49 protein-coding genes and 2 pseudogenes (1 of these 51 running past the window's edge) are annotated in these 56,991 nt (G+C 72.7%); 24 read left to right on the top strand and 27 right to left on the bottom strand.

The features are described 5' to 3' along the window. The 4 genes in view from OV079_RS19875 to OV079_RS19860 are tightly spaced (at most 29 nt apart) and all read right to left on the bottom strand, a layout consistent with a single transcriptional unit that may run on beyond the window. Positions 1-244 carry the beginning of a hypothetical protein gene (locus tag OV079_RS19875; RefSeq protein ID WP_267770408.1) on the bottom strand. 278 nt of this gene lie to the left of the window's left edge, so only the first 244 of its 522 coding nucleotides appear in the window; the start codon lies at positions 242-244; the stop codon falls past the left edge of the window. A gap of 29 nt (positions 245-273) precedes the next feature. Beyond that, the gene (gene pyrE, locus OV079_RS19870; RefSeq protein WP_267770407.1) at positions 274-918 is read right to left on the bottom strand and encodes an orotate phosphoribosyltransferase; all 645 of its coding nucleotides are present in this window, start codon (positions 916-918) and stop codon (positions 274-276) included. A 7-nt stretch (positions 919-925) separates the two neighbouring features. Then, positions 926-2,344 (bottom strand): sensor histidine kinase, encoded by a 1,419-nt coding sequence (locus OV079_RS19865; RefSeq protein WP_267770406.1) that lies wholly within the window; start codon positions 2,342-2,344, stop codon positions 926-928. Further along, positions 2,341-3,072: a response regulator transcription factor gene (locus OV079_RS19860; RefSeq protein ID WP_267770405.1), complete on the bottom strand. Its 732-nt coding sequence runs from the start codon at positions 3,070-3,072 to the stop codon at positions 2,341-2,343. Before OV079_RS19860 ends, OV079_RS19865 begins: the two co-directional genes overlap by 4 nt. A 153-nt stretch (positions 3,073-3,225) precedes the next feature. Here OV079_RS19860 and OV079_RS19855 point away from each other — a divergent pair, with 153 nt between their 5' ends. The 4 genes from OV079_RS19855 to OV079_RS19840 are packed head-to-tail and all read left to right on the top strand — an operon-like array spanning position 3,226 to position 7,150. Continuing rightward, on the top strand, positions 3,226-3,453 hold the full coding sequence (locus tag OV079_RS19855) for a hypothetical protein (protein ID WP_267708899.1): 228 nt from the start codon (positions 3,226-3,228) through the stop codon (positions 3,451-3,453). Between the two features lie 53 nt (positions 3,454-3,506). Then, on the top strand, positions 3,507-5,936 hold the full coding sequence (locus OV079_RS19850) for a zinc-ribbon domain-containing protein (protein ID WP_267770404.1): 2,430 nt from the start codon (positions 3,507-3,509) through the stop codon (positions 5,934-5,936). A 49-nt stretch (positions 5,937-5,985) separates the two neighbouring features. Next, a complete protein-coding gene (locus tag OV079_RS19845; protein WP_267770403.1) occupies positions 5,986-6,285 on the top strand; it encodes a TFIIB-type zinc ribbon-containing protein in 300 nt (99 codons plus the stop codon). Between the two features lie 13 nt (positions 6,286-6,298). After that, entirely contained in the window at positions 6,299-7,150 is an 852-nt protein-coding gene (locus OV079_RS19840; protein ID WP_267770402.1) for a LysR family transcriptional regulator, read from the top strand. A gap of 102 nt (positions 7,151-7,252) precedes the next feature. Here the strand turns inward: OV079_RS19840 and OV079_RS19835 are convergent, their stop codons facing one another. Together OV079_RS19835 and OV079_RS19830 are read right to left on the bottom strand one after the other, a co-directional pair. After that, positions 7,253-8,233: an isopenicillin N synthase family dioxygenase gene (locus OV079_RS19835; protein WP_267770401.1), complete on the bottom strand. Its 981-nt coding sequence runs from the start codon at positions 8,231-8,233 to the stop codon at positions 7,253-7,255. 41 nt (positions 8,234-8,274) lie between these two features. Then, positions 8,275-9,501 carry a NupC/NupG family nucleoside CNT transporter gene (locus OV079_RS19830; protein WP_267770400.1) on the bottom strand — a complete coding sequence of 409 codons (1,227 nt, stop codon included), beginning with the start codon at positions 9,499-9,501 and terminating at the stop codon, positions 8,275-8,277. A gap of 128 nt (positions 9,502-9,629) precedes the next feature. On the opposite strand from OV079_RS19830, the gene OV079_RS19825 reads away from it, so the two are divergent. The 6 genes from OV079_RS19825 to OV079_RS19800 all read left to right on the top strand — a co-directional run bounded on the left by OV079_RS19825 (position 9,630) and on the right by OV079_RS19800 (position 18,689). Then, a complete protein-coding gene (locus tag OV079_RS19825; protein WP_267770399.1) occupies positions 9,630-10,220 on the top strand; it encodes a thymidine kinase in 591 nt (196 codons plus the stop codon). Positions 10,221-10,792: 572 nt separating this feature from the next. Further along, positions 10,793-11,389 (top strand): lamin tail domain-containing protein, encoded by a 597-nt coding sequence (locus OV079_RS19820; RefSeq protein WP_267770398.1) that lies wholly within the window; start codon positions 10,793-10,795, stop codon positions 11,387-11,389. Next, positions 11,380-12,666: a thermonuclease family protein gene (locus OV079_RS19815; protein WP_267770397.1), complete on the top strand. Its 1,287-nt coding sequence runs from the start codon at positions 11,380-11,382 to the stop codon at positions 12,664-12,666. Before OV079_RS19820 ends, OV079_RS19815 begins: the two co-directional genes overlap by 10 nt. Then, positions 12,663-15,539, top strand: a complete 2,877-nt coding sequence (locus OV079_RS19810) for a lamin tail domain-containing protein (protein ID WP_267770396.1) — start codon at positions 12,663-12,665, stop codon at positions 15,537-15,539. Before OV079_RS19815 ends, OV079_RS19810 begins: the two co-directional genes overlap by 4 nt. After that, on the top strand, positions 15,530-16,051 hold the full coding sequence (locus OV079_RS19805) for a thermonuclease family protein (protein ID WP_267770395.1): 522 nt from the start codon (positions 15,530-15,532) through the stop codon (positions 16,049-16,051). Before OV079_RS19810 ends, OV079_RS19805 begins: the two co-directional genes overlap by 10 nt. A 49-nt stretch (positions 16,052-16,100) precedes the next feature. Further along, complete coding sequence (locus tag OV079_RS19800) at positions 16,101-18,689, top strand: helix-hairpin-helix domain-containing protein (RefSeq protein ID WP_267770394.1); 2,589 nt, start codon at positions 16,101-16,103, stop codon at positions 18,687-18,689. Here the strand turns inward: OV079_RS19800 and OV079_RS19795 are convergent. The 5 genes from OV079_RS19795 to OV079_RS19775 all read right to left on the bottom strand — a co-directional run bounded on the left by OV079_RS19795 (position 18,629) and on the right by OV079_RS19775 (position 25,384). Beyond that, complete coding sequence (locus OV079_RS19795) at positions 18,629-20,974, bottom strand: hypothetical protein (RefSeq protein WP_267770393.1); 2,346 nt, start codon at positions 20,972-20,974, stop codon at positions 18,629-18,631. The genes OV079_RS19800 and OV079_RS19795 overlap by 61 nt on opposite strands. Positions 20,975-21,026: 52 nt before the next feature. Beyond that, positions 21,027-21,692: a CHAT domain-containing protein gene (locus OV079_RS19790; RefSeq protein WP_267778602.1), complete on the bottom strand. Its 666-nt coding sequence runs from the start codon at positions 21,690-21,692 to the stop codon at positions 21,027-21,029. 1,717 nt (positions 21,693-23,409) lie between these two features. After that, positions 23,410-23,664 carry a hypothetical protein gene (locus OV079_RS19785; RefSeq protein WP_267770392.1) on the bottom strand — a complete coding sequence of 85 codons (255 nt, stop codon included), beginning with the start codon at positions 23,662-23,664 and terminating at the stop codon, positions 23,410-23,412. Then, the gene (locus tag OV079_RS19780) at positions 23,654-24,223 is read right to left on the bottom strand and encodes a hypothetical protein (RefSeq protein WP_267770391.1); all 570 of its coding nucleotides are present in this window, start codon (positions 24,221-24,223) and stop codon (positions 23,654-23,656) included. The genes OV079_RS19785 and OV079_RS19780 overlap by 11 nt, the downstream gene beginning before the upstream one ends. Before the next feature lie 543 nt (positions 24,224-24,766). Beyond that, positions 24,767-25,384, bottom strand: coding sequence for a sigma-70 family RNA polymerase sigma factor (locus tag OV079_RS19775; RefSeq protein WP_267770390.1), 618 nt, complete (start codon positions 25,382-25,384; stop codon positions 24,767-24,769). Positions 25,385-25,619: 235 nt separating this feature from the next. Here OV079_RS19775 and OV079_RS19770 point away from each other — a divergent pair, with 235 nt between their 5' ends. Further along, complete coding sequence (locus OV079_RS19770) at positions 25,620-26,573, top strand: hypothetical protein (protein WP_267770389.1); 954 nt, start codon at positions 25,620-25,622, stop codon at positions 26,571-26,573. 324 nt (positions 26,574-26,897) lie between these two features. Further along, positions 26,898-27,830, top strand: coding sequence for a peptidoglycan DD-metalloendopeptidase family protein (locus OV079_RS19765; RefSeq protein ID WP_267770388.1), 933 nt, complete (start codon positions 26,898-26,900; stop codon positions 27,828-27,830). A 131-nt stretch (positions 27,831-27,961) separates the two neighbouring features. On the opposite strand, the gene OV079_RS19760 is transcribed toward OV079_RS19765, so the two are convergent. The 7 genes and pseudogenes from OV079_RS19760 to OV079_RS19735 form a co-directional block, all read right to left on the bottom strand. Continuing rightward, entirely contained in the window at positions 27,962-28,651 is a 690-nt protein-coding gene (locus OV079_RS19760) for a hypothetical protein (protein WP_267770387.1), read from the bottom strand. Further along, positions 28,579-29,901 (bottom strand): serine hydrolase domain-containing protein, encoded by a 1,323-nt coding sequence (locus OV079_RS19755; protein WP_267770386.1) that lies wholly within the window; start codon positions 29,899-29,901, stop codon positions 28,579-28,581. The genes OV079_RS19760 and OV079_RS19755 overlap by 73 nt, the downstream gene beginning before the upstream one ends. Positions 29,902-30,057: 156 nt before the next feature. Next, on the bottom strand, positions 30,058-31,182 hold the full coding sequence (locus tag OV079_RS19750; RefSeq protein WP_267770385.1) for an AAA family ATPase: 1,125 nt from the start codon (positions 31,180-31,182) through the stop codon (positions 30,058-30,060). 96 nt (positions 31,183-31,278) lie between these two features. Then, the gene (gene gcvP, locus OV079_RS19745; protein ID WP_267770384.1) at positions 31,279-34,182 is read right to left on the bottom strand and encodes an aminomethyl-transferring glycine dehydrogenase; all 2,904 of its coding nucleotides are present in this window, start codon (positions 34,180-34,182) and stop codon (positions 31,279-31,281) included. Positions 34,183-34,247: 65 nt separating this feature from the next. After that, positions 34,248-34,601 (bottom strand): UDP-N-acetylglucosamine--N-acetylmuramyl-(pentapeptide) pyrophosphoryl-undecaprenol N-acetylglucosamine transferase, encoded by a 354-nt coding sequence (locus OV079_RS58210; RefSeq protein WP_420829528.1) that lies wholly within the window; start codon positions 34,599-34,601, stop codon positions 34,248-34,250. A 330-nt stretch (positions 34,602-34,931) separates the two neighbouring features. Continuing rightward, positions 34,932-35,474 (bottom strand): annotated as a pseudogene (locus tag OV079_RS58205) (UDP-N-acetylglucosamine--N-acetylmuramyl-(pentapeptide) pyrophosphoryl-undecaprenol N-acetylglucosamine transferase); the annotation flags it as partial. A 160-nt stretch (positions 35,475-35,634) separates the two neighbouring features. After that, a pseudogene (locus OV079_RS19735) lies at positions 35,635-35,973 on the bottom strand (RrF2 family transcriptional regulator); the annotation flags it as partial. An 82-nt stretch (positions 35,974-36,055) separates the two neighbouring features. On the opposite strand from OV079_RS19735, the gene OV079_RS19730 reads away from it, so the two are divergent. Both OV079_RS19730 and OV079_RS19725 read left to right on the top strand, forming a co-directional pair. Then, a complete protein-coding gene (locus OV079_RS19730; RefSeq protein WP_267770382.1) occupies positions 36,056-36,433 on the top strand; it encodes a group I truncated hemoglobin in 378 nt (125 codons plus the stop codon). Positions 36,434-36,436: 3 nt separating this feature from the next. Beyond that, on the top strand, positions 36,437-37,438 hold the full coding sequence (locus OV079_RS19725; protein ID WP_267770381.1) for an FAD-binding oxidoreductase: 1,002 nt from the start codon (positions 36,437-36,439) through the stop codon (positions 37,436-37,438). A gap of 48 nt (positions 37,439-37,486) precedes the next feature. Here the strand turns inward: OV079_RS19725 and OV079_RS19720 are convergent, their stop codons facing one another. Both OV079_RS19720 and OV079_RS19715 read right to left on the bottom strand, forming a co-directional pair. Then, positions 37,487-38,458 carry a DUF4215 domain-containing protein gene (locus OV079_RS19720; RefSeq protein WP_267770380.1) on the bottom strand — a complete coding sequence of 324 codons (972 nt, stop codon included), beginning with the start codon at positions 38,456-38,458 and terminating at the stop codon, positions 37,487-37,489. 60 nt (positions 38,459-38,518) lie between these two features. Next, positions 38,519-39,217, bottom strand: coding sequence for a hypothetical protein (locus tag OV079_RS19715; protein ID WP_267770379.1), 699 nt, complete (start codon positions 39,215-39,217; stop codon positions 38,519-38,521). A 940-nt stretch (positions 39,218-40,157) separates the two neighbouring features. On the opposite strand from OV079_RS19715, the gene OV079_RS19710 reads away from it, so the two are divergent. Beyond that, complete coding sequence (locus OV079_RS19710) at positions 40,158-41,042, top strand: STAS domain-containing protein (RefSeq protein ID WP_267770378.1); 885 nt, start codon at positions 40,158-40,160, stop codon at positions 41,040-41,042. Between the two features lie 10 nt (positions 41,043-41,052). Here OV079_RS19710 and OV079_RS19705 read toward each other — a convergent pair whose 3' ends face one another. The 4 genes from OV079_RS19705 to OV079_RS19690 form a co-directional block, all read right to left on the bottom strand. Then, positions 41,053-41,904: a DUF1349 domain-containing protein gene (locus OV079_RS19705; RefSeq protein ID WP_267770377.1), complete on the bottom strand. Its 852-nt coding sequence runs from the start codon at positions 41,902-41,904 to the stop codon at positions 41,053-41,055. 71 nt (positions 41,905-41,975) lie between these two features. Further along, complete coding sequence (locus OV079_RS19700; RefSeq protein ID WP_267770376.1) at positions 41,976-42,971, bottom strand: AraC family transcriptional regulator ligand-binding domain-containing protein; 996 nt, start codon at positions 42,969-42,971, stop codon at positions 41,976-41,978. A gap of 559 nt (positions 42,972-43,530) precedes the next feature. Beyond that, positions 43,531-44,277: a tetratricopeptide repeat protein gene (locus tag OV079_RS19695; RefSeq protein ID WP_267770375.1), complete on the bottom strand. Its 747-nt coding sequence runs from the start codon at positions 44,275-44,277 to the stop codon at positions 43,531-43,533. Then, positions 44,255-45,730, bottom strand: a complete 1,476-nt coding sequence (locus OV079_RS19690; RefSeq protein WP_267770374.1) for a serine/threonine protein kinase — start codon at positions 45,728-45,730, stop codon at positions 44,255-44,257. The genes OV079_RS19695 and OV079_RS19690 overlap by 23 nt, the downstream gene beginning before the upstream one ends. A gap of 20 nt (positions 45,731-45,750) precedes the next feature. Between OV079_RS19690 and OV079_RS19685 the strand changes: the two genes are divergently transcribed. The 6 genes from OV079_RS19685 to OV079_RS19660 all read left to right on the top strand — a co-directional run bounded on the left by OV079_RS19685 (position 45,751) and on the right by OV079_RS19660 (position 49,748). Continuing rightward, positions 45,751-46,410 (top strand): RNA polymerase sigma factor, encoded by a 660-nt coding sequence (locus OV079_RS19685; protein WP_267770373.1) that lies wholly within the window; start codon positions 45,751-45,753, stop codon positions 46,408-46,410. A gap of 591 nt (positions 46,411-47,001) precedes the next feature. Beyond that, the gene (locus OV079_RS19680) at positions 47,002-47,784 is read left to right on the top strand and encodes a hypothetical protein (RefSeq protein WP_267770372.1); all 783 of its coding nucleotides are present in this window, start codon (positions 47,002-47,004) and stop codon (positions 47,782-47,784) included. A 128-nt stretch (positions 47,785-47,912) separates the two neighbouring features. Further along, positions 47,913-48,092 (top strand): hypothetical protein, encoded by a 180-nt coding sequence (locus OV079_RS19675; RefSeq protein WP_267770371.1) that lies wholly within the window; start codon positions 47,913-47,915, stop codon positions 48,090-48,092. Beyond that, positions 48,065-48,694 (top strand): hypothetical protein, encoded by a 630-nt coding sequence (locus tag OV079_RS19670; RefSeq protein ID WP_267770370.1) that lies wholly within the window; start codon positions 48,065-48,067, stop codon positions 48,692-48,694. The genes OV079_RS19675 and OV079_RS19670 overlap by 28 nt, the downstream gene beginning before the upstream one ends. Further along, on the top strand, positions 48,577-48,849 hold the full coding sequence (locus tag OV079_RS56080; protein WP_338089092.1) for a matrixin family metalloprotease: 273 nt from the start codon (positions 48,577-48,579) through the stop codon (positions 48,847-48,849). Before OV079_RS19670 ends, OV079_RS56080 begins: the two co-directional genes overlap by 118 nt. 44 nt (positions 48,850-48,893) lie before the next feature. Continuing rightward, positions 48,894-49,748: a hypothetical protein gene (locus tag OV079_RS19660; protein ID WP_267770369.1), complete on the top strand. Its 855-nt coding sequence runs from the start codon at positions 48,894-48,896 to the stop codon at positions 49,746-49,748. Between the two features lie 19 nt (positions 49,749-49,767). On the opposite strand, the gene OV079_RS19655 is transcribed toward OV079_RS19660, so the two are convergent. Continuing rightward, a complete protein-coding gene (locus tag OV079_RS19655; protein WP_267770368.1) occupies positions 49,768-50,403 on the bottom strand; it encodes a hypothetical protein in 636 nt (211 codons plus the stop codon). A 22-nt stretch (positions 50,404-50,425) separates the two neighbouring features. On the opposite strand from OV079_RS19655, the gene OV079_RS19650 reads away from it, so the two are divergent. Beyond that, on the top strand, positions 50,426-51,013 hold the full coding sequence (locus OV079_RS19650; protein WP_267770367.1) for a DUF1501 domain-containing protein: 588 nt from the start codon (positions 50,426-50,428) through the stop codon (positions 51,011-51,013). Positions 51,014-51,177: 164 nt separating this feature from the next. On the opposite strand, the gene OV079_RS19645 is transcribed toward OV079_RS19650, so the two are convergent. After that, positions 51,178-52,725, bottom strand: coding sequence for a serine/threonine-protein kinase (locus tag OV079_RS19645; protein ID WP_267770366.1), 1,548 nt, complete (start codon positions 52,723-52,725; stop codon positions 51,178-51,180). Positions 52,726-53,581: 856 nt separating this feature from the next. On the opposite strand from OV079_RS19645, the gene OV079_RS19640 reads away from it, so the two are divergent. Next, a complete protein-coding gene (locus OV079_RS19640; RefSeq protein WP_267770365.1) occupies positions 53,582-54,094 on the top strand; it encodes a hypothetical protein in 513 nt (170 codons plus the stop codon). A 391-nt stretch (positions 54,095-54,485) separates the two neighbouring features. After that, positions 54,486-54,962, top strand: coding sequence for a hemerythrin domain-containing protein (locus OV079_RS19635; protein ID WP_267770364.1), 477 nt, complete (start codon positions 54,486-54,488; stop codon positions 54,960-54,962). Positions 54,963-55,125: 163 nt separating this feature from the next. Here OV079_RS19635 and OV079_RS19630 read toward each other — a convergent pair whose 3' ends face one another. Continuing rightward, positions 55,126-56,628, bottom strand: coding sequence for an ATP-binding cassette domain-containing protein (locus tag OV079_RS19630; RefSeq protein WP_267770363.1), 1,503 nt, complete (start codon positions 56,626-56,628; stop codon positions 55,126-55,128). Positions 56,629-56,991 lie beyond the last annotated feature (363 nt).

Raw genomic sequence — 56,991 nt, 5'->3', positions numbered from 1 at the left:
CGTGCTCGACCCGCGCGGGGCCGTTGATGCCGATCAGCTGGGCCCCGCCGACGCACAGGTCGACGCCCATGCGCGGCGGGCAGTCGCACTCGAGCACCTCGGCGGCGGTGACGTAGCGGCCGGCGAGCGCCTCGCCGCGGCCGTCGCCGCCGGCCTCGGACAGCGCGATCAGCAGGTCGGGGTCGAGCGGGTCGGCCTGCTCTTCAGGACATGCGCCGAAGGACAGGGCGCAAAGGACAGCCAAACCCCGCGGCGCACGGCGTCACCGTAGCACTACGCGCCGTGCTCGGCGAGGTAGCCCTCGATCGCGCGCAGGCGCGCGTCGTCGATGACGCGCGGGTGGAGGTAGGCGGCGATCTCGCGGATGGTGACGATGGCCCGCACGGGCGCGCCCAGCTCGCTCTGCAGCTCTTGCAGGGTGCTGACGGTCCCGCGGCCGCGCTCCATGCGATCGACGGCGACCACGACCCCGGCGACGGTCACCGCGGCGGCCTTGCGCAGCAGGTCGGCGGCCTCGTGGATCGACTTGCCGGAGGTGATCACGTCGTCGACGATGACCACGCGGGCGCCGTCCCACGGGGCGGTGCCGACGAACACGCCGCCCTCGCCGTGGTCCTTGGCCTCCTTGCGGTCGAAGCAGAACGCCACGTCGCTGCCGGCCCGCGCCTGCGCGATCGCGGTCGCCACCGCCAGCGGCACGCCCTTGTACGACGGCCCGAACAGCAGGTCGCAGGCGAGGCCCTCGCGCTGCAGGCACTCGGCGTAGGCCTCGCCGAGGCCGGCGATCGCGGCCCCGGTGCGCTGACCGGCGTTGATGAAGTAGGGCGAGCGGCGCCCCGACTTCAGCGTGAAGTCGCCGAAGCGGAGCACCTCGTGGCGCACGAGGAGGTCGATGAAGCGCTGCTTGTAGCTGTCCACGCGGCGCCTATAGCACGGGCGCGGGCGGGCCAGCGAGCGGCAAGCGGACGACCAGCCGCGCCCCGGGGCCCGATTCGCGGCCCTCGGCGGCGATCGTGCCGCCGTGGGCCCGTGCGATCTGCACGCACAAGTAGAGCCCGAGGCCGGCGCCGCCGTGGTCGCGCGCGCGGGCGTCGTCGAGGCGGTAGAACGCCTCGAACACGCGGGCCCGCTCGGCCGGCGGGATGCCCGGGCCCTCGTCCTCGACCGCGATCGTGCACTCGCTCGCCGCCGCGGCGGCGGCGATCCACACATGTCCCTGAGGACAGGCGCGACGAGCGTTGCTCAGCAGGTTGGTGAACAGCCGGCCCAGCAGCAGCGGGTCGCCGGTCAGCGACAGCCCGGGCGGCGTGACCGCGAGCTCGGCGGCGAACGGCGCGCCGAGGCGGCCGAGGAACGGCGCCAGGTCGATCGGCGTGCGCTGCACCGGCGAGGCGTGCGGGCCCGACAGCTCGAGCCGGCCCGAGGTCAGCAGGTCCTGCACGAGCGTGGCCAGCTCGCCGAGGTCCTGCTCGAGCTCGACCGCGCCCTTGCGGATCCGCGCGCTCGCGGGGTGATCGGGCAGCGTCTCGGCGCGCTCGCTCAGCAGCTCCGCGAGCACGCGCAGGCGGGCGATCGGCGTCTTGAGCTCGTGCGAGACGTTGGTCAGCAGCGAGCGCTGGCCGCGGATCAGCTCCCCGAGCTGATAGGCCATGTCGTTCATCTCCTGGCCGAGGTGATCGATCTCGTCGCCGCGCGGGTCGACCTGCACGCGGTGACCGAGCTCGCCGCGGGCGATCCGGGCCGCGCCGTCCTCGAGCAGCGCGAGCCGCCGCGTCAGCGAGCGGGCCAGCAGCCACGCCGAGGCGCCGAGCAGGCCGACCAGGCCGACCACGCCGAGCACCAGGGTGCGCATGCGCCGGCTGGCCTGATCGCCGGTGTCGGCGATCAGGAGCGCCCGGTCGCCGATCGGGAACGCCAGCTGCGGCTCGCCCGACTTCTCGCGCAGCATCACCGGCGCGCCGCGCTCGAGCCGGCTGCGCTGGCGCGGCCGCAGCGGCCGCAGCGGCGGGATGGCGGGGTCGCCGGCCAGGTGCGCGCCGTCGAAGCTGCGCACGGCCACCCGCAGCTCGAGCGCGCCGGCCAGCGCCCCGGCCGCGGCCTCGAGGTCGCCGTCGCCGGCCAGCGCCGCCAGCAGCGCCGGCTTGTGGGCCTCGACCACGGCGTCGGCGGCCTCGACCCACCCGGCGTCGTGGCGCTCGGCGGTGGCGAACTGGACGATCGAGGCCAGCGTCACGAACGCCAGCACGGCGGCGAAGAAGGTGAAGAACACGCGCGCGAACAGGCCGCGGCGCCAGCGGGGCGGGGCCGACGGGCGGGCGCGCGGGTCCGGGGCCGGTTCGCTCACGCGGCGCCCTCGGGCGCGTCGTCGAGGACGTAGCCGACGCCGCGGACCGTGCGGATGAGGCCTGCGGCGCGCGCGTCGGCGGCGGCGAGGGTGCCGCGGATCTTGCTGAGCTGGACGTCGATGCTGCGGTCGACCGAGGGGTCGTAGGCGCCGGGCGACTGACCCCTCAGCGCGCGCAGACGTTGGTAGAGCTGCTCGCGCGAGAGCACCTGGCCGCGGGCCTCGAGCAGCAGCCACAGGAGGTCGAACTGGTGCGCGGTCAGGTCGCAGGCCGCGCCGGCGACCTCGATGCGGCGGCGGGCGCGGTCGACGACCAGCGGCCCGCAGCGCAGCGTGCTCGTGGGGCCCTCCGGCGACGGCACCGCGCGCCGCAGCACCGCCCGGATCCGGGCCACCAGCTCGCGCGGGCTGTAGGGTTTGGGCAGGTAGTCGTCGGCGCCGAGCTCGAGGCCGAGGATGCGGTCGATCTCCTCGCTGCGCGCCGACAGCATGATGACCGGCAGCGCCGAGCGCTGACGCAGGCGCCGGCAGACCTCGAGGCCGTCGAGGCGCGGGAGCATGAGATCGAGCAGGATCACGTCGAATTCGCCGCTGAGGGCGCGGGTGAGCCCGGTTTCGCCGTCGCCGGCGATCTCGACCGCGAGCTCGTGGCCCTGGAGGTATTCCGCGGTGCGCTCGGCCAGGCGGACATCGTCTTCGATCAGGAGCACCTTCGCCGGGGTTTGCATGGTTCCCCTTCGTGGGGTGGGAGCGGGTGGTGGGGGAGCGGGGAGCGCGAGCCGGCCGGAAGCCGCGTGGCGCCGGCGGCTCGGGGGTGAACGCGGGTGCCGGGGCGCGTGCCGTGGTTGACACGACAGCGGGCCCAGAGTACCCCATGAGCCATGCAGTACCACTGCTCCCGCTGCCACTACGTGCTCACGGCGCCCGCCGGGACTGACGGCGACGGCGGCGAGCTCCAGTGTCCGCGGTGCAAGGCCGAGGCGGGGCTCGAGGCGCAACACGCCCCGCCGCTGCCGATGAAGCTGTTCGCGGTGTTCCTGGGGCTGTCCCTCGTCGCGGTCGTCGCCTCGCTGGTGATGTCGGTGGCCCCGGGTTCGGGCGCCGGCTGACAGGTGTCCGCCCCCTTCTGCTTTGTGCTATGGTGCCGCCAGCGAGCTAGCCCTTGATTATCCGTTGCACGAAATGCAGCACCGAGTTCGACCTGGACCCGAGCCAGGTCGGTCCCGAGGGCGTGACGCTGCGTTGCTCGGTCTGCAGTCACATGTTCCACGCCGAGCCGGAGCCGGAGCCCGAGCTCGGCGGCGGCCCGTGGCGCATGGCGACGGTCGAGAAGCACCTGTTCGAGCTGCCCACGCTGCGCGAGATCGTCGAGCAGGTGGAAGACGGCCGCCTGCGCCCTGACGACCAGATCTCCCACACCGGTCAGTTCTGGATCAAGCTCGGCGAGATCCCGGAGTTCTCGCCGCTGTTCATCGGCAAAGAGGGCCTCTCGCGGATGTTCCGCGCGATCGAGGCGCCCTCGGCGATGGAGCTCGGCCCGCCGCCGACGTTCGGCACCGGCGTCGACGAGCCGGCGCCGATCCGCCGCGAAGAGACGCACCGCTTCGACCTCGGCGGCGAGCTGCCCGAGCCCGCGCTGTCGCTGCTCGACGACGACGGCCCGCTGCCGGCGCCGCCGCAGTTCGACACGCCGTCGCCGCCGCCGCGCACCTCTCGTTCGCAGCGGCGCACCGGCAACGTGTCGTCGATGCTCGACGCGGTCACCAAGGCGGTCAGCAGCGACAGCCTGCCGCGCGTCGAGGACGAGGACGACAGCCCGCGCGGCGACACGCGCGAGCGCAGCCAGCCGATCCTCGTGTCCGACCTGGCCCGGCGCGCGGCCCAGAGCGTGGCCGCGGCGGTGCAGCGGGTCGAGGGCCAGCGGGCCACCGAACGGGCCGCGCGCGAGAAGTCGCGCTCGAGCTCCGAGTCGTCGCGGCCCGGACCTGAACTTTCGGCCAGGCTCGGCGAGCGCTCGTCGGAGTTCGACGTCTCCGAGCGCCGCCCCGTGCGCGACAGCGGCGAGCGCTCGGCCACCTCGGCGGCCGTCAGCGCCGCGGTCGCCGGCGCGGCCATCTCGGTGCCGCCGACGTCGTCGCTCGGCTCGAACCCCGGGCTCGAGCCGTCGCACCCGGCCACCGCCTCGCTCACCGCCCCCGAGGGCCCGCGCGCGCCCGACGTCGTCATCGTCAAGGTCGAGGGCCCGCAGAAGGGCGCGGCCGGGGTCTACGCGCTCGCCGGCGTGCTGGTCGCGCTCGGCATCGTGTTCGGCATCCCCGGCATCCGCGAGCGCGTGCTGAACCTCGGCGGCGACGCGCCGGTGGCCGTCAAGGGCGAGGTCAAGCCGCCGCTGCAGGAGCCGAGCGAGTTCGCCGCGGCCCGCAACGCGATGCGCACGCTCGGCCTGACCCGGACGAAGCAGGCCATCACCGACCTCGAGCGCGTCGTCGACGACCCCGAGCGCGACCCGGCGGTGGTCGCTGCGGCCAAGCTGACGCAGGCCGAGATCATGCTGCTGCGCGTGCTGTCGGCCCAGATCGCGATCATGCTCGAGCCGAGCAACCGCGACCTGCCGCAGGCCGTCGACACCGACCTGGCCGACGCGGGCGCGCTGGTCGAGGCCGCGAGCGCCAGCGCCGACGCCACCCAGGCGGCGCGCGTGCAGGCGCTGCTGGCCCTCGCCCAGAACAAGCTCGACGCCCCGCCCGAGGGCGCCGCGCCTGAGCTGCGCGTGCTGGTCCTCGGCGCCCCGCTGTGGCGCGAACCCACCGCGCCGATCCCCAGCGGCCTCATCACCTCGCTGCAAGGCGTGCCCAACCCGACCGCGCTCCACCAGTCGCTGCTCGCGCTGGCGCTGTGGCGCGGCGGCGACGACGAGGGCGCGCGCAAGGTGCTCGACGGCGTGCTCGGCCGCGTCGGCGACATGCAGGCCGCGGTCGCCCTGCGGGCCGCGCTCGACCGCAGCGCCGCCGAGAAGGGCGAGACCCTGCCGCCGCCGCCCGAGCCGCCGCCCGAGCCCACACCGGCCGACCCGACCGGCTCCGGCGCGCCGCCCGAGGACCCGATCCAGCCGGCGGGCGACCCCGGCTCGCGCGCGCCGACGGTCCGCCCCACGCCGTCGCCCGAGAACGAGGCCACCGGCACGCTCATCACCACCGGCTGCGAGAAGGTCCGCGGCGGCGACCCCGACGGCGGCATCAAGCTCCTGCTGCAGGCCCACGACAAGCTCGGCGGCTCGAAGAACCTCGATCTGTGCCTGTGCCTCGGGACAGGTTTCCTGGCCAAGAACACCCACGACTCCGCGCTCTCGTGGTTCAAGCGCGCGGTCGCCCAGGCGCCCGCCAACCGCGAGGCCATCGCCGGGGCCGCCCGCGCGGCCGAGCTGGCGGGCAAGCACGGCGTCGCCGTCGAGTACTACCGCAAGCTCGTCGAGGTCGAGCCGGGCAACCAGACGGCCCGCAACTACCTCGCCAAGCACGACAGCGCCGGCAAGAACCCCCCGCCGCCCGAGGACCCGGGGGACCTCTTGCCGGTCGGGAAGAAGTCGCCCTGAGCGGTCGCCGCGGCTGCTCGACTCAAACTTCGGGCCGGGGGAGGGCGTGATGAGCAGCGGAACTCTCAGCGAACAGGAACAGAAGCTGCGCGAGGACCTCGCGCGCCGGCGCGAGGCCGTCCAGATCCGTCAGTCCCAGTTCTCGTCCGACGAGCGCGAGGAGCAGCGCCGGCTGCACTGGATGCGCTGCCCCAAGTGCGGCAGCGAGCTGGCCGAGGTCCAGTTCCGTGCCGTCAAGGTCGACAAGTGCTTCTCGTGCAACGGCGTGTTCCTCGACGACGGCGAGCTCGAGCAGCTGACCGGAAAGCCAGGTTGGTTCGACAGCATGCTGAGGTTCTTCAAGGGCTGAGCCGCCGCGGTCGATGCTGGGCTCGCTCGACGACCTGCGCTACCTCGAGGCCTTCGAGCGCCTCGGCTCGGCCACCGCCGCCGGTCGCGACCTCGGCGTCGCCGCCTCCACCGTGTACCGCCGGATCGCCGCGCTCGAGCAGGCCGTCGGCTTCGTCTGCCTCGAGCGCGGCCGCGGGATCACGACGGCCGGCCGCGAGCTGGCCGCGCTCGCGCGCACGACCGGCGCCAGCCTCGCCGGCATCGCCCGCCGCGCCCGCGACCGCCGCGAGGAGGTGCGCGGCACGATCACCGTCACCACCATCGACGGCTTCGGCCCGCTGCTGGTCGCGCCGATCGCCGCGCTCGCGGCCGCCTTCCCGCTGCTGCGGGTCGACGTGCACATCTCCGACGCCGGCCTCAGCGTGCGCAAGGGTCAGGCCGAGATCGGCCTCGGCCTGCTGGCAGACCCGCCGAACACCCTGGTCGGGCGCAAGCTGTTCCCCGTCCAATTCGGCGTGTTCGGCACCCGGGCGCTCGCGGCCGAGCCGGAGCACGCGCGCTGGCTGGTGCTCGGCGCCCCGCTGCACACCACCTGGCTCGGCCAGTGGGAGCGCGAGCACGTGCCGCGCGACCGGATCGCCTTCGCCACCCCGTCGCGGCGCCTGCTCGTCGACCTGACCGCCGCCGGCGTCGGCCTCAACCTCATGCCCGCGCGCCTGGCCGCCGAGCACCCCGAGCTGGTCGAGCTCAAGCAGTTCCGGGCCGCCGCCGCCGCGCTGACCCGGCCGGCGTGGATCTTGACCCACCCCGACCTGCGCAAGGACGCCCGCGTATCGGCGGTGATGAAGACGCTGGCCAGGCACCTCGCGCAGCCCGAGGGCTGAGGCCCGCGACGCGGCGACGCCCGGAGTCTGCCCCTTCGGACATGCCCCGGGCGTCATGTCGCGCGAGACATGCCCATGCGGACATGTCCCCGGCGCCAGGCGTTACTTCTGCGGCTGCGGCGACGGCAGCAGCCCGATCTCGATCAGCCGCTGCGTCAGGTACTGATCGGCGGTGATCGGCTCGGGGTAGTGGTTCGGGTTGTCGGGCGTGACGCACGACGCCAGCGACTCGATCGAGAACTCCGAGTTGGGGTGGAGGAAGAACGGGATCGAGTAGCGCGGCACCTCGGCGTAGGGCGAGGGCGGGTTGACCACGCGGTGGGTGGTCGAGCGCAGCACGTCGTTGGTGAGGCGCTGCAGCATGTCGCCGACGTTGACCACGATCGCCTCGGGGATCGTCGTCACCGGCACCCACTGGCCGGCGCGGCTCAGCACCTCGAGGCCGGGCTCGCCGGAGCCGATGAGCAGGGTGATGAGGTTGATGTCCTCGTGCTGGCCGGAGCGGACGCTGCCGGGGTCGCCGCGGCCGGGCGCGAGCGGCGGGTAGTGGATCGGGCGCAGGATCGAGTTGCCGTGGTCGGTCTTGTCCTCGAAGTAGCGCTCGTCGAGGTCGAGGCCGAGGGCGACCGCGCGGAGGACCCGGTCGCCGAGCGCCTCGAGCTGCTGGTAGAGCGCCCAGGTCGCCTCACGGAAGCCGGGGATCTCGGTCGGCCAGATGTTGGGCGGGTAGTGGCTCGTCCACGCCGCGCCGGGCACGTGCTCGCGGCCGACGTGCCAGAACTCCTTGAGGTCGACGGCCGGGCTGTCCTTGGCGTGCTCGACCCCGAACGGCGTGTAGCCGCGGGCGCCGCCCTTGCCGACCCGATAGGCCAGCTTCTGCTCGAGCGGCAGGTCGAAGAACGCCTTGATCGCGCGGTACGCGTCGGCGATGACCGCGTCGGGGATCCCGTGGTGGGACACCGCGACGAACCCGATCTCGCGGTAGGCGTGGTTGAGCTCGCGGACGAACCCGGCCCGCTCGCGCGGGTCGTCCGAGCGGTCGAAGCGGCGGATGTCGAGGATCGGTACCAGTTCGGTGGACATGTCTTGTGGTTCCTGACCTGAAGACCCGATGCGCCGCGGGCTCACAGGAGCGCGCCGGCGACGCAGGCGGTGGAGAAGTTGGCGAGCGTGGCGGCGACCAGCGCCAGCGCCCCGAGGCGGGCGATGTCCGGCTTGCGCTCGGGCACCAGCGCCCCGAGCCCGCCGATCTGGATGCCGATGCTCGACAGGTTGGCGAACCCGCACACGGCGAAGGTGGCGATCGCCACGGTGCGCGGGTCGAGGCCGCCGGCGGCCGCGTGAAGCTGCTGGAACGCGACGATCTCGTTGACCGCCACGCGCGTGCCGAGCACCCCGCCGACGGTGGTCGCCTCGGCCCACGGGATGCCCATCAGCGCGGCGATCGGCGCGAAGCCCCAGCCGAGGACGCGCTCGATCGACAGCGGCGCGCCGAACAGCGGGACGAGGCCGACGATCGCGTTGAGCAGCGACACCAGGGCGACGAACGAGATCAGCATCGCGCCGACGTTGGCGGCCAGGCGCAGCCCGTCGCTCGTGCCGCTGGCGGCCGCCTCGAGGATGTTGCGGTTGTTCTCGACCGGCGCGTCGCGGACCATCCCCGCGGTCTCGGGCGTGCCGGTCTCGGGCACCACCAGCTTGGCGAACACCAGCGAGATCGGGGCGGTCATCGCCATCGCCGTGAGGAGGTGCTCGATCCTCACCCCGCCGAACAGCACGTAGGCGCCGAGGATCGCCCCCGACACCGAGGCCATGCCGGCGACGATCACCGTGAACAGCTCCGACTCGGTCAGCTTGCTGAGGAACGGCCGGATCGTCAGCGGCGCCTCGGTCTGGCCCATGAAGATGCTGGCGGCGATGCACAGCGACTCGGCCCCGCTGGCGCCGAACACGTGGACCATCGCCCGCGCCAGCACGCGGACGATCAATTGCATCACCCCGAGGTAGTAGAGCACGGCGAACAGCGCCGCCACGAACACGATCGTCGGCAGCACCTGGAACGCGAAGATCATGCCGATGCCGGTGGCGCCGCCGCCGGGCTGCCCGAGCGGGCCGAAGAGGAAGCCCGAGCCGACGAACGCGTGGTCGAGCACCGCCTGCACCGCCTTGGCCGCGTGGGCCAGGCCGACGCCGCCCTGCGGCAGCTTGAGCAGCAGGAGGCCGATGATCCACTGCAGCACCACGCCCCACAGCACCACCCGCAGCGACACCGCCTTGCGATCGCGGCTGAGGGCGTAGCCGACGCCGAGCAGGACGACGAAGCCGACGACGCTGACGAGCTGGAGGGGCATCCGCCGCGCACTTTAGCAGCCCGCCCGAGGCGCGTGGAGGTGGTACCGACATTTCGCGGGGCGCCGCGATCGCCGGCCGCGGCGGCTTTACAGGCCGCGGCTCCGCGAGGCACCATCCCGGCGCCCGCATGGCCAAGCTCTACTTCCGTCACGGCACCATGGACAGCGCCAAGACCCTGAACTTGCTGGCGGTGGCCCACAACTACCGCAGCCAGGGCAAGCGGGTGCTCCTCTTGAAGCCGCGGATCGACGACCGCTTCGGGGCCGGCGCGATCGCCTCCCGCGCCGGCCTGCACGCCGAGGCCGACCTCCTGCTCGACCGGGACAGCGTCCTCGACCCCGCGCAGTTCGTCGGCGTCGACTGCGTCCTCGTCGACGAGGCCCAATTCCTGTCGGCGCGGCTCATCGAGCAGCTGCGTGTGCTGACCCAGGGCGGCCCGCCGGTCATCTGCTACGGCCTGCGCACCGACTTCCGCACCGAGCTGTTCGAGGGCTCGCGGCGCCTGCTCGAGCTGGCCGACTCCATCGAAGAAGTGAAGGTCACCTGCCAGTTCTGCAACCGCAAGGCGATCTTCAACCTCCGCCACGGCGGCGGCGAGGCGCAGACCGAGGGCGAGCAGATCCAGCTCGGCGGGGCCGAGAGCTACGCGCCGGCCTGCTTCACCTGCTATCAGGCCCGCACCTCGCTGTTCCCGCCGCTGCCGCCGCGCGAGGCCTAAAGGCCCGGGTCGTCCGGCCTGCGCCGCGTCGGCCGAGCCGCGCTCGGGGCATTCGCCCGCCGCCCGTGAATGCCGTCGCAAACTTCGCTTGCGCCAGCAGTCGCCGCGGCCGCGGGCCTCCGCACGGAGACGCCTCCGCAGCGGCGCGAGCCCCGAACTCCGCTGCGCTCGCGGCACCCCGCGTAACGGCGATCACACGCTGGCACGATCGCCTGGGGTCTTCGGGGAGCACCTGGTCCTCGGGACAGCCCCCAACAATCGCAGCACATCGCCGCGGATCGCGGAAGTCGGCTTCCCGGGCCGATCTCCGCCGCCCTGCGGCCTTCGCGGCTGCACTGAACGAACGTTCAAAGCGCCGCGGCGCAGACCCTGCACCCACAAGTTTGTATGTGAAATTTCAACGCGCTCCCCAGATCGTTACGGCCGCGACATCGGCGTCCGCGTCACCCGCGTGGCGAGAGAATGTCGCCACATCGTCTCCGATTTTCTCCTGGAGCCTCGGCCCGCCGCCGGGGGGCCGCGTGTACCATGACTTCCCGGGAGCCGTGTTCTCGGGCCGTAAAGACAGTCTGTTGCGCCTGGCGGCGCCGTCGGTGCTGGCGGCGATGTCCGCGTGCGTGCGGCCGCCGCTCGACACCGGCTGTCCCGAGATACAGCCCGGCGATCTGGTCCTGACCGAGTTCCGCGAGAACCAGGGCGGCTCGTACCGCCAGTGGATCGAGCTCTACAACGCCTCCGAGGAGCCGATCGCGCTCGCGGGCCTGCGGGTCGCGTTCACCCGCAACGACGGCAAGCCCGACGGCGCGTTCATCGTCCGCGACGAGGGCCTCGTCGTCGAGCCCGGGGACTACGTGGTGCTCGGCAGCGACGACCCCGAGCGCGCGGCCTACCTCGACTACAGCTACCTGGTCGACTGGTACAGCCCCTCGAACCCGGCGAACCCGCGCGACCTGCCGAAGGGCGGCCTCGTCGACGTGCAGGCCTGCGGCAAGCTGATCGACCGCGTCGTCCTGCGCAACCTGACCGAGATGGGCACCACCTTCTGGCCGGGCGAGCCGAGCGCCGCCGACAACGACGAGGGCGCCAAGTGGTGCGTCGACGACTTCACCACGTCGACCGGCATCGGCGTGTTCGGCACCCCGGGGGAGGCCAATCCGGCATGTCCCTGAAGACAGGGTCCTTCGTACAGGCGCGCCTGCTGGCCCTCGTGGCCGCGGCCGCGGCGCTGTGGGCCTGCAACCCGGTGGTCCACCGGTTCGACCGCACCACCGTCGCCGCCAGCCTGGCCAAGGGCAACGACGCGGCGCTGGTCATCGGCGAGTTCCCGCTGATGAAGGTCACCGACGGCGACACCATCCGCGTCGCCGGCCTCGACGCCAGCATGCGCCTGCTCGGCCTCGACACCGAGGAGACCTTCAAGCGCAAGTCCGAGTACATGGAGTTCGACAAGGGCTGGGAGCGCTACCTCGCCGAGGCCCAGGCCAAGACGAAGAGCCCGGTCAAGATCCCGACGCCCATGGGCGAGGAGGCCAAGAAGTTCGCCGAGGCCTTCTTCAAGGGCGTGCGCACCGTCCGGCTCGAGCGCGATCACCCCAAGGAGATCCGCGACTTCTACAACCGCTACCTCGCGTACGTGTTCGTCGAGAAGGACGGCAAGACCTACAACTACAACGTCGAGTGCGTGCGCGCCGGCATGAGCCCGTACTTCAGCAAGTACGGCTACTCGCGCCGCTTCCACCAGGAGTTCGTGGCCGCCCAGGAGGAGGCCCGCGCGGCGGGGCGCGGGATCTGGGACCCGAACAAGCAGCACTACACCGACTACGACCGCCGCCTCGAGTGGTGGAACCGCCGCGGCGACTTCATCCAGGCGTTCGAGCTGCAGGCCGCCGACCACCCCAACTGGATCGTCCTCACCCACTGGGACGCGATCGAACGCCTGCAGAGCAGGGTCGGGCGCGAGGTCGTGATCCTCGGCGCCATCGGCGACATCCGCGAGACCGCCGGCCCGACCAAGGTCCTGCTCAGCCGCCGCCGCACCGGCAGCCTCCCGCTGATCTTCTTCGACAAGGACGTCCTGGCCCGCTCCGGCGCGATCGAGCACCGCGGCGAGTTCGTGGTCGCCCGCGGCGTCCTCACCAAGTACTTCAACAAGTACAAGAAGCAGGACGAGCTGCAGATCGTCGTCACCACGCCCGGGCAGATCCAGCACGAGGTGCTGGCGCCGGCCGTCCCGGCCGAAGACGCCGCGGATGTCCCGAAGGACACGACCCAGAGCCAGGTGCCAAAGAACCTGGCCCTGAAGACACCGCGCAGCCCGCCGCGGCCGACGCCGGCGACGCGCCGGCCGAACCGCGAGACAACGCCGCCGCCGAGCGCGAGGACAGCCTCGCGCCGCCCGGCGCCGCCGACTGACGCCCGATCGGGCGAGACCGAGATCCGACCATGAACCGCCGCACGCTCGCCCGCCTCGCCCTCGTCGTCTCCGTCGCCCCGTCCGCGGGCTGCGGCGACAGCAACGCCACCAGCGACACCGACGCCGGCAGCTGCGTGGCGGCCCTGCGCGGCGGCAAGCTGGTGATCACCGAGTACATGCCCGACCCCAAGGGCAGCGACGCCGACGGCATCGAGTGGATCGAGGTCTATAACCCCGGCAGCGCGCCGGTCAGCCTGGTGGGCGTCGGCCTCGTCTACAGCAAGGCCGACGGCACCGACGCCAAGGGCCACCTGATCCAGGACTCCGTCGAGGTCCCGCCGGGCGCCTACATGACCTTCGGCGCGGTCACCGACGAGACCCGCCCGGAGTACATCGACTACGGCTACGGCACCGACCTCGGCGCGATGTCCAACACCTCGGGCATGCTGACGGTCCGCTGCGGCAACGTCGTCGTCGACGAGGTCATCTACGACGCGACCCGGATCAAGGACGGCGTCAGCACCACCCTCGACGGCCAGGTCAGCCCGGACGCGACCGCCAACGACGACCTCGCCACGTGGTGCACCGCGCCGACCGACGGCGAGCCCTACTTCACCACCGAGTACGGCTCGCCGCGCCAGCCCAACGCCGCGTGTCCGCTGGTCGCCCCCGAGTCGTGCGGCCAGTGCTACGACGGCGGCGTCCTGCGCGACGCCGTCGGGCCGCAGCCGGGCCAGCTCGTGATCACCGAGGTCATGGCCAACGCCGGCCTCACCACCATGACCGTCGGCGAGTGGTTCGAGCTGCAGGTGACGGGCGGCGAGTTCGACCTCAACTGCCTGCAGTACGGCAGCAACACCACCAAGTTCGCCGGCGACCCCGAGAGCGCGCAGGTGCTGCAGCAGCCCGAGTGCTTCAAGGTCGGCGCCGGCGACACCGTCCTGTTCTCGCAGAAGCAGTGGGCCGAGACCGACGTCGTCATGAAGCTGACGCTCAACGACAGCGCCAGCGACTCGAACCCGAGCCCCGGGGTGTTCATCGCCTACGGCGGGCAGATCCTCGACGAGATCCACTACCCGAACCCCAAGGACGGCATCGCCTGGAGCCTCGACCCCGGCGCGACCACCGTCGCCGGCAACGACGACCCGGCCAACTTCTGCCTGGCCTACAACCCGTTCGCCGAGGGCGACCTCGGCACCCCCGGCGCGCCCAACCCGGTCTGCCTCAAGAACCCGTGCGACGACGGCGGCACCGTCCGCGAGGCGGTCGCACCTGTCCCCGGGGACATCTTCATCACCGAGGTCCACGCCAACGCGTCGACCGGCATCGGCGAGCCGGGGGGCGAGTGGATCGAGTTCTTCACCCCCGTCAGCTTCGACCTCAACGGCCTGCAGCTCGGCAAGTCGGCCGAGTCGATCAGCTTCACCTTCCCCGGCGAGCAGTGCCTGGCGGTCGGCCCCGGCCTCGTCCTGCTGGCCCGCAGCGGCGCCACCGGCGACATGCTGAGCCCCGCCGCCACCTACAGCAGCCTGCAGCTGGCCAACTCCGACGGCACCCTGTGGCTCGGCGTCGGCGGCGTCGAGCTCGACCACATGCCGTACGACACGCCGAAGGACGGGGTCGCGCGCCAGGTCGACCCGGCGGTGATCGACGCCTTCACGCAGTCGCTCGACCCGACGCTCAACGACCCGGCCGAGGCCCGCTGCGACGCGACCGTCCCGTACGCGCCGTTCAACACCGACCTCGGCACGCCCGGGGCCGACAACTCGGTGTGCAACGGCCCGCCGCCGACCGGCCAGTGCACCGACCCCGACACGCAGACCGCGCGCGACATCGATCCGCCGCAGGCCGGCGAGCTGCTCATCACCGAGTGGATGGCCAACCCCAAGCTCGTCGGCGACACCGAGGGCGAGTGGTTCGAGCTGCTGGCCGACGCCGACTTCGACCTCAACGGGCTCGAGCTCGGCAAGGTGTGGGAGCCGTACACCGTCGGCGACTTCGTCCCCGTCGCCGGCGACTGCCTCGAGGTCAAGGCCGGCGACTCGGTGCTGATCGCCCGCAACGCCGACGCGGGGGTCAACGGCGGCCTGCCGACGCCGCGCTTCGTCACCAAGCTGAGCCTCGGCAACTCCAACGGCGGCCTGTTCGTCGGCCACGGCGGGGTCGAGCTCGACCACGTCGCCTACGCGACGACCAGCGACGGCGCCTCGACCCAGCTCTCGCTCGCGGCGATCACCCCGGGCGCGCTCGACGTGGCGGTCAACGACGACCCGGCCAACCTCTGCACCGCCGCGGCGCTGTACAACGCGAGCGACAAGGGCAGCCCCGCGGCGCAGAACGTCGCCTGCGGCGGCGGCTTCGTCGACCCGTGCTTCGACGCCGACCTCGGGGCCATGCGCGAGAAGCACTCGCCGGGCGCCGGCGACCTCGTGATCACCGAGTTCCTCGCCAACCCCTCGGGCACCGAGACCGACCGCGAGTGGTTCGAGGTGCTGGCCAACGCCGACGTCGACCTCAACAACGTCAAGGCGCTGTCGAAGTTCGCGCCGACGCCGACCGAGCTGACGAACGCCAAGGCCTTCGGCGGCGCCGACTGCATCGCCGTGGTCGCCGGCTCGCGCGCGCTCCTGGCCCGCAAGACCGACCCCGCGGTCAACGGCGGCCTGCCGGCGGTCGACGCCGCGTTCGGCTTCTCGCTCGCCAACTCGGCCGGCGCCATCTCCCTGGCGGTCGGCGACCTCGTGATCGACGCGGTGCAGTGGGCCACCAGCCAGGGCGAGGACATCGCCACCCAGCTCGACCCCGGCGTCTCGAACCCCGCCCTCAACGACAACACCGACCTCGCGCCCTGGTGCGACGCCGTCGGCCCCGGCACCCCGAAGCAGGAGAACCCGGCATGCCCCTGACCCGGCTCGCGTTCCTTCTCACTCTGACCTTCGGGACAGGTGCCTGCGGCGGCCCCGAGGCGTCCGACTCGGACAGCGAGGGCGCGCCCGAGACGTCCGAGTGCGGCCCGACCGTCGGCAAGGTCGCCAAGGTCATCGACGGCGACACGATCGTGCTCGAGAGCGGCGAGAAGATCCGCTACCTGCTGGTCGACACGCCGGAGATCACGAACGGCAAGCGCGAGTGCTTCGGCGTCGAGGCCCGCGACTTCAACGCCGAGTACGTGCTCGGCCAGGACATCGAGCTGACCTACGACGTCGAGTGCGCCGACGCCTACGGCCGTCTGCTCGCGTACGTCGACGTCCCCGACGGCGAGATCAACTCGCTGCTGATCGCCCGCGGCTACGCCTGCGTGCTCGACATCCCGCCCAACGGCGAGGAGCGGGCCGGCGAGTTCATGGCCATGCAGCGCGCCGCCCAGGACCAGAAGGCCGGGCTGTGGGGCATGTGCGGCGACGTTTGCGGCCCGTGAGCGCGCCGCGGTGATCGACACTTCCAGCTTTCGGTAGATGACCTCTCACATGTCCTTGCGGCCAGCTCCCTGCGCACCCCGCCGCGCCCGTCGGCGCCGCGCGTTCGCCCCCGCGCTCGCGCTCGGCCTGTGGGCCGCGCTCGCGCCCGCCGGCGCGGCCGCGGCCCCCTACGAGGCCTTCGTCGACGTCGACGACGAGGACGACCTGCTCGAGCTCAACACCGCCGGCGACATCTCCGGCGAGACCTTCGACACCCTGGTCGAGCTGCTGCGCCGCGGCGTCAACCTCAACACCGCCTCGCGCGAGGAGCTGTTCACGCTGCCGAACCTGACCTACAAGCAGGTCGACGGCATCATCCGCTACCGCCAGGAGGCCGGCTTCATCTACGACCCGGCCGCGCTGGTGCTGGCCGGCGTGCTCGACCGCGATCAGCTCGAGGCGATCGCCGCGTTCATCTACATCGTCGAGCCCAACCGCCGCTACTCCGCGACGTCCGGCAAGGTCCGCCTGCGCAGCGCCTGGTCGCCGCCCGACCGCCGCCTGCCGGCGATGGTGCTCGACGGCCAGGTCCAGACCCTGCGCCACCTCCGGCTCGGCTTCGCCGGCGTGCTCACCCGCAGCCGCGTCGACGACGTCCGCTACGACCCCAACCGCGACGCCCTGTCGGCCGAGCAGCCGCGTCCGCGCGGCTACCTGCCCAAGGTCTATGTCCAGTGGGAGGACGACAATTACAACGTCCTCCTCGGCACCTACCGCATCGGCTTCGGCCAGCGCCTCACGTTCGACAACACCCGCAACTACACGCCGAACGGCATCTACCGCGACAACACGATCTACCCGCGGCCGGTCCGCCTGACCCGGCTCTGCAAGGAGTCGGCCGGCGAGCTGCCCGACTCGCCGTGCGACGGCGAGCTCGGCGACACCTACGTCACGCCCGACTTCCGCTGGCAGGAGACGCTGCAGGGCATCGCCGCCGGCATCAAGAAGCTCAAGCTCGGCCACGGCTGGATGCAGGCCTACGCGTGGACCAGCGTCCAGGCGCGCAGCATCTATCAGTACAAGCTGTACGACCCCGACAAGTGCGACGACCCGCGCAGCGACGATCCGCGCTGCGACGCCCCGCCGATCTACAAGCGCCAGCCCGACCCGTTCGCGCCGACGTCCGAATTCGGCTACCAGACGCTGCCGCGGATGTTCCGCGAGGTCACGAGCGGCGGCAACGTCAGCTACTTCTTCAACCGCCGCTCGTGGGTCGGCGCCACCGGCTACGGCACCGCGATCAAGTGGTTGACCGGCGGCAAGGACTACGACTTCCAGGAGTGGGCTCGCACCCCGTTCGGCGGCCCGTTCGGGGCCGTCGGCATCAACGGCGCGTGGGGCCACCGCTGGAGCGACCTCGGCGTCGAGGTCACGCGCAGCTTCGACTCGATGAAGCGGGCCAATGACGTCGGCGTCGGCGACAGCAAGGGCGGCGGCGGCTTCGCGGCGATCGTCCGCCACACCGCGACCTTCGGCAAGCACGAGATCGAGACGATCGTCCGCTACTACGACCGGGACTTCGCCAACCCGTACGCGCGCCCGCTGGCGTCGCCCGACGTGTACGAGGGCCAGCGCGCGCGACGAGGCCGGCGCCCGGATCCGTTACACCGGCAAGCCGAACAAGGCCTCGAACATCCGCACCTACGTCAACGCCTGGGTGTCGCCCTCGACCAAGGCGCCCGGCATCCAGGCTTACCTGCGCGGCGATTATCTGGTGACCCGCTGGTTCCTGCCGGCCCTGTGGGTCGAGTACCGCGACAAGGACATGCGCAAGACCGGCCATCAGTACTGCTACGGCGGCGACGTCGGCGTGTCCGACCTGGTCGCCGGCGACGACCTCGACGGCGACGTCTACAGCGACGAGGCGCTGGTCTACACCAACGTCAACGGCGAGCCGGTCCGCTGCGCCGGCGAGCAGCTCAAGTTCAACCTGCAGATGGCGTTCATGCCGCACAAGCGGGTCAAGATCGTGCCTCGCTATCAGCAGCGCTTCGTCGGCGACCCGCTCAAGGTCGACCCCGACGTCCCGGGCTTCATCCCCGACGTCTACGAGAACGTCACGCCGGACCAGCGCGCCAAGTACCGCCGCGACTCGCAGGCCTGGCTGACCATCAGCACCCGGCCGATCGATCCGCTGCGGATCCGCGCCCGCGTCCGCTGGCTGTCGATGGACACCTCGAGCAACACCCTGCTCGAGCAGTCGCTGTGGAACTACGTCGACGTGGCGTACCTGATCAAGAAGACGTTCATGATCCAGGTCCGCTACGACCTGTACTTCTGGCTCGACAAGCGCCCGAGCACGCTCGCGCGCATCCCGTCGCCCGAGAACCGCTTCCTGGTCTCGCTCGAGGGCCGCTTCTGAGGCGCCGCATCGGCATGTCCTTTCGGACATGTCGACCCCGAGCCGCGAGCCTCCGTCGCGCCCGTGGGCGAACTTCGCGTGCTGCGACGCCGCCTCCGCGACGAACCGACCGATGTCGCACAGCGTCGTGGGGTTCGCGCTCTCGACGACGTGGCAGTGCTTGTCCGGGTCGGCGTCAGTCTTCGACGGCCACGGCGCTGACGAGCCAGGACGTGGCGCCGGCCGCGTCGGTGTAGGCGAAGCCGAGCGTGCCGCCGCGGATGCCCTCTCGCGCGAGGGCATCCGCGAGGGTGACCGGGCCGGCGCCGAGGTCGACGGTGTAGCGCGCCAGGTCGACCTCGACGGGCTCGCTGCCGACGGTGACCTGGACCAGGCGGGCGCCGAAGTACGAGCCGTCCGAGCGCCTGAACTCGAGGACAGGATCGCTCAGGGTCACGGCGCCGCCGGTGTGATCGGGGTGGAGGGCCAGGGTGAGCTTGCCGCCGCGAACAGGGCAGCGTGTGCACAGCGGCAGGTCCGGCTGCGGGCGCACCCACGGCTCGGAGGCCGGGACGACCGGGGTCGAGGTCGCGCTCGGATCGTCGCAGCGGGTGCGGGTGACGGGCGTGGCGCCGCACTGCACGGTCTCGCTGGTGCAGGTGAGGCGCCGCGGCAGGCTCACGGGTGCGCTGATCGTGGCCGCCGATTGGGCGGGCGCGGGCGACGTCGGCGGCAGGTAAGGGTTGGGGCAGGCGGCGCCGCGGTAACGGATCGTGCACAGGTGGGCGAAGGCGTCGTGAGCCCCGATCCGCTTCGCGCGCGCCTTGACCCCGATGTCGACGGAGAGCCCGGTGGCGACGCCGCTGGCGTCGAGGAGCGCGACCACCTCATGCGGGCCCAGGACGCGGTGGTGCGACCAGACCTGGGCGGCGAGCGCCGAGAGCGAGGCGGCGGAGATCGAGGTGCCGGTGAGGACGTCGGTCTGACGCGCGCCGTCGCCGACGACGGCCTGGAAGGCAGGGAGGACGCGCGGCGGGGTCCCGTTCACGCGCGCGATCGGGATCGGTGTGGTCGTCGCGTCCACGCCGCCGGCGCCGTACACGAGGGCCCGGCGGGTGACGGCGACGGCAGGATCACCGGCGCGCCAGGCGGGCAGGGTGCCGAACAGGCTCTCGCAGCGGGCGCGGTCGGGGGCAGGGTAGCGCTCCCAGCTCGCGGGGGCCATCAGGCCGGTCTGCTCGCAGGCGGCGCCGGCGTTGTTGCCGGCCGCGGCGATCGGGAGCGCTTCGAGACATGTCCCATAGACCATGGCGGCATGGACAGCTTGAACCGTGGCCGCGACGGCCGCGCTCGGCGTGACGAGGAGGTCGGTGTGCGTGGCCTCCTGACCTACGGGGGTGAGCGGGTCGCCGTAGCGGGGGTCCCACCCGAGACTGAGGTTCAGCACCAGCGGCGAGGTGCGCATGTCGGAGGTCTGCCAGCGCACGACGGCCTCGCCGAGCGCGTGCGCGAGCGAGGCGAGGCTGCCGAGCGGGCCGCCGGAGGCGAGCGGGAGCGGCGAGGCGGGGCCGTAGGGGAAGGCCTGCGCGTGGAAGAGCTGGTCGCGGCAGCCGGCCTCGCGGTCGGGGCAGCGCAGCGCATGGACGAACTCGGCCATGGCGATGCCGTGGCGCTGGCGGGCGGCAGCGGCGGTGTAGTCGAGGCCGGCCTCGGCGAAGCCGAGGGTGTCGACGACGGCGACCCTCGCCGGACCCTCGACGCCGCCGTGGACGGGCGGACCGGCGACGCCTGCGGGCTGCGCTCCGACGGCCCGCAGGAACGCGTCCGCGAGCGCGGCACGGACGGCAGGGTCGCCGCCGAGGTGGGCGACCTGCGGCACGACGACCTCGCGGTCGGGGTCGACGCGCACGAGCTTGTCGGCCGGTGGCGCGAGCGCAGCTTGGTCGGCAGGGTCGCCGCCGAGGGAGGTGACCTGCGGTACGACGACCTCGCGGTCGGGGTCGACGCGCACGACCTTGTCGGCCGGGGCAAAGGCGGGCGGCGCGAGCGGGGCGGTCTTGCCGGCCCAGGTGTAGAGGCAGAAGCGCTCGAGCGGCTTCGGCAGCACGGCCTTGTCGCCGAGCATCGTGGCGACCGCGCCGCGCCGGAACAGCCGCTCTGCGGTCCAGCCGGGGTCGGAGGCCGCGGGACACGGCGCGGCGGGGGCCTTGTCGACGAGCGCGACGTGGCGCCGCCACACCGGCGGTCTCGGCCTGATGCCGGCGCCGACCAGGGCCGGCGCGCCGGCGTCGGACAGCGCCGGTGGGGCGGACCGGCCAGGGTCCTGGGGCGCGTCGCTCCCGGACGGCTCGGGTCCTGCGAATGTGGTCTTCGGGACAGACGCCACGTCCGCGCCGCCGCCTTCGTCCGAGATGTCTGAAGGGACAGGTTCGAGGAGGCCCGCGCGCCGGCCCGGGCCCGGCTCCGGCGCCGGGGTGGTGGGTTGCTGGCCGCACGCGACGAAAAGAAGGGCCGGGAGGGCGAGGCGCGTGGGCGGGGACATCGAGGCTCCCTATACACCGGCGGCTCCGGAGCCCACGCAGCCGTTTTCGCGCTCAGCGGACGTGGGCCCGGAAGTGCGACCAGTCGTCCCGCGTCGCGCGAGCGTGCTCCTGCGCGAGGCGCAAGGCGTCGACCGGGTCGGCCCCTTCGGCGATCGCGGCGATCAGCGCCGGCACGAGCTCGGCGGCCAGGTCGTCGGCGATCCGCGCGTCGGCGGCGACGACGACGTCGGCGCCCGCGACCAGGAGGGCGTGGGCGAGGCTCATGCCGCCGCCGTGCGCGCGCGGGTCGAGGAGTCCGGTCTCACAGCCGCTGAGGACGGCGATCGCGGGCGCAGGCAGGGCGAGCAGGTCGCCGGTCGAGAGCCGGCGCTCGCCGCCGAGGTCGAGCGCGCCGCCCCAGCCGTCGCCGCGAGCGTGGCCGATGAAGTGGAGCAGATCGAGCTCGGCGAGGCGCCGCGCCAGATCGGGCTCGTCGCCACGGAGGCGCGCGAGCGCGACGTCGTGCGCGCGCAGGGCCTCGGCGGCGGCCCCGGCCTCGTCGTCGGCGCGCGCGAGGTTGCTGGGCGGGACGATCTGAACGGCGCGGGCGAGCGCGCGCCGGCGGTCGGGGGCGCGCGGCAGGTCGAGGCCGTAGGCGACGGAGCGCGCGGTGACGAGCGGTGAACCGCGCCACGGGAGGGCGTGGAAGGGCTCGGCAGCCAGCGCGCCGGCGGCCACGAAGGTGACGCGCTCGGCCCGCGCGATCGCGGCGTCGAAGGGGCCCAGGAGCTGCGCGGCGCGGGCCGCAGGGTCCGCCGCGAGCTCGCCGTCGATGCGCGCGACCGCGAGCCCACCGGCGTCGCGCGCGAAGCCGACGCGACCGGCGGCGAGCGGATAGTACACGAGCAGCAGCTCGCCCGGACCCGGGCGCGCAGCGATTCGCAAGCTGTATTTTCAGACATGGACGAAGCGACATGTCCATTCGGTACGGAATCATCGGGCATGTCGGCGGGCCCGCGGAGGGCGGCGTCGAGGCGGGCGTCGAGGGTCCGCCGCTCGCTCCGGAGGCGCGCGCGCTCGGCCTCTCCTTCGCGGCGGGGGAGCTCCCAGGTGCGCTCGAAGGCGGCGTCGTGGGCGGCCCGGGCGTCGCGGTAGGCGGCCAGCGCGGCGGGGTCGCGGGTCAGCGCGGCGAGGTCGGCGAAGGCGTGGGCGCGGGCGCGACGGGTGGCGCACAGGGCCTCGTCCGCGCGGTCGAGCGCGAGCAGCGTCTCGACGAGGCGCCGCGCCGCGTGATCACGCTCGGCGGCGAAGCGCTCGCGGCCGGCGTCGAGCGCGAGTCGCCCCACGTCGGCGCGGTGGAGGGCGTCGGCCCGGCGGAACCGCTCGAGCGCCCCGGCGAGGTCGTCGCGGGCGGACAGCGCCTCGCCCGCGCCGAACTCGGCGCTCCACTCGAGGCCGCGATCGTCGTCTTCGCGGGCGCGCGCGGCGAGGTCGTCGAAGCGCCGGAGTGCGTCGAGCGGCTGACCGGCGAGCAGGTCGATCCGGGCGGCGAGGTAGAGCCGCCAGCGCGCGACTCGGCGGCCCGGGAATTCGGCGCGCGCGAGCGCGGCCCGGGCCGCGGCGACGTCGCCGCGCAGCACCGCGGCGTAGGCGAGGTTCAGCTGCGCATCGGCGGCCTGGTACGGGTCGGCGTGGGGGCCGTCGGGGGCGACGAGCGCGGCGAGGGCGGCGAACCGCGGCTCGGGGTCGGGCGCCGGCTCACCGCGCGCGCGGGCCTCGAGCGCCACCCACCCGGCGTTGTACAGGATCGTGACGTGCTCGAGCTCGGACAGCGCGTCGGCCAGGGCGAGCGCCTCGGCGAAGGCGGCCTCGGCCGCGACCGCGTCGCCGAGCCGACCTTGCAGGACGCCGAGCGCCGACGACACCACGGCGAGGTCGCGCGTGCGCCCGAGAGCCCGGGCACGCGCGGCGCAATCGCGGTAGTTGCGGAGCGCGGCGCTGGCGTCGCCGGCGCGATCGGCCACGAGGCCGACGTAGTAGTCGTGGTCCAGGCGCGCCTCGGGGAACCGCCCCAGGATCTCCTCGTGCCGCTTCAACCAGCGTCGCGCGGCCGGCAGGTCGTGGAGCACCGCGACGCTGGAGAAGACGGCGGTGACGGCGATGTCGCTGGCGCGGCCGAGGAGACTCTCGGCGACGGCGACGGTGAAGGCGACCTCGTAGGCCGCGAGGGCCGCGGCGTCGTCGCCGCGCCGGAACTCGAGGTCCCCGCGGAGCGCGAGGGCCTCGGCCAGGGCTGCGCCTCGCAGCCGTGGGATCAGCGCGAGCAGATCGCCGCGCACAGCCTCGATGTCGGCGACCCCCACGCGTGCCTCGAGCTCGAGCAGCGCCTTCGGCAGCGGCGCGGCGGCGGCGATCCTGAGCTCCCAGCGCCGGCCCGTGTCGGCGAGATCGAGGCTCAGGAGGCCGGGCGGGGGCGCAGCTCGACCTTCGACCCCTCGCCGGCCGCGGTCCACTCGGCCGCGAGCGGGACGCCGCCGAGCTCGACGCGCGGCGCTTCGGCGGGCGGGAGCGCGACCCACAGCTCGAGTGTCGAGCCGGGGCGGAGGCCGCACGCCGCGTCGGCTGTCAGGACGTCGCAGCCGATCGGGATGACCTCGGGCACGGGCGCGAGCGCGGGGGCGGGCCGTGATTCGTCTGTCTCATGGGACATGTCCGAACGAGCGCACGCGCCGAGAGCGGCGAGTACGAAGACAGATGCACGCAGGGACATGTCGATTGGGACATGTGAGGCGGCTACGGATCGGCCGCGACGACCTCGATCTCGAGCGGGGGCGCGACCTCGACCGCGCGGCCGGCCGCGACCGCCGGGGCCACCTGGTCGGGCGCGCCGGGGCCGCGCCCTCGGGCGCGACGAGCAGGGTGAGGCGCCAGCGGCCGGCGGCGAGCAGGAGCACCGCGTCGAGGCGCCCGCGGATCCGCAGCGCCCCGGCGGGGGTGCGGGTGAACGGGGGCGCGAGCAGCTCGCTGCGGCCGTCGGGGGCGCGCGCGAGGGCGCGGAGCTCGACGGCTCCGGCCACCGTGCGCTCGGGGCTGATGACCCAGTCGAGCTCCGTGTCGGGGCGGTAGCGGCCCGCGGCGGCCGCGGGCTCGTCGCCGCGAAGCTCCTGCAGGGTGCTGTTGCGGACCGTGACGCTGTAGCCGGTCAGCGCCGGCGACGGCTGCGACACGGTGAACCGCCACAACGCGATCGCGGCAGCGAGCGCGAGCACGACGCCGGCGAGCGCGAGACCGCGGCGGCGGTCGGCGAGAGGGATGACCGCCGCGTCGGTGCCGGCCGGCGCGGGGGCGGGCTCGCTCGCGGTCGGGCCTGGGCTCGCGTCCAGGCTGGCACGGGGGGCTCGCTCGCGGTCGGGCCTGGGCTCACGTCCAGGCTGGCACGAGCGGGCTCGCTCGCGGTCGGGCCTGGGCTCGCGTCCAGGCTGACACGAGCGGGCTCCCCCGCGGCGGCGGGCGCGGCGAGCACGGCGGCGGCCCGCTCGACGAGCGCGTCGATGTCCGCGTCCGAGGCTGGCTCCGAGAACATGTCGACAAAGACAGCGTGCTCGGCCGGCGGATCGACGGCCGCGCGCGCGGCGGCGACCGGGCCGGCGGCGGCGTTGCCGGCCACGACCCGCTCCCAGTCGGCGGGGTAACGGGCGTCGTGGTCGCGTTCGACATCGCCGAGCGCGCGCAGCAGCGGATCGAGCGGCTCGTTCACGCGGTGGTCCTCCTTCCGGGTCATAGACGAACACCTCGCGCGGACCTACGCGCGCTCATGCGGTGCGCTCCTTCTTGGCCGCCGCGGGGGCAGCCGCGAGGCGGCGGGCGAGGTTGCGCGTGCGGGTGTTCCAGGCGTCGACGGCCTCGCGGGTCATGCCGAGCTCGGCGGCGACCTCGGCGATCGGGCGCTGCTCGACGTAGATGGCCTGGAACAGGACCAGACCGCGCTCGGTGAGGTGGCAGCGGAGCCGCTCGAGCAGCGCGCGGAGCTCCTCGCGCGACTCCAGCACGCGGTCGTCGCAAGCCGCGTCGGGCATCGCCGGCTCGAGGTCGTCGAGCTCGGTCGGCTCGTCGCTCCACGGGTTGCCCCGGTGGCCGTGGAGCACGCGCGAGACCCTCTGACGGGCGATCAGGCGCACGAAGCTGGGGAGCGAGCGCCCGCGGGCGGGGTCCCACTGGCGCAGCAGCCGGCCGCCGTCGGAGAGGAGGTGAAGCAACACGTCCTGGGCGAAGTCGTCGACCTCCTGCCGCCCGTCGCGGCGCTGCGAGGCGGCGCGGCGGACCAGGGCGACGCCGACCTCGACCTTGATGACAGGCAGCAGCGCGCGGACGAGGGCAGTGAGGGCGACGCGATTGCCGTCGAGCGCCTGGTGGACCTCTGCGGGGGTCAAGGGGCCGCGAATCGTATCATAGTCGGTGACCGACTTTCTCGCGGGTCCGGCCGGGACGTCGGCAGGGTCCTCCGCGTGCTCGTCGGTCGACGACGACGCTCGCAACGCAGGGCGCAGGCGCGTTTTGGCTCATCTGCCGTGCGGCCAGCGGCGATGTGGCCTGCGTGAGTTCAGTCGTGCTCGAACGACGTCGGCTCGCGTTCGATGCCGGGAGGTCGACGCCTATGGCGTGAGCATGAAGCCATCCACGCAACTCTCCCTCGCCATCGCCTCTCTTCTCGCGACTTCGGCCTGCGACGAACACGCCCCCGTCGACGCCGAGCTCGAGGCCGTCGAGTCCCTCGCCGAGAAGGAGGCGATCGAGCCGCTCACCAACGGCCAGGAGCCCCTCCTCTTCACGCTGACCTGCGATCTCGACGAACAAGCCGCAGTCGGGGGCCTGCACTACCCCAATACGACCTGCGCCGCCGCGATCGCCAGCGCCGAGACCACGCTGTCCAGCTGGCACTACCGCAACGCCTGCAACCAGCAGGTCGGCAGTGACATCAGCTCGCCGGCCACCGACGCGACGGTCACCAACTGCTATGTCAACAGGTCCGGCAGCGCGGTCGTCAGCGTCGGCCTGTGCTGCGAGCCCCCGCCCGGGCCGAGCTGCGACGCCGACGAGCAGGCCTCGGTCGGCGGACTCTACTACCCTGGTTGGACCTGCGCCGACGCGATCGCCAACGCCGAGGCGAGCCTCAACAGCTGGCACTACCGCAACGCCTGCAACCAGCAGGTCGGCAGCGACATCGGCTCGCCCGTCGACGAGGCCTTCGTGACGAGCTGCACGATCGATGGCGGCAACGCGGTCGTGAGCGTCGACCTCTGCTGCGAGCCGCCCACGACGGTCAGCGGCATCCCGGACGGCACGCGCAAGATGTGCATGCAGGCCGGGACCGCGGCGCAGATGCTCGCCGAGTGCGAGGCGGGCGCGCAGACCAACGTCGACTTCTACACGAGCGGGTTCTGGACCACGCAGGACTACATCACGCACTGGGGCGATCCCTGCCCGGTCGGGACCTCGATCGTGCCCAACAGCCAGTTCTACGTGGCGGGTTCGTGCAACCCGCTCCCGAACGTCGGGGCCGGCTGTTCGGGGCCGGGCTCGTTCAACTACGAGTTCCAGGCCGGCGTACTCTGCCAGTGAGCTTCACACCCGCGGCGAGCCGGCTGGTCGGCGTGGACAGGCGGTGTGTCGTCGAGCTCTGCTTCGGCCTGCCGGCGATGTCGAAAGTCCGGCCTGCAGCGATACGCGAAGAATAGCGACGTCGTCGCAAGTCGGGCGCCGGTACACACACGCAGATGTGCGCGCGGAGCGGGGCGCAGGGTCCGCGGCGCGCAAATATCCGTGATCGAAAACCGGGGCCGCGGTTACTCGACAGGACGACGTTCGGAGCCGCTGGACCCGCGGCTCCGCGTGTGGGGATCGACTCCACGACTGCACCTGTCTCGCCCGCGAAGGACTCCGACCATGACCCGACTTTCCTCCGTGCTCGCCCATCGCATTCTCGTCTCGCTGGCGCTCACCAGCGGCCTGGCCCTCAGCGGCTGTATCGAGGACATGACCGCCGAGGAGGCGGAGGCCGACCCGGCCGCGTTCTTCGGCGACGAGCAGTGGTGGGACGAGGGCCCGCCCGCGGGTGAGGAGTCCGCGGACGAGCTCGACGCGTTCGACGACCTCCGCGCCGAGACCGAAATCTCGGCCGCGCCGGCGTTCCAGCTGCCGTTCCCGTGCGGCCAGGTGTGGGCCGGCCAGACCCGCACCAATCACAGCCCGGTCAACTCGGTCGACTTCAACCGCACCGACGACGTCAACGACCCGGTGGTCGCGGCGGCCGCGGGCAAGGTCAGCCGCGTGGCCAACGAGGGCAACACGAGCTACGGCAGGTGGATCGAGATCGATCACGGCAGCGGCTACCGCACCCGCTACGCGCACCTGAACTCGCAGGTGGTGTCGGTCGGCCAGAGCGTCAGCCAGGGCCAGAAGATCGGCACCGTCGGCAGCACCGGCGGCTCGTCCGGCCCGCACCTGCACTACGAGCAGCGCCTGAACGGCACCGCGCAGAAGCCGGTGTTCAACGGCTCGACCGCGCTGTTCTTCGGCACCAAGAACTACACCAGCAAGAACAAGTGCAGCGGCGGCGGCGGCGGCAGCGGCGTGACCGGCACCGTGTCCACCAGCGGCCTGCCGCTGACGGTCCGCTCGTCCCCGAGCACCGGCGCGACCGCGGTCGGCTCGGTGGCCAACGGCTCCAAGGTGACGATCACCTGCCAGAAGAACGGCTCCTCGGTGACCGGCACGTTCGGCACGACGACGCTGTGGGACTTCATCGGCACCGGCTACGTGTCCGACGCCTATATCAACACCGGCTCCGACGGCCAGGTCGCGCCGACCTGCAACTGAGCGCCGCGTGAACGCAGAGAGCGCCGGTCGCGAGCACCTCGTGCTCGCACCGGCGCTCGTCGCGAGGGGGCGGCGATTCGTCATATGTCTCCGAGGACATGTATGAACATGCCCGAAGAGACATGTGAGGATCAGCGACAGGCCGGCAGCGGGCCGGTCGAGGCGACCTGGAACGAGACGATCCGCGCCGGCTGCCCGCGGTCGACGGCGATCGACAGCTTCGCGGTGCCCTTGGCGCACTTGAGCGCGTAGGTCGCCTCGCGCGGGCCGCGGACCTCGAGCGGATCGCCGAGCTGACACGCGCCGTGCTCGAATTGAACGTCGGCGATCGTGCGCGTCAGGGCGGAGCGGCGGAAGCCGGGCGAGAAGTGGGCGAGGAAGGTGGCCTCGTCGAATTGCGCGAGCAGCGGCGCGGCGGCCTCGGCCACGGCCTGCAGCTCGGGGGCCGGCTTGCCGGCGAGCCAGCCGAGAGTGAAGCCGGAGATCTTCGGCGTCTGGGCGCTGGTGAGGTTGACCGTCAACTCCGCGTCGCCGTGCTCGCACTTGGCCCGGTACACGCCGGACCACGGGCTGGTGGCGCGCTTGATCGCCCCGAGCGTGCAGGCGCCCAGGCCCGCGTGCAGCCACTGCATCTCGGCGGTCAGCAGCTTGGCGTTGCCCGACGCGGCCCAGTCGTGCGTGCCCCACTCGGCGAACTTCGCCCCGTCCCACGCGGGCATCAGGCCGACGATCCGCTGCGCCGCCTCGGTCAGCTCGGGCAGCGGCTGGGCTGCGCGAGCCCCGAGCAGGCCGCCGTCGGCGAGCACGCGCTGCAGTTGCACCGCGATCCCGTCGGTGTCGGTCCAGGCGGCGTTGCCGAGCACGATGATGCCGACGCCGGCGTACGGGAACATGCGGATGGTCGCGAGTAACCCTCGAGCGCGCCGTTGTGGCCGACGACGTAGGAGGCCTCGCAGTTGTGGCCGACGCTCCACGGGAAGCCGACGCCCGAGGCGCCGCCCTCGACGCCGCCGGCGACGGTCTCGTCGGCGGTGGTGCGCGCGGAAGCTGCGGAGGGCGCGGAGCCGCTGGGCCTCGCGCAGGGTGGAGCGGGCGATCGGGCCGTCGTCGGCGTCGCCACGCGGCGGCCAGGCGCCGAGCTGGAAGGCGACGAAGCGCGCGAGGTCGGGGACGGTCGACCACAGGCCGCCCGCGGCGCTGAGCGCACTGTGACGGCCCGAGGTGGTGGCGACGATCTTGCCGTCGACCGCGACGTGCCCGCGGGTGCGTCGCTCCGCCGGCGCTCGGTCGCCTCCCACACCGTCTCGCTCATGCCCAGCGGCTGGAGGATCGAGTCGCGGATGGTGTCGCCGAACGGCTTGCCGCCGGCGGCGGCGATGACGTGACCGAGCAGGACGAAGCCGAGGTTCGAGTACTCGGAGCCGATGCCCGGCGGGCGCAGCAGCGACAGGCCGTCGATCGCCTGCATCACCTCCTCGCGGGTGTGCGGGGCGCCGCCGACGCTGAGCGGCAGGTCGGGGTCGCGCGGCAGGCCGGCGGTGTGGGTGAGGATGTCGCGCACGGTCAGCGGCCGCGCGTCGGCGTTGGGATAGACGAGCTTGTCGAGCTCGGGCAGGACCTTGGCCGCCGGCGCGTCGAGGTCGAGCAGGCCCTCGTCGGCCAGCCGCAGCGCGGTCATGCCGGAGAACACCTTGGTGATCGAGCCGATCCGGAACGCGGTGTGGACGTCGACCGCGCCGTCCTCGCCGACTTGGCGCACGCCGAAGCCCTCGCCGAACACCAGCTGGCCGTCGACGACGACGCCGACGGCGAGGCCGATCAGGCGATCGTCGGCGACGATCTTGGCGGCGACGTCGTGCAGCTTCGGCAGCACGGCCGCGACCTTCTGGGAACGCGTGACGTCGCTGAAGACCGCCGGCGGGACCTCGCGCACCGCCAGCGTCACGGGCCCGTTGCGCGGCGTCTCGACGGGGACGAGCGCGGCCGCGGGGGCGAACGCGGGGCGGGGGCCGTGCGCACAACCGAGCCCGAGCGCGACGATGAAGGGCACCTGAACGATGCAGCGACGCATCCCGGTGATTATGGTCCGAGCCGCACGGCCGGCGCCCGGGACCGACCGCGGCTGTGCAGCGCGCCACGACCGAGTCGCAGCCGCGCGCGCGGCCGCAGCAGACCTCCGCTGGCGCTCACGCGGCATGAGACCCGGCGACGACTCGCATGGCGGCGCTCAGGACGTGGACGTCGGCCCCTCGAGGAGCACGCGGTTGAACACCTCCGAGAGCTCGCTCTGGCGCTCCTCGCCGGCGGCGGGCGGGGCGAGGACGCGCTCCGCTTCGGTGTGGCCGCGGTCGTCGCGGCGGACGGTGTAGAGCCGCTGGTCGGGATCGTGGAGGTCGAGGCCGGCGAGGAGCGCCGGGTCGCGCGCGGCGACGAGGATCTGCTTGCCGTGCCGGGCCGCCAGCAGGACCAGCCGGCGCAGCGCCTCGGCGCCGAGCTTGGGGTCGAGGCCGGCGCCGAGGTCGTCGATGGCGAACAGCTTCGGGGTGTCGGGGCTGATGACGAGGGCGAAGTAGAACAGCAGCAGGAGGAAGCCGTCGCTGGCGCTGCGCAGCGCGAAGCCCTCGGCGAGGTGGCGGTCGCGGATCCGCAGGGGCTCGCCGCCGAGGTCCTCGAACCAGTCGAACAGGCGCAGCGCGTCGCGCAGCTCGGCCGATCGCTCGGGGTCGGCGACGAGCGTCTCGAGCAGCGCGCCGAGGCCCTCGCCGCGGACGCCGAGCGGGAGGATCTGGCCGTCCTGCTCGCAGCGCCGCAGCGCGCGGCGCTCGGGCGCGTAGATCAAGAACGACTTCAGCGGATCGAAGTTGTCGAGCAGGAACATCTGGGCCAGGCGCCCGTCGACGAACGCCGCCAGCTCGTCGTCGCTGACCCGCTCGTCGTCGCCCTGGATGACCGACGTGAACGCGGCGCGGAAGCTGTCGAGGAGCAGGGTCTCCTTGGGCGAGCGGATGCCGCGCTCCGTCAGGACCTTCTTCCAGAAGCCGCGGCGCGAGGCCGAGGTCTCGACGTGAAAGCCGACGCGCTCCCCGGCCTGGGTGAGGCGGAAATCGATGCGGGTGTCGCCGTCGACCGCGAAGGCCGAGCGCATGAAGCGAGGCTCGGCGGTGCGGAGGCCGCGGCTGGCGAGGAACTCGTGGTCGAGCTTGTCGGCGAGCGCGGCCCCGGCGAAGCTGACGGCCTCGAGCAGGTTGCTCTTGCCGACGCCGTTGTCGCCGAGGAGCACCGTCACGCGGCCCGGCTCGATGCGGAGGTCGCGGATCGACTTGAAGTTCTTGACCTGGAACTCGGTGAGCACGGGGCGCCAGGCTTACCGCCCCGCTGCAGGGCGGTCAACGCGGGTGTCAGGGACATCGGGTCCGCGTCGCGCACGACGCGGACCCGCGGCGATCGATCAGTCCTCGTAGGCGTCCATCGGCGGGCAGGTGCAGACGAGGTGGCGATCGCCGAAGGCGTTGTCGATGCGCGACACGTGCGGCCAGAACTTGCTGGCGGCGACCCACGGCGCGGGGAAGGCGGCGACCTCGCGCGGGTAGGGGCGCGCCCACTCGGTGGCGGTGACGACCTCGGCGGTGTGCGGCGCGTGCTTGAGCGGGTTGTTGTCGCGCGGCCACTGGCCCTCCTCGACCTTCCGCACCTCTTCACGGATGGCGATCATCGCGTCGCAGAAGCGGTCGAGCTCGGCCTTCGGCTCGCTCTCGGTCGGCTCGATCATCAGCGTGCCGGCGACCGGGAACGACATCGTCGGCGCGTGGAAGCCGTAGTCCATCAGCCGCTTGGCGAAGTCCTCCGCCTCCATGCCGGCGCTGGCCTTGAGCGGGCGCAGGTCGAGGATGAACTCGTGGGCGACGCGGCCGTGCTCGCCGCGGTACAGCACCGGGTAGTGGCCCTCGAGCCGCTTCGCCATGTAGTTGGCGTTGAGGATCGCGACCTTGGTGGCGCGCGTGAGGCCGGCGGCGCCCATCATCAGGACGTACATGAAGCTGATCGACAGGATGCTCGCGCTGCCCCACGGGGCGGCCGAGATCGGGCCGATCGCCTGGTCGCCGCCGCACTTCACCACGGGGTGCCCGGGCAGGAACGGGGCCAGGTGCGCGGCGACGGCGATCGGGCCCATGCCGGGGCCGCCGCCGCCGTGCGGGATGCAGAAGGTCTTGTGAAGGTTGAGGTGGCAGACGTCGGCGCCGTAGTCGCCTGGACGGCACAGGCCGACCTGCGCGTTCATGTTGGCGCCGTCGAGGTAGACCTGGCCGCCGTGCTCGTGGATGACGCCGCAGATCTCGCGGATCTGGGCCTCGAACACGCCGTGCGTCGAGGGGTAGGTGATCATCAAGGCGGCCAGCTTGCCTTCGTGCTGGGCGGCCTTCTTGCGCAGGTCGTCGACCTCGACGTTGCCGCGCTCGTCGCAGGCGACCGCCACGACCTTGAAGCCGGCGAGCACCGCGGAGGCGGGGTTGGTGCCGTGCGCGGAGGTCGGGATCAGGCAGACGTCGCGGTGGCCCTGGCCGCGGCTCTGGTGATAGGCGCGGATGACGAGGAGGCCGGCGTACTCGCCCTGCGAGCCGGCGTTCGGCTGCAGCGAGACGGCGTGAAAGCCGGTGATGGCGGACAGCGAGCGCCCCAGCGCCTCGAACATCGCCGTGTAGCCGGCGGCCTGGTCGCGCGGGACGAACGGGTGCAGGTCGGCCAGCTCGGGCCACGACAGCGGCTGCATCTCCGAGGTGGCGTTGAGCTTCATCGTGCACGAGCCGAGCGAGATCATCGAGCTCGTGAGCGAGAGGTCGCGGCTCTCGAGCTTGTGGATGTAGCGCAGGAGGTCGTGCTCGCTGTGGTAGGCGCGGAAGACGGGGTGGGTGAGGAACTCGCTCTTGCGCGTCCACTCGCCGAAGCCGAGCTCGGCCCCGCGGGCGAGGTCGGTGACGTCGAGCGCCGTCGGGCCGCCGGCGAACACCTCGAGCAGGGCCGCGACCTCCTCGGCGGTGCTGCGCTCGTCGAGCGCGACGCCGACCCGGCCGGCGTCGATCGGCCGCAGGTTGTAGCCCTTCGCCAGCGCGCGCGCGTGGACGGCGTCGGCGTTGACGCCCTGCAGCGCGACGGTCAGCGTGTCGAAGAACGGGGCGTCGCCGGTGTCGTGGCCGAGCTTGCGCAGGCCGGCCGCGAGCGCGGCGGTCAGCGCGTGGACGCGGGCGCCGATCCGCGAAAGGCCCTGCGGGCCGTGGTAGACGGCGTACATGCCGGCCATGATGGCGAGCAGCACCTGCGCGGTGCAGATGTTGCTGGTCGCCTTGTCGCGGCGGATGTGCTGCTCGCGGGTCTGCATCGCCATGCGGTAGGCCCGCTTGCCGCGCGCGTCGCGGGACACGCCGATGACGCGGCCGGGCAAGAGGCGCTTGTGCTCGTCGCGGCAGGCGAGGAAGGCCGCGTGCGGGCCGCCGTAGCCGAGCGGGACGCCGAAGCGCTGGGCCGAGCCGACGGCGATGTCGGCCCCCATCTCGCCCGGCGGGCGCAGCAACGTGAGCGCGAGCAGGTCGGTGGCGACCACCGCGAGCGCGCCGGCGGCCCGCGCCTTGGCGATGAGCGCCGTCGGGTCGACGATCCGGCCGTAGGTGTCGGGCACCTGCAGGAGGACGCCGCAGACGTCGCCTGTCCCGAAGTCCATGTCCTCAGGGGCAGCCACGCGGACGGTCACGCCGATCGCCTCGGCGCGGGTCTTCACCACCGCGATCGTCTGCGGGTGGCAGTCGTCGGCGACGACGAAGGCGCGCTTCTTGCCGCCGGCGACGTGCAGGCACATCGCCATCGCCTCGGCCGCGGCGGTGCCCTCGTCGAGCAGCGAGGCGTTGCTGAGCGGCAGGCCGGTGAGGTCGCTGATCATCGTCTGGAAGTTGATCAGCGCCTCCAGGCGGCCTTGCGAGATCTCGGCCTGGTACGGCGTGTACTGCGTGTACCAGCCCGGGTTCTCGAGGATGTTGCGGAGGATGACCCCGGGCGTGTGCGCGGCCGAGTAGCCCATGCCGATGAGCGAGCGCAGCACCCGGTTCTGCTGCATCAGCTCGCGGAAGCGGGCCAGCGTCTCGGCCTCGCCGGGCTCGCGGTCGGCCCGGACGTCGGCGCCGAGGTCGAGGCCGCCGGCGATGCGGATCGAGCCGGGCACGGCCTCCTCGACCAGGGCGTCGAGCGACGACAGCCCGAGCGTCTGCAGCATCGCGGCGATGTCGTCGGGGCGGGGCCCGATGTGGCGGTGGACGAAGGTGTCGGTGGGCGCGAGGAGGGCGGCGATCGGGTCGACGGCGGACATCGGCGGAGCGCATAGTAGCCGCGCGCTCTCGGGCCCCCAGGCCCCTCAGGCGAGAGTTTGGGCACTCACCGCCACGCGCTCATGGCGTCGACGATCGTGCGCGCCGCCTCGGGCCGCGCCGCGGTGCGCATGGCGTTGCTCATGGTCTGGAGCCGCTCCGGCGACTGGAGCAGACCGGCGAGCGCGGCGGTCAGCGCGTCGGGCGTCCACTCCGACTCGCGCAGCAGCAGCGCCCCGCCGGCGTCGACCAGCGCGCGGGCGTTCCACTCCTGGTGATTGTCGGTGGCGTGCGGGAAGGGCACCAGCACCGCGGGCTTGCCGACCGCCGTGAGCTCCGACAGCGAGGTGGCGCCGGCGCGGCACAGCACGAGGTCGCACCAGGCGTAGGGCGCGGCCATGTCCTTGAGGAAGGCGGCCACGCGCGCGCGGCTCGCCGAGCCCGAGCGCGGCGTAGCCGGCCTTGACCCGCTCCTCGTCGCCCTTGCCGGTCTGGTGCCAGACCTCGAGGCCCGGCAGCTGCGCCAGCAGGCCCGGCAGGGCGGCCAGCACGGCGTCGTTGATGGCGCGGGCGCCCTGTGAGCCGCCGAACACGAACAGGCGCGGGCCGTGCGCCGCCGCGGGCGCGGCGGAGGTCTCGCCGGCGGCGACGAGCTGGCCCAGGATCTGGCGGCGGATCGGGTTGCCGGCCAGGACGACCTTGCGCGCCGGGAAGCGACTGCGGACGTCAGGAAGGTGCAGAACACCTTGCGCACCAGGCGAGACAGGATCCGGTTGGTGATCCCGGGGATGCTGTTCTGCTCGAGGATGGCGGTCGGGATCCGCAGCATCGACGCGGTCGCCACCACCGGCCCCGAGGCGTAGCCGCCGACGCCGACGACCACGTCGGGCCGCAGCCGGCGCAGCAGCGCGAGGCTCTGCCACCACGCCCGCGGCAGGCGCAGGAGCCCGCGCACGAGGCCCGCGACGCCGCGGCCCTTGATGCCGGCGACGTCGATCAGCTCGAGCGGATAACCATTCTCGGGCACCGCGCGGGCCTCGATGCCGCGGGCGGTGCCGACGAAGTGGACCTCGCCGCCGCGGGCCCGGATCTCCTCGGCCAGCGCGATCCCGGGGAACAGGTGCCCGCCGGTGCCGCCGCCGGCGATCACCACGCGCAGGCCGGCGGTGGTCGCCGCCGCCGCGCCGGCGCGGGCCTGGGGGGCCGGGCCCTGGGCCGTCACCGCCTCGCCGTCCCGCAGCAGGATCCGCGGCAAAACAGGGGTTTCGGCGGTGGTGGCGAGGGCACGGGTCATGACGCCGGGATATAGACCCTTCACTCCGAAGAGGCCATTGGCGGCGCGTGGCGCTGCCGGTGCGGGTCCAGATCTTGACCAGCTTGTCGACCCGGGCCGGGTCGTGCAGGAGGTCGGCCAGGCGCTGGCCGTCGAGGACCTCGAGGAAGCGCTCGCGCGCCTGGGCCAGCGCGCGCACGAGGCCGCAGGCGGGGACGATCGGGCAGGTGTTGTGCTCGCGGTCGAAGCACTCGACGACGTGGAAGTGCGGCTCGGTGGCCCGCACGACCTCGCCGACGCTGACGTCGGCCGGGTCGCGCGCGAGCCGCAGGCCGCCGCCGCGCCCGCGGGCCGAGTCGACGTAGCCGAGCCGCGCCAGCTGGTGCGCGACTTTGACCAGGTGGTGGTTCGAGATCCCGTAGGCGGCGCTGATCTCGGCGACCGGCACCAACCGGTCCCGATGCACCGCCAGATAGAGGAGGGTGCGGAGGGCGTAGTCGGTGAACTGTGTGAGCTGCATGTTCTGCGCTGGCCTCGGGGACAGAAAATATGTATTAACGATACAACTTTTTTCCGGCGAGGCCGGAGGGAGCGAGAGAGCGATGACGAGCCTGTACGACGAGCTGGGCGGGGCCGTGGCGATCGACGCCGCGGTCGACATCTTCTACCGCAAGGTCATGGCCGACGACCTGTTGGCGCCGTTCTTCGACGACGTCGACATGGAGCGGCAGGCGGCCAAGCAGAAGGCGTTCCTGACGATGGTCACCGGCGGCCCGGCGCACTACACCGGCCGCGATATGCGGCGGGCGCACGCCCACCTGGTGGCCGAGGGCATCGGCGACGCCCACTTCGACGCGGTCGTCGGCCACCTCGCCGGCACGCTCAAGGAGCTCGGCGTCTCCGACGACAAGATCGCCCGCGTCGGCGCGCTCGCCGAGTCGGTCCGCAACGACGTCCTGAACCGCGACCCGGCGGTGTGAGCCATGACCGGACGGATCCGCCGCGGCAACCTCGACCTGGTCTTGGAGCCAGGTGAGACGGCGCTCGAGGGCCTCCTCCGCGGCGGCGCCGCGGTCCCGTCGTCGTGCCGCGCCGGGGCGTGCCAGGCCTGCATGCTGCGCGCGGTGTCCGGCGACCCCGGCTCGCTGGCGCAGCAGGGCCTGGCCCCGGCGCTGCGCGAGCAGGGCTGGTTCTTGCCCTGCATGTCCCGCCCGACCGGCGAGCTGGTGATCCAGGAGGGCCCGCCGCCGGCGATCGCCGCGTCGATCGCCGAGGTCACCGAGATCGGCCCGGCGATCGTGCGGGTCCGCCTCGAGCCCGACGAGGAGCTGTCCTATCGGCCAGGTCAGTACGTGCAGCTGATCCAGGGCGACCAGGTCCGCGCGTACTCGCTGGCCAGCTCGCCCGCCGAGGGCCGCGCGCTCGAGCTGCACGTGCGCGTGCACCGGCAGGGCCGCATGAGCCGCTGGCTGGCCGCGGCCGCGCCGGGCACGCGCGTCGGCCTGCGCGGCCCGGCCGGCGCCTGCTTCTACACCGAGGGCCGGCCCGAGCAGCCGCTGCTGCTGGTCGGCACCGGCACCGGCCTGGCGCCGCTCCGCGGCATCGCCCACGACGCCCGCCGCCGCGGCCACACCGGCCCCATCGCGCTGATCCACGGGGCCCGCGACCCGGCCGGGTTCTACCTGGTGGATGAGCTCAAGGGCATGGTCGATGGTTCAGGAAACTTCAGATATGTCCAATGCGCCATGTCCGGAGAGCCATCCGAGGGGCTGGAGATCGGCGACCTCACGCAGGTGACGCTGCGGCTGTTCCCGTCCCTCAAGGGCTGGCGGGTGTTCCTGTGCGGCAGCCCGGACCGCGTCAACGCGCTGAAGAAGCAGTGCTTCCTGCGCGGCGCGGGCCTCAAGGACATCAGCGCCGACGCGTTCCTGACCGCCGAGATGCCGCCGCCGCCGCTGCGGACCCCGGCGAACCGCACGGCGTGAGGCCGCGGCCCCGCGGGTCCTCGCGGCTGTTCCTCGCGCTGGCCGGCGTCACAGGCCCTGCTCGACGCAGTACAGGTGCGAGGACAGGCTGCACATGCGCGTGGCGCAGCCCTGCGTCCAGCGGGCGTCCTTGACCGTGCACTCGCCGACGACCACGTCGTCGAACAGGACGGCGTTCCAGGCGCTGCAGTCGTCGTCGAGGCCGACGCCCATCGGGGTGGTCGCGGTCCAGACCGGGCAGATCCCGCAGTTCGAATCGACGCCGACCTTGTCGCCCAGCTCGGTGATGACGATCGGGTTGAGGAGGGTCCCGTCGACCAGGTCGGCCCAGTTGTCGGCCAGCGGCGCGCCGTCGATCCGCTTGTAGGGCCGCTCCGCGTGCTGGAGGCGCGAGGCCGCGTCGACGTCGCCGGTGCTGAGCCAGGCCCTGAAGGTGCCCTTCAGATCGGCGTCGTCCGCCAGCGCCTGACAGTCCTCGTCGGCCCCGACGAGGCCGCCGAGCTTGGCCGTCGCCGTCGTGCTCGACACGAACACCCGCATGTGCACGCGGGCGCAGCTCTCACAGTTGTCGCCGTCCTCGTCGCACTCCTCGACGCCGGCGTGGACGATGCCGTCGCCGCAGAAGGCGTTCTGGCAGCTGGCGCAGTCGTCGGTCTCGATCGCGTTGCCGTCGTCGCACTGCTCGAAGTCCTCGACGACGCCGTCGCCGCAGGTGGGCGGGGAGGCGCGGTCATCGAGTCGCCGGTCGTGGTCGAGGTGGTCGAGGTCTCGGGCCCGGTGCTGCTCGCAGTGGCAGGCTCGGTGGTCGCTACCTCGGTGGTGGTCGGGCCGGCATCGGTGGAGGTCAAGCCGGGGTCGGTGGTCGTGCCGGTGAGCGGGCTCGTGGTCGGCTCGAGGGTCGTGGTCGAGGTCGTGCTCGAGGTGCTCGCAGTCGAGGTCGTGGTGGTGGTCGTCGTGGTGTCCGGCCCGGAGCTCGTCCCGCTGCCCGGTCCGGTCTCCGACCCGGAGGGCGAGAAACAAGCCGGACTCAGCAATGCCAACACGACCCAGAGCGCGCGGAGCGACCATCGGCGACATTGTTCAGGAGACGGCGCACGCCGTCAAAGCGTCCGACAACGCCCGGAATGTCCACACTGCCCACCGGGTGTTGGCAGGCGCGAATTCGTGCCCGGCGGACATTCGCCCGACGATTCCAGGCAGGGCGTGGGCGATCGAGTCGGCGATCGAAGGGGGGTCCTCTATCGACCGGCCGCGCGCGGATGTCCGTGAAGACGGTCGCGCCAGCGCCATCGCGCCAGCGCGGTGCCTCGAATCGGAGCTCGCCCCTCGCCCGGCGTATCGCAGTACCAGCGATGGTCGTCGCCGGTCCTCGAATGTCCACAGCAGCCGCCGGCGACGAATCACCGACGGCCCGAGGATCTCGTCACCGGAGTCACTCTGGTCTCGAGGCTCCCGCTGGTAACCGAGCTCTCGATGCTGCGTCGCCGCAAGAACGGAGCGCCGCCGTCGCCGCCGATGTGACCGCTGACCGGGCGCATGCACCTGCTCGGCCGCGTCTGGACCGTCGACATCGTGCTTGCGCGGCGGTGCTTCAGCAGGCTTCGAACGGCGAACGTGTGCGCTCAGCGGCCGCGGGGGGCGGCGCCGATCGCCGGGGTGTCGTCGCTGCTGGTGCCGCGCTCGCTGAAGCGCGCGCGCGTAGCAGATGCAGAAGATCGCCAGGATGAGTCCGATTCCTGCCAGCAGGACGACGGAGAACGGGAACTTGTTGGTGGCCACGGGGCCTGTATGGGCCGGATCGAGCAGGCAGCAACCCGGCGAGCGGCCCGCCCGGGAGGGTCGTCGCCCCGGCGCGGCTCGGCAAGCGGGGCTCGCTTCCGCGGCACGCAGGCGGGACACAGGCGGCAGGATGGCCGGGTGTCGCGCCAGGTCGTCTTGAACGACCTGAGCACCGGGTACGCGGTGTGGCTCGGACGAGCACGTCGCCGATGGATCGACAGCGATCGTGGCATGTCCCTGGGGACATGTCGTGAGCCGCGAATGAATGGGCAATGGGGCGCACTGTTTTCTTGCCCCGATGAGGGCGGGCCGAGCCGGCTCGGAGGTCGAGCCGTGCGCGTCGTCGATCGAATATCTGTGGTGCGGGCGTGAACGCGATCGCGGGGATGCGTCGCGCGGCGTCGCATCCCCGGATTGCGCGGGGCAGTGTGCGCCGGGGCGCGCGGCGGACGCGGCGCGGAGCTTCGCGCCGCGGCCGCTCCGCTGCTCGGGCGGCGCCGAGCTGCGACGAGGTCGGACCTGTGCGACGGACTCGCAGCGTCATTCGCAGATGTCCCGAGGGGCAGGTAACGCCGGAGCGTGGCGCGGGTATGTACATTTCGCTGCCAACCCCGGCGACCTGCACGCACACCGACCCCGGGCGCTTCTCCCGCCTTCGCGGATGCGTGGAAACCCCTCGGCAGTCCCGATACCCTGGCCGAGTGGACGATCGCAGTAACGCTGCTCCCTGATCACCATCGAGCTGGACGACGTTCTTCGAATCACGGGCTGGAACCTCCGGGCCGAGCGAGCATTCGGCGTCGCCGCGACCGAGGCGGTCGGCAGACTCATCCGTGAGGTGTTGCCGGTGGCGGGCGACCCCGACGCCTGGGAGAGCGCATTGGTGGCGGATAGCGAGGAGCCCGAGGTTCGAATCATCGCTCGTCCCGATAGGGAGGCGTTGCACTTCGAGGCGTGGTCGCAGCTGACTCGCGGCCAGGACGGGGTGGTCGTCGGGACGACGCTGAGCGGCCACGACGTGACGGCGCAGCAGCGCCAGCTCCGTAGCCTCGGGATCGAGTCGAGGTTGCTGGCGGCGATGCTCGACAACCTCGACCTGGCGGTGTGGGCGATCGACAAGCAGTCGAACTTCGTGCTTCAGCGGGGCAAGGCGCTGCAGACCGCCGGGCTCAAGCGCGACCAGTTCGTCGGCCAGAACTACTTCGACCTGTACGGCGACCTGGAGAACGTCGAGGACATCCGGCGGGCCATCGCCGGCGAGGCCTCGCTGGCGCTGTCGACCGAGGTGTACGGGATCCACTGGACGAGCTGGACCCTGCCGACGCTCGACGACGAGGAGCTGGCGCTGGTCTCGGTCGCGCTCGACGTCACCGATTCGAAGCGCACCGAGATCGAGCTGCGGGCCAAGCTCGACCTGATCGAGCGCCAGCAAGAGGTCATCCGCCAGCTGTCGACGCCGATCATCGAGGTGTGGGACGGCGTGATCACGCTGCCGATCGTCGGCCTGGTCGACACCGTGCGCACGGCGGAGATCATGGACAACCTGCTGCAGGCGGTCACGCGCACGCGGGCCCGCTTCGCGATCCTCGATCTCACCGGCGTCGAGGTGGTGGACACCGGCACCGCGAGCCACCTGATCCGCATGATCCAGTCGATCCGCCTGCTCGGCGCCGAGGGCATCCTCACCGGCATCCATCCGACGATCGCCCAGACGATCGTGTCGCTCGGCGTCGACCTGACGCGCGTGGCAGTGTTCGGCAAGCTGCGCGACGCGCTCGTGTTTTGTCTGGGCAAGCTCGGCAAGCTGTCGCGTGTGAAGGCCTGAGTCGCTCGCGTCAGGGGGCGACGGGGCGACGGAAGCGGATCCAGTCGAAGCGCGCGGTCAGATCGGGCCTTCCGCGGTCGAGGACGCGGCGGTTGTAGGCGCGAACGCGGCCCCACACGAAGTACGACCGCGACGAGTCCCAGTCGGTGTAGGCGATCGGGCCGACCTGCAAGGTCGCCGGCATGTCGGGCTTGTCCTCGCGCCGCGCCAGCACCCAGGCCTCGCCCTCGAAGCGACGCAGCAGCAGGAACGTGGCGCCGCGGCGGACCAGCCGCAGCTCGACCCAGCCGGACTTGCCCGGCGAGAGCTGCAGCCGGCTCTTGCTGCGTACCGTGTTCTTGGTCTCGATCTGCGGCACGTCGCCGTCGCCGGTGCCGGTGGTGATGAAGATCCAGTGCTCCTGGCCTTGCTTCCACGCGCGCGAGCCCTCGGGGTGCGGGGCGCGGGCCATCAATCCGGCGAGCGAGTACTTGCGGCGCGGGACCTCGGTCTCGGCGCCGGTGACTCGCACGCGCGTGGTCACCATGAAGTCGCCGGTGACCTCGCGGAAGAGGAACGGGGCGTGATAGTCGTACAGCCAGAAGCTGGTGAAGGGGACGAAGGTGAGGTGCCCCGGGCTGGTGGTCGCCACGTCGAGCTGCTTGGCCTGATCGGGCCAGTCCTCGGCGCGGCTGAACGACTGCCAGCCGGCGAGGCTGGCCGGGTCCTCGAACTCGTCGTCGAGGGCGGCGAGCTCGTCGGCCGGCGGGTCGGCGGGCGCGGCGAATTGCTGCTCGTCGGCGGCGAGGCGGGCGGTCGGGGCGGGAAGGCGCGTGACGATGCAACCGGGCAAGATGAAGAGCGCAAGGATCAGGGCTCGCATGGCGGGCCGAAGCTAGGAGCCGGCGGCCGCGAGCCCCAGAGCCGCCGGCGACAAAGTTGGGGCCGCTCGCGTCAACGGCCGCGCGGGGTGGTGCCGGTCCAGCGCAGATAGGCGCGCCGGAAGCCGCTCGGGTCGGCGAAGCCGAGGCGCTCGGTGATCTCCTCGAGGCCGAGCCGCGGGTCGCGCAGGAGCTGCTCCGCCCGCCGGCGCCGCACCGAGTCGACGAGGTGCTGGTAGCTGAGGCCCAGCTCGGCGATGCGCCGCTGCAGGGTGCGCCGGCCGACGTGCAGCCGCTCGGCGACGGCGGCGAGCGAGAGGTCGCTGCCCAGCTCGGCCTCGATGGCGGCGACCAATCGCTCGACCCATTCGTCAGGGTGCGGCACCGCCTCGAGGTGAGCCTCGGCCGCCTGCTCGAGGTAACCCACCAGCGCGGGGTCGGCCTCGCGCATGGGCAGGCGCGCGGTCGCGGCCGACAGCACGATCTGGTTGCGCGGCCGGGAGAAGCGCGGGCGGCAGCCGAACAGCGCCACGTGCCCGGCGACGTCGGGCGGCTCCGGGTGCTGGAAGTCCGCCGATTCGGCGCGCACGAGCGCGCCCGACCACGCCGCGGGGAGGGTGAGGAAGCAGCCCATGACCGCCTCGGCGAGGTGACGCGGCCACGGATCGGCGCCCGTCTGCGGGCCGTCGGCGATGGTGAGCGCGCCGTCGTCGGCGAAGGTGGCGTCGTAGTCGCTGGCGTCCATGATGAGCCGCTGGAAGCGCACGACGCGGGCGACCGCCTCGCCGATCGTGGCGCTGTGACGCGCGAGGTAGCCGAGGAGGCCCAGGGCGCGCGGGCTGGCCCGCCCGGCGAAGTGCAGGCCGAAGTCGGGGTCGCCGCTGAGCTCGGGGATCCGCGTCCACAGATCGTCGAGCACGTGGCGCGGCACGCGATCGTCGGGCTCGAGCTCCTCGAGCTTGCTCAGCCCCAGCTCGGCCGCGATCCCGCGCCGCAGCGAGGGCTCCGCTTCGGACAGCAGCTGCGCCAGCCACCCCGCCGACACTGCCCGGCTGGACCTCAGCTCCACCGGCCGGCTCTCCAGGCGTCATGGGCAGGCGGCAGAACGGACGCGGAGACCGGCAGCGGCATGGAGGTCGGCGGCGAGGATACCATCGACGCGCCGGCGGGCGGCTCCCAGGCGGCCGCCGACGAGCAGGCTCGGGCCTGTCCCGAGAGCCAGGGAGGCGACGCTCGCGTCGGCGGACGGTGCGGCGGGGCTTGAAAGCGATCGCCGGGCGACCGCCGGCGGAGGCTCGGCGGGGCTCCGAAGCGCTCACGGGGGCGGCTGCAGGACATGTTCAGAGAGCCAGGTGGTGAGATTCGTGCGGGCCGATGGTGCGGTGAGACGCGCGCGTCGGATGGTACGGCGAGGGAGCGAGCGCCGGGCGGGGATGAGACATGTCCCGAGAGACATTTTGTGATCCTCGCGCGGCGGATGGCGGCGAGGAGCGAGGGCCGGGCGTGGACGAGACATGTCCCGAGGGACATTCTGTGATTCTCGCGCGGCGAGGCGCCGAGACGGGCGTGTGTACCTGTCCAAAAAGGTCATGCGTGAAAACTGGCGCCGGTGGACGTGTCAGCGGCGCTCAGAAGCGGCCGCCGACGACGAGGCCGGCGCCCTGTCCCGAGAGCCAGGCGCCGAGGCGGCGCTCGCGGTGGCGGACGGCGCGGTAGCGCAGGGCCGCGCCGACGAGCAGGGCGGCGCCCACCAGGGCGGCGCTGCCGGCGGCCCATTGCAGGGTGAGGGCCTGCCCGCGGCGCTGTTGATAATCGCTCTGCAGATACTGGTGCGTCGCGTCCTGGTAGGCCCATCCGCCCGCGCCGGCGAGGGCGGTGGCCGCGACGACCCCGGCGACGCCGAAGCCGAGCAGCACGCCGCCGGCCGCGTCGCGGTGCCACGGCGGTCGCTCGGGCGAAGGCGTGGGCGGGGGCAGGGGTTCGGGCAGCGGGTCGGGCAGCGGATCGGGGGCGGCCGGCGTGCACGCCGCGATGCCGTCGTGGGCCTGCCGGGTCGCGGCTTCGGAGGGGCTGGTGGCGATGAACTGGCGGTACAGCGCCACCGCAGCGTCGCACTCGTCGAGCCGCCGGCGCAGCTCGGCGCGGATGAACAGCAGCTCGGGGTGGGGCTCGATCGCGTAGGCGGCGTCGAGCTCGGAGGCCGCGCGGCGCAGGTCGCCCTTCTCGGCGTGACGGCCGGCGCGGTCGTAGTGGGCGCGCGCGGCCCGATCGACGAGGAACGGCTCGCCGCCGGCGCGGGCGGGGCCGGAGGCGAGGCCGAGGACCGCCGCGAGGCCGAGCGCGAGGGCGCGATCAATGGCTCGGCCGCAGCGCATCCAGCACGTTGTCCTTCCTGGCCGGCTTCTTCTTGGTGCCGGTGCGGGCCTTGTTCGGTCGGGTTGCCGACGTCGGCTCGGGCGTCGCTTCGGTGGGCGGGGGCGTCGGTGGTGGTGCGGGAGGCGGCGTAGCGATCACGGGCGCGACGGGCGAGGGCGCCGGAGACGGAGCGTCGACGTCGCGTGATTCGGTCTCTGCGAGCGCCGCGGGCTGCGAGCTCGACGGACGCCACGCGAGCGCCAGAGCGGCCAGGGCGGCGCCACCGAGCAGCAGCGGCGCGACAGGCGATCGCCTCCGCGGTGATGGTTCTGCTCGAGTCGGTGTCGATGAGTTCGGCGTCGATGTCGACGCGACGGGGACAGGCGCGTCGGGCGGGGGGCCGTCGCGCGTGGTCAGGGCGTCGTTCAGGGCGGCGAAGAAGTGGACCGTCTGCGCGTCGTCGGCCGGCAGGGCAGGGAGCGACGGGGCGGCCTGCTCGCCGACGAGCTCGTGGACGAAGCGGCCGAGCGCGAGCGGCGAGGGGCGCAGGCCGAGCTCGTCGGCGACGCGCTCGAGGTCCTCGTGCAGCGCCAGCGCGGTCGCGTGCCGGTGCTCGCGGTCGCGGCTCAGCGCCTTGAGCACCACCGCCTCGAGCGCGGGCGGGTAATCGGCGACGCGGCGCGACGGCGGCGGCACCTCGCCCGACGTGATCAGGTTCATCGTCGCGAACTCGTTGTCCGCGCGGAAGAGCCGCGTCATCGTCGTCATCTCGTAGAGCAGGATCCCGAGCGCGAACACGTCGCTGCGGCGGTCGAGCGGCGCGCCGATGCACTGCTCGGGGGACATGTACGGGACCTTGCCCTTGCGCACCCCGTCGCGCGTGACGCCGGTCGACGACATGACCTTGGCGATGCCGAAGTCGAGCAGCTTGACCTCGCCGGCGCCGGTGAGGAACACGTTGGCCGGCGAGACGTCGCGGTGGACCAGCCCCGAGGGCGCGTCGTCGGGGCCGCGCAGCTCGTGGGCGAAGTGCAGGCCCGCCGACACCCCGAGGCCGACGGTCAGCGCGTGGACGAGCGGCAGCCGCCTGTCCGACTGCGCCAGCTTCGGCAAGAGGCCCGCGAGGCTGTCGCCGTGCAGGTACTCCATCACGTAGAAGAAGCTGCCGCCGGCCTCGCCGAAGTCGTAGACGCGGACGATGTTGGGGTGGTCGAGGGCGGCGGCGAGGCGCGCCTCCTTGACGAACATCTGCACGAACTCGGGGTCGTTCGCGAAGTGCGGCAAGATCCGCTTGATCACGGCAGGCTTGCGGAAGCCCGCGGGCCCGTCGGCCGCGGCGAGGTACACCTCGCCCATGCCGCCACCCGCGAGGCGCCGGATCATCCTGTACTTGCCGGCGATGTGCCCGCTGGTCGTGACTCCGAGGTTACCCGAAAACGCGGCGACCGGGTCGCCTTGCGCGGGGCAGGGCAATCGACGATCATGCCCCTCGCATGCGCGGCGGCCCGGAGCGCGACGACTTCGATCTACGCGACTTCCAGATACTCAAGGCGTGGAGCGCCGGTGATTCGCAGGCCGGCGACGCGCTGGCCCGCCGCCACTACGCCAGCGTCCTGCGCTTTTTCGACCTGAAGGCCGGCAGCCACGCCGAGGACCTGACGCAGAAGACGTTTTTGGCGTGCACGACGGCGATCGCCAACCTGCGCGAGCGGACCAGCTTCCGCGCATTCCTCTTCGGCATCGCCCGCAACCAGCTGCTGCACCACATCCGCAGCCAGTCGCGCGCCGCGGCGACCTTCGACTTCGACGACCTGCGCACCGGCGACGCCGCGGCCACGCCGAGCCGCGTGGTGGCGATGTACGAGGAGCAGCGGCTGCTCCTGCGCGCGCTGCTGCTCGCGGTCGAGGCCCAGATGGTGCTGCAGATGTTCTACTGGGAGAGCATGTCGAACCGCGAGATCGCCGAGGCCCTCGGTGTGCCGCTCAGCACAGTCACGACCCGCGTGTCGCGGGCCCGACAGGCGCTCGAGCGAGCCATCGCCGACATCCCCGGGCTCGACCGTCACCGCACCTTGTTGCTCGAGGGCCTCGATAGTTGGGTCGCGTCGATCGCCGAGCTCAGCCTTGGCGAGCCGGTCGCCCGCGGCTTGTGAGCGCCCGACCGGCCTGCGACACTCGGCGCATGCGCGGGCAGGCGGTTGCGTGGGCGATCGCAGCGACGATGACGGGCGGCTGCGCGCCGCCGCCGTTTCAGTGCGTCGACGACGGGTCGTGCGACCTCATGGCCGGGGGACGCTGCGAGGCGGGCGTCTGCCGGTACGACGGGACCGCGACCGATCCGTCGACCACCGCGGCGACCGAGCCGACGTCCGGCGAGCCAGCGAGCTGTGCCGTATGGGAGCGACCGCTGGGGCTGCCGGGCAAGGCGACCGCCGTCGCGCTCGCGGACGACGGCGGGGCCTTCGTGGTCGGCTTCACCAGCGCGGCGCCGCTCGAGCTGCGGGCGTTGCGGCTCGACGCCGCCGGCGAGCAGGTGTGGTCGCATACGGTCGACGCGACCGAGAGCCCGAGCGTCGACGACGACACCGATCTGTGGGCGCGCCTGTTCGTCCCCGCGGCGAACGAGCTGCTCGTCGTCTACTCGCGGCGCGACCCGGACGACGAGACCGTGACGGTCAAGTCGAGCCCGCACCTCCGGCGAGTGGCGATCGACGGCAGCGGCGTGGTCGGCGAGGCCGAGGCTGGTGCTGCAGATCCACTCGCTGCGCGGCGCGAGCATGCCGGACGCCACGACCTTGCTACTGGCCGGCGAGCGCCAGGAGAACATCTGGTACCAGCGCGCCGGGTCGCTCGGCGGCGCGTGGTCGGCAGCGTGGCCGGCCACGCCCGAGCCGTTCACGCCGGACGCCGCCTTCGATTCGCCGGCGATCGCCCAGGCCATCGCGCTCGCGGGGGAAGAGGTGGCGATCGGCGGGACCTGGAACCTCCCCGGCGGCGACGTCTATACCGCGTGGCTCCGCCGCGTGGCCCTGGGCGACGGCGCGGTCGCGTGCACGTGCGAGGTCGAGGCGGCGGGGATCCTCGCGCTCTTGCCGGTCGACGGCGGTGACGTGATCGTGGCCGGCTATCGCCAGGATCCGTCCATGCGCTCGTCGGCGTGGCTGGCCCGCGTCGAGCCGGGCTGCGCGACAGCCTGTCCGATCGCGTGGGAGCACGCGCTCCCGGGCGCCGAGGCCGACGTGTACTTCGGCCGCGCCGAGCTCGTGCGCGACGCAGTGTTCGCGCTGGTGCCGGCGCCGGGCGGCGGGGTGTTCGCGGCCGGCACCGTCGACCGCGAGCCGTGGGCCGCGCGCTACGCCGACGACGGCGCCGAGCAGTGGGTGATGAAGCGCGGGGCCTCGTCCGGCGCGGCGCTGGCGATCGCGGCGAGCGAGGACGGCTCGTGCCTGACCCTCGTCGGCAGCGAGAAGTACGGCAACTACGCCGAGCGCTCGTGGTGGGCGCGGCGCGTGTCGCTGCCTCCGTGATCGTGGGCTGCCCGCGATCGGTGTGAAGGACGGGACGCACCCGCTCGCGGGCGCGCGCGAAAAAAATCGTCGAGGCGGTGAGACAAGCCGGGCGGGGTCGGGAACTCCACCGACATCAGGAGAGCGCGATGACTCGCATGCGCACCACGAAGACTCTCGACTTGCCCCTGCTCGCCATGCTCCTCGCCATCGGCTGCGTCGAAGAGGGCGAGGCCGTGCCGGATGACGATGACGCGCCGAACAGCGACGTGGGAGTGGACGTCGCGGCGGAGCACGAAGAATGGAGAACGAGCTCGAAGGGCTGGTAGCGACGCCGCCGCCGCCCGGGACCTCGGTGTGGTCGGAGACCTTGTACGCCGACGGCACGACGCGGCAGTTCATGCTGCACACGACCGCGGACGGCGAGGTCGTGTTCGAAGAGCTGGTCGACGACCGGATCTCCGCCGGCCCGCCGGAGGAGCTGCTGGCGCTGGATCCGTGCTCGGACGACGCCTACATCCACACGGGCTGGCGCTGGGACACGAAGCTGCGCTGGTACTTCCACGCCGGCTCGACCCCGAGCGAGCTCGACGTCGACGCGGCGGAGGCGGCGATCGAGGCCGCGACGTCGAACATCACCGGCAGTCACAACAGCTGCGGCCTGGCGGACGAGGTCGGGGCGTCGCACGAGTACCTCGGGCGCAAGAGCAAGGCCGCGAACATCAACAGCAGCGGCGACTGTCTCACGTCCGACGGGGTCAACGTGGTCTCGTTCGGCGACCTGCCCACGGGCACTCTGGCGACCGCGTGCGTGTGGTTCTCCGGCGGCGTGGCCAAGGAGGGCGACGTGCAGCTCAACAAGGCCGACCACGACTGGACCACGAGCCCCGGCTCCGTCTCGTGTTCGAGCAGTTCAGCGTCAAGGCCGTGATGACGCACGAGCGCGGCCACACCTTCGGCCTCGGGCACGTCGGCGAGAGCAGCCACGGCGACTTGACGATGAGCCCGACGATCAACGGGCCGTGCCAGGACAGCGAATCCACCCTCGGCGAGGGCGACGTCGCCGGTTTGCGCGCGCTCTACTGATTCGTTCGGCGCGCTTCACCTCGCAGTTCAGATCGGAGTTTTTTATGAAAATCGGCGCGACCATCGTCAAGGACGAGATCGGCTACTGGAAGCCCAAGCTGGCCAAGAACGAGTGGATGCGGATCTTCCCCAACTCGGACGGGATGCTGCCGGCGTGGGACGACCCGCGGTTCAAATACATGCAGGACGTCGGCGGCCAGCCTTTCGCCTCGACCAAGCTCGACGGCGACACCAACAAGATCAAGGCGCTGCGGACGCGGCTCCTCGACCTGCCGGGCTGGATCTCGACGCTGTGGCTGACCGACCGCCACGAGCCCGAGGGCGACTTCACCGCTTCGCAGTACAAGGCGCACTTCAAGCTGTACTTCGACATGATCAAGGGCTTGCCCGCGGACATCCGCGCGCGGATCAAGTGCGGCCCGGTGCTGACCCGTCAGGCGACCGAGAACTCGGGCGGCCTCGGCACCTACGCGACCTACGACCCCGGCGTCGGCGACTTCTTCGGCGTCGACATGTACGGCAACTCGTGGGGCTCGGGCGGCAAGGCGGCGACGTCGTACGTCGACCCCAAGACGTTCCTGGCCAAGGTCAAGACCTACGACAGCAAGGGCCGGCAGAAGTTGTTCCCCGAGATCGGCTACGTCGGCCTGCCCTTCGACTCCGACGGCAGCAAGCGCGCGCAGTGGATCGAGGGCATCACGCAAGAGCTCAAGACCTGGTCGAACTTCGTCGGCTACATCTGGTGGAACGCCAACGGCAAGGAGGGCAGCTCGATCTCCGGCCTCGGCACCAAGCGCTACTTCCAGCTCGACCGCCGCCACACCGGCACCGACGGGTCGTACAAGACCTTGAACCCGGCGCTGCCGCTCAACAAGTTCAACAGCTTCAAGGGGATCTGACGATCTCGGTCCCAGGCACTCACGACAAAGGAATCAGCACCATGGATCGTCGCAATTCCTCGGCCTCGCCTCGTTTGCCGGCCTCTCGGTCGCCTCCCTCGACGCGCTCGCCCGCCCCGGCGCGCGCGGCCTGCCGCCGCTGGCGGAGACCTACCGCGGCCCGCGGTTCTTGACGATCAGCGCCCGCGGCGGCTGGGATCCGACCTCGCTGTGCGATCCGAAGGGCGCGGCCGGCCCGGGCGACCGCGACGCGGTCAACGCCGCGTTCCTCGCCCGCGACATCGCCACCACCGCGAGCGGGATCCGCTACGCCCCGCTGGCCGGGTTCCGCCGCTTCTTCGAAAAGCACGACCGCCGCTTGCTGGTGATCAACGGCGTCGACGTCGGCACCCTCGGCCACGAGGACGGCGCCCGTCACGTGTGGTCGGGCCGGCGCAGCGACGACGCGCCGAGCTTCGCGGCGCTGGTGGCCGCGATCCACGGCGGCGCGCGCGAGGCCGGCTTCCTCAGCTTCGGCGGCTACGAGGAGACGGGCGGGATGGTCGCGCCGACCCGCATGGCCGACGTGCGCGCGCCGGCTCGCGCCGAGAACTTCGACCGCGTCGATCCGCGGGCCGACGCGATCCGCTTCGGCGGGCCGCTCGGCACGATCCACGCCTCGCGCACGGGCGCCGAGGATGCGCGCGCTGCAGCGGCGGCTGCCCACCCTCGACGACGGGCCCAATCCGCTGATCCGCCAGGTCCAGGTGGCGCTGGCGGCCTTCCGCGCGGGGGTCAGCGTGGCGGTCAACCTCGAGCTCGACGGCTTCGACACGCACGTCGATCACGACGCCGAGCACGGGCCCCTGCTCGCGCAATTGCTGGCGGCGGTCGACTTCGCCGGCGAGGAGGCCGAGCGCCAGGGCGTCGCCGACGACCTGGTGATCGTGGTGAGCTCCGAGTTCGGCCGCACCTCCCACTACAACGCGCTGCGCGGCAAGGACCACGGGCCCGTCACCAGCGTGCTGGCGCTCGGCAAGGGCATCGCGGGCGGGCGGGTCGTCGGCGCGACGAACGAGCGCCACGAGGCCCTGGCCGTCGACCCTGCGACCCTCGCGGTCCGCGAGGGCGGGGTGCGCATCGAGCCCAAGCATGTCCATCAAGAGCTGCGCCGCCTGGCCGGCATCGCCGAGGCCTGCGAGGCGCTGTACCCGCTCGACGTCGCGGATGGCGAGGACCTGCGCCTGTTCGGCGCTCGCGGCGAGGCGGCGCGGGTCGTCGCGTGAAATGAACTCGAGGACATGTCGATGAGGACATGTCCTCGGGCTCCCGGTCGAGCGGGGCGTGGGGGCCGCGCGGAGAATAGGATGGCGAACAGGACATGTCGACCGGAACATGTCCCAAGAGTCATTGTAGTGAGGCGCGGATGCTCCGCCGGGCGGGGAGACCGTCACTCCTGCGAGCGGATCTTGCACAGCTTGAGCCACCCCTGCACCTCGGGGTCGGGGAGCTGCGCGCCGAAGTCGAGGCAGCCGGAGAAGTCGCCGAGCTCCATCGCCGCCTTGGTCTGGAGCTTGCGCGCCTCGACCTCGGAGGCCCAACACTCGCGGCGGCGGCTCTGGTCGCGCAGCACGCTCCACCGCTGCGTGCGGCGGGCCTCCGTCGCCTTGCTGCGGATCCGCTCGCAGCGCGGCGTGAGGTGCTCCTCGCCGCGGCCGGCCGACTCCGAAGTCCCCGCTGCGCCCGGCAGAGCCGCCGCGTCCGGATCCTGCGACGGACGGCGGGTCGAAGGCTTGATGCCCGCGTCAGGCTTCCGCGGCGTCGGCTCCGGCAAGGGCGGCGGGGCGACGACGGGGGCCGGTGCCGCGGGAGCCACGGCTACCGGCTGCGGTTCGGGCGGCGCGGGCGAGGCCGCAGGCGGCGGTGAGGCCGGCGCCGCTGCGGCGGGCTCCTCGAGCGCCTCCGACGGCCACGCCACGAACGCGATGCCGGCCGCCAGCGCCGCGCCGAGCCCGAGCACGACCGGCCACACGCGGCGGCGCTGCGGCGTCGCGCTCACGGCGATGTCCTCCGCCGCGAGCGGGGCCTGGCGGCGCAGGTCGGCGAGCACCGCGTCGACGCGAGGCACCAGCGCCGCGCCGTCGGCCGGGCGCGCGGCGGGATCGATGCTGAGGCAGTCGGCGATCAGCCGCACGAGGCGCGGGGGCAGGCCGGGGCGGCGGGCGTCGATCGACGGCGCCGGGTGCAGCAGCTTGAAGTTGAGCAGCTCGAACGCGTGCCTGGCGGTGAACGGCAGCGAGCCGGACAGCAGCTCGTAGAGCATCACGCCGAACGCGTAGACATCCATGGCCGGCGTCGCCGCGACGCTCGTGGCCTGCTCCGGCGCCATGTAGTCGGCCGGGCTCGAGTGAGCGCCGGCCTCCGAGTGCTCGCCCGACTCGCCGCCCAGCGCGAGCTTGGCGGCGAGCCCGAAGTCGAGCAGCTTGACGACCTCGTCGCCTCCCTGGGTCGCCACCATCACGCTGCTGGGCTTGAGGGCGCGGTGCACGATCCCCGCCCCGTGGGCCGCCGCGAGGGCCAGAGCGACCTGCCGCATGAGCACGCACGCGCGGTCGGCGTCGAACACCAGCACCTCCTCGAGCTCGTGGGCGAGGTTGCGACCCTCGAGGTGCTCCATGACCACGAACAGGCGGCCGTCCGGCAGCGCGCCGGCGTCGAACACCTCGACGAGGTGCGGGTGGCCGAGCGACCCGGCCTTGCACGCCTCGGCGCGGAAGCGGCGGGCGATCGAGGCGCGCGCGCTGGGCTCGGGGTTCAGGACCTTGATCGCCACCTGGCGCCCGACCTCGGCGTGCTCGGCGAGGTACACGGCGCCCATGCCGCCCTCGCCGATCGCCGCGACGATTCGGTAGCGCCCGTCGATCAATGTCCCCGGGGACATGTCCCTTGGGTCAGAGGCCACGAACGCGTCGGGCGCACTGGCTGCGAAGCTGTCCATCGGCAGATCCGTACGAACGTCCGAGGGTAACATGACCTCCGCGGGCGCCGCCCGAGTCCGCGTCCGCTGCCGGTCGTCGCGGGCAGCCGGTGACCCTCGTTCAATACCGGCGCGTCGCGGTTGCGCACGCTCGCGCCGCGAAGTCGAGGTCGGGATCGCGGCGACAGGGCGGCGGCGATCTCGATCGTGCACACATCGGCGTACTGTCATTCCCGCGCCGCGACGTGGAGGCCGGGAGTGCGGCGCCAGAGCGGCGGCGATCTCGATCGGGCACACATCGGCGTACTGTCATTCTGGCGCGGAAACGTGGAGGTCGGGATCGCGGCGCCAGAGCGGCGGCCATCTCGATCGTGCACACATCGGCGTACTGTCATTCGTGGTTCGTCGCGGGGCCGCGCGCCGACGCGCGGGGGCGGCGAGCGCGGCGGGCGCGGGCGGCGATCTCGAGACCGCGGCCGATCGCCGCCGGTGAAGCACGCAGCGTCGGCGCCGGCGAACGCGCAGGCGAGCGACGCGAGGGCAGGAGGTGAGTGCCCGGCGCGGACGAAGCGGCCTCGGTGTATCGAACGAGATGTCCAAAAGGACATATGTTCATACCGGCCGCTCGCCGACCGCGATGCGCCGCCGAACGCCCCCTGCACGATGCGCGCCGAGGTTGTCCCTCACGACGCGGTCTCCGGGCCGCCATGTGCCGCTCGCCGCCTCGTTCTGCCCGCTCGTCCGCGGCCGAAGCGCCGCCCTTAGTGACGGCTTCGAGGTGCCTGCGCGCGGGTCGACCCGGAACCCGACAGGCCATTGTCCGCCGGCTGTGCTCGTCGGCGTCCGCGGCGACGCCCATGCTCAAGAGGAGTCTTCCATGGCGAATAGCGAGACCATCCGTTCCCCGTCGGCTGCCTGTCGTTCGCTGCTGCTCGCGGCGTCGCTCCCGCTCGCGGCTCCCGCAGCGACGCGCGGGGAGGACGCCCCGCAGTACGTCGATGCGTCGGACTACGTGCAGGGCGAGGCCCAGATCGACGCGTGGTTCTCGATGCTCTCGCAGTTGAAGCGGGGCTTCGACGAGATCTGCGGCGACACTTTCTGTGAAGGCGACTACAGCAACATCGAGTCGCTGCGTTATCGCTGCTCGGTGCACCAGGCCAGCGGCCGCATCGGGACGTGCGTGTGGGTGTTCGCCGCCAGCGAGGAGGAGATCGATCCGGCGACCGGCGAGATCACGGTCGTGCCGAAGTTCTGGCGCTGCCCCACGCCGCTGGCCCACGGTACGACCCTCGAGGAGCTGTTGTCCGCGCTCGCGGGGCCCTCGGCGCTCGACGCACCGTTACCGCGGAGCGACCGCTCGATCTACGACGGCCTGATCGACTGTCTGTGAGGCAGAGAAGGCGGCCTGGTTCAGGCCGCGCGGGGGGGCGGAGCTCCACCCGCGTGAGACTTGCCGTGCGACGAGTCGGAGGGGATGCGTGCTCGGCGGTGCGATCGACCCCTGCATCGCGGCGCGAGGTCGGCGACAGCGGGCTCGACGGGTGTTCGCGGGGCGCGAGGCTCACGCGAACCGAGGAATTACCCGGGCTCCGACGGTCGCGGCTCCGGCCTCAAAAGCGGCGCTGTGTACGCAGAACGGCGCGCTGCGGCCCCGTTGCTGTGATTTCAGGCCCGACAAAGCGGCGCGGCGCCTGTGCTGATTTGCCGCGCCTCGTTTCCGCGCCACATCTTCCCCGGTCGCACCCGGCGCCGACAGGCGCCGCGACAAGGAGAAATTCGTCATGGCAAAGCCCCAGATCTACGACGTCTTGCACCGCGAACACGAAGAGGTCAGCGAGCTGTTCCACCAGCTCGAGGAGGCCAAGGGCGCCGAGGCGCTGGAGCTGTTCGCCCGGCTCAAGCAGAAGTTGGTGCCGCACGCGCGCGCCGAGGAGGCCGTGGTCTATCCGCGGTTCCTCGAGGAGCAGAACGCCGCCGACATCACCCGCGAGGGCATCGAGGAGCACAAGCAGGTCGACAACCTGATCGCCGAGCTCGACGCGATGACCCCCGACAACGACGGGGTATGGAAGGCCAAGGTCAAGGTGCTCGCCGACATGGTGGGTCACCACGTCGACGAGGAGGAGGGCGAGATGTTCCCGCTGGCCAAGCAGGTCGTCAGCGACCGCGAGGCCGAGCAACTGGCCGAGGATTACGCGCGCGAGCGCGACTCCTTCATCGAGGACATCCGCGCCGACCAGCGCGACGCGGCCGAGTGACATCCGCGGCCCGCGACTGTCCGAAGGGACAGATCGCCGGCCGCCCGCGCGAGGCCGGAGGTGGGCAAGGAGGACGAGACCCGTCCTCGTCGGATGCGCGCGTGACGAGCGAGGGCAGCTGCGCCCGCAGCGGAAGCGCGAGCCGTGAGCGGTCGCGCCCGGCTCAGTCGGCTGTCTCTTCGCGCAGCTCGCCCTGGTCGATGCGCCAGGTGACGCGGGTGCAGGCGCGGGCGAACGCGTCGTCGTGGCTGACTACCAGCAGCGCGCCCGGGAACTCCGCCAGGGCCGCCTCGAGCCGCTCGACGGCCGGGAGGTCGAGGTGGTTGGTCGGCTCGTCGAGGACGAGGCCCCACACCGGTCGGCCGAGCCCGAACGCGAGCAGCAGCTTGCGCGCCTCGCCCGGCGAGGGTCGGCGCGAGCGCAGCAGGGCGCCCGGGTCGACGCCGAGCGCGGCGACCACCGCGAGCACTTTGCCGCGCTCGTCCGGCGGGAGCGCGCGCACGGCGTCGAGGTGGGCCACGGCTTCCTGTTCGGACATGTCCTGAGGGACATAGAGGACCCGGGCCGGCGGGCAGCGCAGGCGGGCCAGGAGGGCCCGGATCAGCGTGGTCTTGCCGGCGCCGTTGGGGCCGGCGAGGCGGACGTGGGCGTCGCGGGCCAGCGCCACCTGCACCGGGCCGAGCACCCGCCGGTCACCCGCGCGCAGCTCCGGCACGTCGAGCGCGGCGAGGTAGGCCGACGGAGCGCGCTCGCCGGCCACGGCGATCGGCCCGCCGAGCTCGCCCTCGTAGGCGTGGTCGGCCAGGGCCGAGGCGCTGCGGTCGAGGGCGCGCCGCAGCACGCTCGCGCCGCGCCCGAGCGACTTCTCCGACCACTCGGCGAGGGTGGCGGCGCCGAGGGTGCGCGAGTCGCTGTCGTGCTTGCCCTTGCTGCGGACCCGCCGGCTGCGGTTGGCGGTCGCCCCCGCGAGGGCGCGGCGCTGGTCGTCGAGGCGGCCCTCGATCCGGCGGTGCTGGCTCTGCAGCGCCGCGTGGGCGGCGTTGTGCTCGGCGCGCTCGGCCTCCCAGGCGCGGCGGGCCCGGCTGTAAGGCAGGTCCCAGGTCTGCACGCCGCCGCCCGCGACTCGCAGGGTCTGTTCGGTGAGGGTGTCGAGCAGCGCGCGGTCGTGGCTGACGACCACGCCGAGGCCGTGAAAGCCCCGCAGCGCGCCGACCAGCAGCTTGCGGCCGGCGTGGTCGAGGTGGTTGGTCGGCTCGTCGAGCAGCAGCACTTCGGGCTCGTCGAGCAGCGCTGCGCCGATCTGCCAGCGCTTGCGCTCCCCGGGCGACAGGCTGGCCCAGCGGGCGAGACCGGCGGGGTCGAGCGCGAGCTCGCCGAGCAGGCGCCGCGCGGCCCCGTCGTCGCGGGCGGCGAAGCGCGCGATCTCGGGGGTGCAGGCCTCCACGCTCTGAGGACATGTCGTGAGGGACAGGTCCCCAGGCTCGCGCTGGATCGATCCGGCGGTCGGCTCGAGCTCGCCCGTGAGCAGGCGCAGGAGGGTGGTCTTGCCGGCGCCGTTGGCCCCGACGAGGCCGGTCCAGCCGGGTACGAGGTGCAGGTCGACGCCCGAGAGCAGCGGGAGGTCGCCGAACGAGAACGCGAGGTCGCGACAGAGGATGGTGGCCATGAAGATGCTCCTGAATCTCGCCCGCGGCCGAATTCGGCGGGTTGCGGGCGGCTGGGGGACAGCGGGATTCAGGCGTGCAGCTTCAAGGGCGGGCCAGCTCCGAGGAGGTTCGAGGTGTTCGACCATAGCCGCACGCCGGGAGCCGCGCAAGGGGGCGCGCTTCGCGGTGCGCGGGGCCGAGGGTCGAAGCCGACTGCGGCGATCGGTCTCACTGCGACGTCGACCTCGCGCGCGTGAACCGACGCGGTGCCGGCGGACCGTCGACATCGCGACGGGTCTGCGTCGTCGCGTTCGTGGGGCCCACGACGCCGTGGCGGACTGGGCTGTGAGTGGGCGACCCGCGGGGCCGATGTCGACCCGTGT

Origin of the sequence: Nannocystis pusilla, assembly GCF_026626665.1 — a bacterium.
Classification (GTDB): Bacteria; Myxococcota_A; Polyangia; order Nannocystales; family Nannocystaceae; genus Nannocystis; species Nannocystis pusilla.
The sequence above is the reverse complement of the archived record's forward strand: the minus strand, read 5'-3'. Positions and strand labels throughout refer to the sequence as shown.

Coding starts and splice junctions, on each gene's coding strand:
- gcvP (WP_267770384.1), bottom strand. CDS start 34,182: ATGTCCGCCGTCGACCCGATCGCCGCCCTCCTCGCGCCCACCGACACC.
- OV079_RS19705 (WP_267770377.1), bottom strand. CDS start 41,904: ATGCGAGCCCTGATCCTTGCGCTCTTCATCTTGCCCGGTTGCATCGTC.
- OV079_RS19815 (WP_267770397.1), top strand. CDS start 11,380: ATGTCCCTGAAGACAGGGTCCTTCGTACAGGCGCGCCTGCTGGCCCTC.
- OV079_RS19835 (WP_267770401.1), bottom strand. CDS start 8,233: ATGTCCACCGAACTGGTACCGATCCTCGACATCCGCCGCTTCGACCGC.
- OV079_RS19635 (WP_267770364.1), top strand. CDS start 54,486: ATGGCAAAGCCCCAGATCTACGACGTCTTGCACCGCGAACACGAAGAG.
- OV079_RS19640 (WP_267770365.1), top strand. CDS start 53,582: ATGGCGAATAGCGAGACCATCCGTTCCCCGTCGGCTGCCTGTCGTTCG.
- OV079_RS19800 (WP_267770394.1), top strand. CDS start 16,101: ATGTCCTTGCGGCCAGCTCCCTGCGCACCCCGCCGCGCCCGTCGGCGC.
- OV079_RS19770 (WP_267770389.1), top strand. CDS start 25,620: ATGAAGCCATCCACGCAACTCTCCCTCGCCATCGCCTCTCTTCTCGCG.
- OV079_RS19855 (WP_267708899.1), top strand. CDS start 3,226: ATGCAGTACCACTGCTCCCGCTGCCACTACGTGCTCACGGCGCCCGCC.
- OV079_RS19825 (WP_267770399.1), top strand. CDS start 9,630: ATGGCCAAGCTCTACTTCCGTCACGGCACCATGGACAGCGCCAAGACC.
- OV079_RS19755 (WP_267770386.1), bottom strand. CDS start 29,901: ATGCGTCGCTGCATCGTTCAGGTGCCCTTCATCGTCGCGCTCGGGCTC.
- OV079_RS19675 (WP_267770371.1), top strand. CDS start 47,913: ATGACTCGCATGCGCACCACGAAGACTCTCGACTTGCCCCTGCTCGCC.
- OV079_RS19695 (WP_267770375.1), bottom strand. CDS start 44,277: ATGCGCTGCGGCCGAGCCATTGATCGCGCCCTCGCGCTCGGCCTCGCG.
- OV079_RS19660 (WP_267770369.1), top strand. CDS start 48,894: ATGAAAATCGGCGCGACCATCGTCAAGGACGAGATCGGCTACTGGAAG.
- OV079_RS19805 (WP_267770395.1), top strand. CDS start 15,530: ATGCCCCTGACCCGGCTCGCGTTCCTTCTCACTCTGACCTTCGGGACA.
- OV079_RS19840 (WP_267770402.1), top strand. CDS start 6,299: ATGCTGGGCTCGCTCGACGACCTGCGCTACCTCGAGGCCTTCGAGCGC.
- OV079_RS19670 (WP_267770370.1), top strand. CDS start 48,065: ATGGAGAACGAGCTCGAAGGGCTGGTAGCGACGCCGCCGCCGCCCGGG.
- OV079_RS19830 (WP_267770400.1), bottom strand. CDS start 9,501: ATGCCCCTCCAGCTCGTCAGCGTCGTCGGCTTCGTCGTCCTGCTCGGC.
- OV079_RS19725 (WP_267770381.1), top strand. CDS start 36,437: ATGACCGGACGGATCCGCCGCGGCAACCTCGACCTGGTCTTGGAGCCA.
- OV079_RS19810 (WP_267770396.1), top strand. CDS start 12,663: ATGAACCGCCGCACGCTCGCCCGCCTCGCCCTCGTCGTCTCCGTCGCC.
- OV079_RS19730 (WP_267770382.1), top strand. CDS start 36,056: ATGACGAGCCTGTACGACGAGCTGGGCGGGGCCGTGGCGATCGACGCC.
- OV079_RS19860 (WP_267770405.1), bottom strand. CDS start 3,072: ATGCAAACCCCGGCGAAGGTGCTCCTGATCGAAGACGATGTCCGCCTG.
- OV079_RS19645 (WP_267770366.1), bottom strand. CDS start 52,725: ATGGACAGCTTCGCAGCCAGTGCGCCCGACGCGTTCGTGGCCTCTGAC.
- OV079_RS19765 (WP_267770388.1), top strand. CDS start 26,898: ATGACCCGACTTTCCTCCGTGCTCGCCCATCGCATTCTCGTCTCGCTG.
- OV079_RS19650 (WP_267770367.1), top strand. CDS start 50,426: ATGCGCGCGCTGCAGCGGCGGCTGCCCACCCTCGACGACGGGCCCAAT.
- OV079_RS19845 (WP_267770403.1), top strand. CDS start 5,986: ATGAGCAGCGGAACTCTCAGCGAACAGGAACAGAAGCTGCGCGAGGAC.
- OV079_RS19630 (WP_267770363.1), bottom strand. CDS start 56,628: ATGGCCACCATCCTCTGTCGCGACCTCGCGTTCTCGTTCGGCGACCTC.
- OV079_RS19785 (WP_267770392.1), bottom strand. CDS start 23,664: ATGTCCCATGAGACAGACGAATCACGGCCCGCCCCCGCGCTCGCGCCC.
- OV079_RS19795 (WP_267770393.1), bottom strand. CDS start 20,974: ATGTCCCCGCCCACGCGCCTCGCCCTCCCGGCCCTTCTTTTCGTCGCG.
- OV079_RS19685 (WP_267770373.1), top strand. CDS start 45,751: ATGCGCGGCGGCCCGGAGCGCGACGACTTCGATCTACGCGACTTCCAG.